Origin of the sequence: Pseudomonas sp. ATCC 43928, from assembly GCF_005938665.2 — a bacterium.
Classification (GTDB): Bacteria; Pseudomonadota; Gammaproteobacteria; order Pseudomonadales; family Pseudomonadaceae; genus Aquipseudomonas.
In genome coordinates this window covers 1,916,644-1,972,649 of record NZ_CP041753.1, presented here as the reverse complement: position 1 = coordinate 1,972,649, position 56,006 = coordinate 1,916,644, and the positions used below count along the sequence as shown (strand labels likewise).

56 protein-coding genes (2 of these 56 only partly in view) are annotated in these 56,006 nt (G+C 60.0%); 15 read left to right on the top strand and 41 right to left on the bottom strand.

Annotated features, from left to right (window positions below):
- Positions 1-1,017, top strand: the 3' end of a protein-coding gene (locus FFH90_RS08975) for a deaminase domain-containing protein (RefSeq protein ID WP_111454900.1). 3,177 nt of this gene lie to the left of the window's left edge; the window shows 1,017 of its 4,194 coding nt (coding positions 3,178-4,194); its start codon lies beyond the left edge, outside the window; it ends in the stop codon at positions 1,015-1,017.
- A 13-nt stretch (positions 1,018-1,030) separates the two neighbouring features.
- Here the strand turns inward: FFH90_RS08975 and FFH90_RS08970 are convergent, their stop codons facing one another.
- The 5 genes from FFH90_RS08970 to FFH90_RS08950 all read right to left on the bottom strand — a co-directional run bounded on the left by FFH90_RS08970 (position 1,031) and on the right by FFH90_RS08950 (position 5,366).
- On the bottom strand, positions 1,031-2,848 hold the full coding sequence (locus tag FFH90_RS08970; protein WP_111454901.1) for an ABC transporter ATP-binding protein: 1,818 nt from the start codon (positions 2,846-2,848) through the stop codon (positions 1,031-1,033).
- Positions 2,841-3,443 carry a DsbA family protein gene (locus tag FFH90_RS08965; RefSeq protein ID WP_172901241.1) on the bottom strand — a complete coding sequence of 201 codons (603 nt, stop codon included), beginning with the start codon at positions 3,441-3,443 and terminating at the stop codon, positions 2,841-2,843. The genes FFH90_RS08970 and FFH90_RS08965 overlap by 8 nt, the downstream gene beginning before the upstream one ends.
- A gap of 36 nt (positions 3,444-3,479) precedes the next feature.
- Positions 3,480-4,421: a rhodanese-related sulfurtransferase gene (locus FFH90_RS08960; RefSeq protein WP_018929865.1), complete on the bottom strand. Its 942-nt coding sequence runs from the start codon at positions 4,419-4,421 to the stop codon at positions 3,480-3,482.
- A gap of 102 nt (positions 4,422-4,523) precedes the next feature.
- Entirely contained in the window at positions 4,524-4,823 is a 300-nt protein-coding gene (locus FFH90_RS08955) for a BolA family transcriptional regulator (RefSeq protein WP_007939900.1), read from the bottom strand.
- A 12-nt stretch (positions 4,824-4,835) separates the two neighbouring features.
- The gene (locus tag FFH90_RS08950; RefSeq protein WP_018929867.1) at positions 4,836-5,366 is read right to left on the bottom strand and encodes a DUF2059 domain-containing protein; all 531 of its coding nucleotides are present in this window, start codon (positions 5,364-5,366) and stop codon (positions 4,836-4,838) included.
- 192 nt (positions 5,367-5,558) lie between these two features.
- On the opposite strand from FFH90_RS08950, the gene FFH90_RS08945 reads away from it, so the two are divergent.
- Positions 5,559-6,953: a class II fumarate hydratase gene (locus FFH90_RS08945; protein WP_018929868.1), complete on the top strand. Its 1,395-nt coding sequence runs from the start codon at positions 5,559-5,561 to the stop codon at positions 6,951-6,953.
- A gap of 35 nt (positions 6,954-6,988) precedes the next feature.
- Here the strand turns inward: FFH90_RS08945 and FFH90_RS08940 are convergent, their stop codons facing one another.
- Entirely contained in the window at positions 6,989-7,948 is a 960-nt protein-coding gene (locus FFH90_RS08940; protein WP_111454912.1) for a DMT family transporter, read from the bottom strand.
- A gap of 201 nt (positions 7,949-8,149) precedes the next feature.
- Here FFH90_RS08940 and FFH90_RS08935 point away from each other — a divergent pair, with 201 nt between their 5' ends.
- A complete protein-coding gene (locus tag FFH90_RS08935; protein WP_138867015.1) occupies positions 8,150-8,353 on the top strand; it encodes a DUF6316 family protein in 204 nt (67 codons plus the stop codon).
- Between the two features lie 86 nt (positions 8,354-8,439).
- On the opposite strand, the gene FFH90_RS08930 is transcribed toward FFH90_RS08935, so the two are convergent.
- The gene (locus FFH90_RS08930) at positions 8,440-9,624 is read right to left on the bottom strand and encodes a thiolase family protein (protein WP_138867014.1); all 1,185 of its coding nucleotides are present in this window, start codon (positions 9,622-9,624) and stop codon (positions 8,440-8,442) included.
- 105 nt (positions 9,625-9,729) lie between these two features.
- Positions 9,730-11,253, bottom strand: coding sequence for a polyphosphate:AMP phosphotransferase (gene pap, locus FFH90_RS08925; RefSeq protein WP_028938966.1), 1,524 nt, complete (start codon positions 11,251-11,253; stop codon positions 9,730-9,732).
- A 207-nt stretch (positions 11,254-11,460) separates the two neighbouring features.
- On the opposite strand from pap, the gene mnmC reads away from it, so the two are divergent.
- The 5 genes from mnmC (at position 11,461) to FFH90_RS08895 (ending at position 18,611) form a co-directional block, all read left to right on the top strand.
- The gene (gene mnmC / locus FFH90_RS08915) at positions 11,461-13,443 is read left to right on the top strand and encodes a bifunctional tRNA (5-methylaminomethyl-2-thiouridine)(34)-methyltransferase MnmD/FAD-dependent 5-carboxymethylaminomethyl-2-thiouridine(34) oxidoreductase MnmC (RefSeq protein ID WP_138867013.1); all 1,983 of its coding nucleotides are present in this window, start codon (positions 11,461-11,463) and stop codon (positions 13,441-13,443) included.
- Between the two features lie 122 nt (positions 13,444-13,565).
- The gene (locus tag FFH90_RS08910; RefSeq protein ID WP_111454906.1) at positions 13,566-15,338 is read left to right on the top strand and encodes an N-acetylglutaminylglutamine amidotransferase; all 1,773 of its coding nucleotides are present in this window, start codon (positions 13,566-13,568) and stop codon (positions 15,336-15,338) included.
- 3 nt (positions 15,339-15,341) lie between these two features.
- Positions 15,342-17,090: an N-acetylglutaminylglutamine synthetase gene (gene ngg / locus FFH90_RS08905; protein ID WP_138867012.1), complete on the top strand. Its 1,749-nt coding sequence runs from the start codon at positions 15,342-15,344 to the stop codon at positions 17,088-17,090.
- 37 nt (positions 17,091-17,127) lie between these two features.
- On the top strand, positions 17,128-18,318 hold the full coding sequence (locus FFH90_RS08900) for an osmoprotectant NAGGN system M42 family peptidase (RefSeq protein ID WP_138867011.1): 1,191 nt from the start codon (positions 17,128-17,130) through the stop codon (positions 18,316-18,318).
- A 65-nt stretch (positions 18,319-18,383) separates the two neighbouring features.
- On the top strand, positions 18,384-18,611 hold the full coding sequence (locus FFH90_RS08895) for a YheU family protein (RefSeq protein WP_003199186.1): 228 nt from the start codon (positions 18,384-18,386) through the stop codon (positions 18,609-18,611).
- Positions 18,612-18,616: 5 nt separating this feature from the next.
- Here FFH90_RS08895 and csrA read toward each other — a convergent pair whose 3' ends face one another.
- The 3 genes from csrA to FFH90_RS08880 all read right to left on the bottom strand — a co-directional run bounded on the left by csrA (position 18,617) and on the right by FFH90_RS08880 (position 20,169).
- The gene (gene csrA / locus FFH90_RS08890; protein WP_064616631.1) at positions 18,617-18,802 is read right to left on the bottom strand and encodes a carbon storage regulator CsrA; all 186 of its coding nucleotides are present in this window, start codon (positions 18,800-18,802) and stop codon (positions 18,617-18,619) included.
- Positions 18,803-18,955: 153 nt separating this feature from the next.
- Positions 18,956-19,288, bottom strand: a complete 333-nt coding sequence (locus FFH90_RS08885; RefSeq protein WP_111454907.1) for a YnfA family protein — start codon at positions 19,286-19,288, stop codon at positions 18,956-18,958.
- A 65-nt stretch (positions 19,289-19,353) separates the two neighbouring features.
- The gene (locus FFH90_RS08880; RefSeq protein ID WP_018929879.1) at positions 19,354-20,169 is read right to left on the bottom strand and encodes an SDR family oxidoreductase; all 816 of its coding nucleotides are present in this window, start codon (positions 20,167-20,169) and stop codon (positions 19,354-19,356) included.
- 288 nt (positions 20,170-20,457) lie between these two features.
- On the opposite strand from FFH90_RS08880, the gene FFH90_RS08875 reads away from it, so the two are divergent.
- On the top strand, positions 20,458-20,616 hold the full coding sequence (locus FFH90_RS08875) for a DUF3309 family protein (RefSeq protein WP_172901242.1): 159 nt from the start codon (positions 20,458-20,460) through the stop codon (positions 20,614-20,616).
- A 60-nt stretch (positions 20,617-20,676) separates the two neighbouring features.
- Here the strand turns inward: FFH90_RS08875 and FFH90_RS08870 are convergent, their stop codons facing one another.
- The 10 genes from FFH90_RS08870 to FFH90_RS08825 all read right to left on the bottom strand — a co-directional run bounded on the left by FFH90_RS08870 (position 20,677) and on the right by FFH90_RS08825 (position 30,172).
- Positions 20,677-22,770, bottom strand: coding sequence for an LTA synthase family protein (locus FFH90_RS08870; RefSeq protein WP_018929880.1), 2,094 nt, complete (start codon positions 22,768-22,770; stop codon positions 20,677-20,679).
- A gap of 353 nt (positions 22,771-23,123) precedes the next feature.
- Positions 23,124-23,726, bottom strand: coding sequence for an START domain-containing protein (locus tag FFH90_RS08865; RefSeq protein ID WP_018929881.1), 603 nt, complete (start codon positions 23,724-23,726; stop codon positions 23,124-23,126).
- Between the two features lie 41 nt (positions 23,727-23,767).
- Entirely contained in the window at positions 23,768-24,022 is a 255-nt protein-coding gene (locus FFH90_RS08860; protein ID WP_007942053.1) for a YkgJ family cysteine cluster protein, read from the bottom strand.
- 167 nt (positions 24,023-24,189) lie between these two features.
- Positions 24,190-24,657 (bottom strand): translation initiation factor 2, encoded by a 468-nt coding sequence (locus FFH90_RS08855; RefSeq protein WP_138867010.1) that lies wholly within the window; start codon positions 24,655-24,657, stop codon positions 24,190-24,192.
- An 87-nt stretch (positions 24,658-24,744) separates the two neighbouring features.
- Positions 24,745-26,184 (bottom strand): PLP-dependent aminotransferase family protein, encoded by a 1,440-nt coding sequence (locus tag FFH90_RS08850; RefSeq protein ID WP_018929883.1) that lies wholly within the window; start codon positions 26,182-26,184, stop codon positions 24,745-24,747.
- Positions 26,185-26,386: 202 nt separating this feature from the next.
- Positions 26,387-27,199: an OmpA family protein gene (locus tag FFH90_RS08845; RefSeq protein ID WP_064616627.1), complete on the bottom strand. Its 813-nt coding sequence runs from the start codon at positions 27,197-27,199 to the stop codon at positions 26,387-26,389.
- Complete coding sequence (locus FFH90_RS08840) at positions 27,196-27,552, bottom strand: DUF4398 domain-containing protein (protein WP_064616625.1); 357 nt, start codon at positions 27,550-27,552, stop codon at positions 27,196-27,198. Before FFH90_RS08840 ends, FFH90_RS08845 begins: the two co-directional genes overlap by 4 nt.
- Positions 27,553-27,561: 9 nt before the next feature.
- Positions 27,562-28,410, bottom strand: coding sequence for an ABC transporter substrate-binding protein (locus FFH90_RS08835; RefSeq protein ID WP_138867009.1), 849 nt, complete (start codon positions 28,408-28,410; stop codon positions 27,562-27,564).
- A gap of 80 nt (positions 28,411-28,490) precedes the next feature.
- Positions 28,491-29,420 carry an electron transfer flavoprotein subunit alpha/FixB family protein gene (locus FFH90_RS08830; RefSeq protein WP_019582611.1) on the bottom strand — a complete coding sequence of 310 codons (930 nt, stop codon included), beginning with the start codon at positions 29,418-29,420 and terminating at the stop codon, positions 28,491-28,493.
- Between the two features lie 2 nt (positions 29,421-29,422).
- Positions 29,423-30,172 carry an electron transfer flavoprotein subunit beta/FixA family protein gene (locus tag FFH90_RS08825; protein WP_007903904.1) on the bottom strand — a complete coding sequence of 250 codons (750 nt, stop codon included), beginning with the start codon at positions 30,170-30,172 and terminating at the stop codon, positions 29,423-29,425.
- Between the two features lie 546 nt (positions 30,173-30,718).
- Between FFH90_RS08825 and FFH90_RS08820 the strand changes: the two genes are divergently transcribed.
- Entirely contained in the window at positions 30,719-32,383 is a 1,665-nt protein-coding gene (locus FFH90_RS08820; RefSeq protein ID WP_064616622.1) for an electron transfer flavoprotein-ubiquinone oxidoreductase, read from the top strand.
- A gap of 83 nt (positions 32,384-32,466) precedes the next feature.
- Here the strand turns inward: FFH90_RS08820 and FFH90_RS08815 are convergent, their stop codons facing one another.
- Positions 32,467-33,357 (bottom strand): AraC family transcriptional regulator, encoded by an 891-nt coding sequence (locus FFH90_RS08815; RefSeq protein ID WP_064616620.1) that lies wholly within the window; start codon positions 33,355-33,357, stop codon positions 32,467-32,469.
- A gap of 190 nt (positions 33,358-33,547) precedes the next feature.
- Between FFH90_RS08815 and FFH90_RS08810 the strand changes: the two genes are divergently transcribed.
- Positions 33,548-34,600 (top strand): NAD(P)-dependent alcohol dehydrogenase, encoded by a 1,053-nt coding sequence (locus FFH90_RS08810; protein WP_018926185.1) that lies wholly within the window; start codon positions 33,548-33,550, stop codon positions 34,598-34,600.
- Here the strand turns inward: FFH90_RS08810 and FFH90_RS08805 are convergent.
- The 6 genes from FFH90_RS08805 to FFH90_RS08780 all read right to left on the bottom strand — a co-directional run bounded on the left by FFH90_RS08805 (position 34,597) and on the right by FFH90_RS08780 (position 40,438).
- Positions 34,597-35,400: an IclR family transcriptional regulator gene (locus FFH90_RS08805; RefSeq protein WP_018926186.1), complete on the bottom strand. Its 804-nt coding sequence runs from the start codon at positions 35,398-35,400 to the stop codon at positions 34,597-34,599. The two genes, FFH90_RS08810 and FFH90_RS08805, sit on opposite strands and share 4 nt — an antisense overlap.
- Positions 35,401-35,460: 60 nt before the next feature.
- On the bottom strand, positions 35,461-36,771 hold the full coding sequence (locus FFH90_RS08800) for an MFS transporter (RefSeq protein WP_019582752.1): 1,311 nt from the start codon (positions 36,769-36,771) through the stop codon (positions 35,461-35,463).
- Positions 36,772-36,909: 138 nt separating this feature from the next.
- On the bottom strand, positions 36,910-38,058 hold the full coding sequence (gene dgoD / locus FFH90_RS08795; protein ID WP_007903915.1) for a galactonate dehydratase: 1,149 nt from the start codon (positions 38,056-38,058) through the stop codon (positions 36,910-36,912).
- 47 nt (positions 38,059-38,105) lie between these two features.
- Complete coding sequence (locus FFH90_RS08790; protein WP_018926189.1) at positions 38,106-38,726, bottom strand: 2-dehydro-3-deoxy-6-phosphogalactonate aldolase; 621 nt, start codon at positions 38,724-38,726, stop codon at positions 38,106-38,108.
- Positions 38,727-38,745: 19 nt separating this feature from the next.
- The gene (locus FFH90_RS08785; RefSeq protein WP_138867008.1) at positions 38,746-39,738 is read right to left on the bottom strand and encodes a 2-dehydro-3-deoxygalactonokinase; all 993 of its coding nucleotides are present in this window, start codon (positions 39,736-39,738) and stop codon (positions 38,746-38,748) included.
- Between the two features lie 217 nt (positions 39,739-39,955).
- Positions 39,956-40,438, bottom strand: a complete 483-nt coding sequence (locus FFH90_RS08780; RefSeq protein ID WP_111455360.1) for a GNAT family N-acetyltransferase — start codon at positions 40,436-40,438, stop codon at positions 39,956-39,958.
- 245 nt (positions 40,439-40,683) lie between these two features.
- Here FFH90_RS08780 and FFH90_RS08775 point away from each other — a divergent pair, with 245 nt between their 5' ends.
- The 3 genes from FFH90_RS08775 to FFH90_RS08765 all read left to right on the top strand — a co-directional run bounded on the left by FFH90_RS08775 (position 40,684) and on the right by FFH90_RS08765 (position 42,153).
- Positions 40,684-41,337, top strand: a complete 654-nt coding sequence (locus FFH90_RS08775) for an HD domain-containing protein (protein WP_111455359.1) — start codon at positions 40,684-40,686, stop codon at positions 41,335-41,337.
- A 127-nt stretch (positions 41,338-41,464) separates the two neighbouring features.
- Positions 41,465-41,719, top strand: coding sequence for a hypothetical protein (locus FFH90_RS08770; protein WP_018926197.1), 255 nt, complete (start codon positions 41,465-41,467; stop codon positions 41,717-41,719).
- A gap of 53 nt (positions 41,720-41,772) precedes the next feature.
- Positions 41,773-42,153, top strand: coding sequence for a Rho termination factor N-terminal domain-containing protein (locus FFH90_RS08765; RefSeq protein WP_018926198.1), 381 nt, complete (start codon positions 41,773-41,775; stop codon positions 42,151-42,153).
- Between the two features lie 42 nt (positions 42,154-42,195).
- Here FFH90_RS08765 and FFH90_RS08760 read toward each other — a convergent pair whose 3' ends face one another.
- The 10 genes from FFH90_RS08760 to FFH90_RS08715 form a co-directional block, all read right to left on the bottom strand.
- The gene (locus tag FFH90_RS08760) at positions 42,196-43,125 is read right to left on the bottom strand and encodes a PfkB family carbohydrate kinase (protein WP_138867007.1); all 930 of its coding nucleotides are present in this window, start codon (positions 43,123-43,125) and stop codon (positions 42,196-42,198) included.
- Positions 43,118-44,584, bottom strand: a complete 1,467-nt coding sequence (locus tag FFH90_RS08755; protein ID WP_138867006.1) for a cytosine permease — start codon at positions 44,582-44,584, stop codon at positions 43,118-43,120. Before FFH90_RS08755 ends, FFH90_RS08760 begins: the two co-directional genes overlap by 8 nt.
- Positions 44,585-44,738: 154 nt before the next feature.
- Positions 44,739-45,737 (bottom strand): ADP-ribosylglycohydrolase family protein, encoded by a 999-nt coding sequence (locus FFH90_RS08750; RefSeq protein WP_138867005.1) that lies wholly within the window; start codon positions 45,735-45,737, stop codon positions 44,739-44,741.
- Entirely contained in the window at positions 45,734-46,447 is a 714-nt protein-coding gene (locus tag FFH90_RS08745) for a GntR family transcriptional regulator (RefSeq protein ID WP_138867004.1), read from the bottom strand. Before FFH90_RS08745 ends, FFH90_RS08750 begins: the two co-directional genes overlap by 4 nt.
- Positions 46,448-46,646: 199 nt before the next feature.
- Positions 46,647-47,615 (bottom strand): L-arabinose ABC transporter permease AraH, encoded by a 969-nt coding sequence (araH, locus tag FFH90_RS08740; RefSeq protein WP_018926203.1) that lies wholly within the window; start codon positions 47,613-47,615, stop codon positions 46,647-46,649.
- A 9-nt stretch (positions 47,616-47,624) separates the two neighbouring features.
- On the bottom strand, positions 47,625-49,169 hold the full coding sequence (araG, locus tag FFH90_RS08735; protein ID WP_019650447.1) for an L-arabinose ABC transporter ATP-binding protein AraG: 1,545 nt from the start codon (positions 49,167-49,169) through the stop codon (positions 47,625-47,627).
- Positions 49,170-49,234: 65 nt separating this feature from the next.
- A complete protein-coding gene (locus FFH90_RS08730) occupies positions 49,235-50,239 on the bottom strand; it encodes a substrate-binding domain-containing protein (protein WP_018926205.1) in 1,005 nt (334 codons plus the stop codon).
- A gap of 130 nt (positions 50,240-50,369) precedes the next feature.
- Positions 50,370-51,188 (bottom strand): SDR family oxidoreductase, encoded by an 819-nt coding sequence (locus FFH90_RS08725; protein WP_018926206.1) that lies wholly within the window; start codon positions 51,186-51,188, stop codon positions 50,370-50,372.
- 273 nt (positions 51,189-51,461) lie between these two features.
- A complete protein-coding gene (locus FFH90_RS08720; protein ID WP_018926207.1) occupies positions 51,462-52,337 on the bottom strand; it encodes an SMP-30/gluconolactonase/LRE family protein in 876 nt (291 codons plus the stop codon).
- 40 nt (positions 52,338-52,377) lie between these two features.
- Complete coding sequence (locus tag FFH90_RS08715) at positions 52,378-53,094, bottom strand: FadR/GntR family transcriptional regulator (protein WP_018926208.1); 717 nt, start codon at positions 53,092-53,094, stop codon at positions 52,378-52,380.
- 243 nt (positions 53,095-53,337) lie between these two features.
- On the opposite strand from FFH90_RS08715, the gene FFH90_RS08710 reads away from it, so the two are divergent.
- Positions 53,338-54,210: a triacylglycerol lipase gene (locus FFH90_RS08710; protein ID WP_019582740.1), complete on the top strand. Its 873-nt coding sequence runs from the start codon at positions 53,338-53,340 to the stop codon at positions 54,208-54,210.
- A 57-nt stretch (positions 54,211-54,267) separates the two neighbouring features.
- Here FFH90_RS08710 and FFH90_RS08705 read toward each other — a convergent pair whose 3' ends face one another.
- The 3 genes from FFH90_RS08705 to FFH90_RS08695 all read right to left on the bottom strand — a co-directional run.
- On the bottom strand, positions 54,268-54,828 hold the full coding sequence (locus tag FFH90_RS08705) for a DUF1285 domain-containing protein (RefSeq protein WP_138867003.1): 561 nt from the start codon (positions 54,826-54,828) through the stop codon (positions 54,268-54,270).
- Between the two features lie 16 nt (positions 54,829-54,844).
- A complete protein-coding gene (locus FFH90_RS08700) occupies positions 54,845-55,450 on the bottom strand; it encodes a DUF4823 domain-containing protein (RefSeq protein ID WP_064616596.1) in 606 nt (201 codons plus the stop codon).
- A 118-nt stretch (positions 55,451-55,568) separates the two neighbouring features.
- Positions 55,569-56,006 carry the 3' end of a GTP 3',8-cyclase MoaA gene (locus FFH90_RS08695; RefSeq protein ID WP_018926212.1) on the bottom strand. It continues 531 nt past the right edge of the window, so only the last 438 of its 969 coding nucleotides appear in the window; its start codon lies beyond the right edge, outside the window — the gene reads right to left on this strand; its stop codon occupies positions 55,569-55,571.

Genomic DNA, 56,006 nt, shown 5'->3' with positions numbered 1-56,006 from the left:
CATTACGTGTTCACGCGGCTGAGCGCGGGAGACTTTTACGTTACCTCGCGCGCAAAGGGCCAAAGCGTTAAAGACCTCCTGACCTTCAGAAAAGCCGACACCCTTCCTGACGAACTGAGGAAAGAGTTAATGGTGGTGTACACCGGCTCACTGAACTCCAATAACATGGTAAGAATCCATGGCCAGGAAGCGGTGGAGCGCGCATTGAGAGCCATGGATGAAATTGCCATTTCGATCGGTAGCCATGCCAATCCGCCCGATACGCTCAGATTGCTCAAGGTCGATACCAGCCCAGCAGAAGCGGCCCTGTTCGATCACTCCACAAGAATGATCATCAGGAACTCCACCGATGGCGCCGCGACCTGGTCGTTGTCCAAGGCTACGCCGGACAGCGTGCGGGATACGACTGCGGAGGTTTTCAACACACTGTTTCAGAAAACCGTCATAACCTTGGAGTCGTCGGTTCAGGGCGGACCCAAGGCATTAAAAATCGATGACACAATGCGGCAACTACAAGAACTTATCAGGCAAAAAACCGGTCGGCCTTTGCACAACCCCAGGAACATTGCGTTCGTCGAAATCAAGACCAAGGCAGGGGTGCGTGAAGTGTATGTCAGCGTATCCGGTAGCAAGCGTGACACCGGCTTTTTGCCGTTGTTTGCCAAAAACAGAAATATGGATGAAGTAAAAGTCGGCAGTACGAGTTACTTCAATATAGATAATGGAATGCGCTTCCCGGAGACGGCACTTAGCGTAACTCCCCAAGGCAAGCTACAGGCGATCCCCCACACCATCGACAATATTGAGACGTACACGCCTGCGCTCACATCTCGCCCCACTTCGCTGGACACCGAAAGCAAGCTCATCAGCGTCATACGAACCAAATACCCTGACCCTAAAGATCTTGATTCCATCACGATAGCCACCACTATGGCGCCTTGCGACTCATGCGCCGTCGTCATGAAGCAATTTGGTTATGACGGTAGCCCTGGTGCACTGCAAGTGACCTGGAAATGACTTCGCGACTTTATCAGTGCTGCTGCAAATGCCCATACAGCTTGGCGTACAAACCACCATCGGCAATCAACTGCTGATGGTCGCCATCCTCGGCAACCTGCCCGCCATCGAACACCAGCACCCGATCGGCCTGCTTCACGGCCGACAATCGATGCGCAATGATCAACGTGGTGCGGTGGCTCAAGAACCGCGCCAGCGCCTGGTGCAGGTTGTACTCAGTGGCCGCGTCCAGCGCGGACGTGGCTTCGTCGAGGATCACCACTTTGGGCTCGGCCAACACCATTCGGGCAATCGCCAGGCGTTGACGCTGCCCGCCGGATAAACGCACGCCGGATCGCCCGACGATACTGTCCAGGCCATTGGGCAGTTCACGCACAGTGTGTTGCAACTGAGCAATTTCCAGTGCCTGCCAGCAGGCCTCGTCACTGCGTTCGCGGCCCATGGTCAGGTTGGCGCGCACGGTGTCGTTGAACAGGGCGGGATGTTGCAGGACCACGGCGACATTTTCGCGCACGGTTTCCAGGCCGATCTCTTGCTGAGTCGAACCACCGAAACGGATAGTCCCGGCCAGCGGCGTGTACAAGCCCAGCAGCAACTGCACCAGGGTACTTTTGCCTCCACCGCTGGCGCCGACAATCGCGACTTTTTCACCGGGGGCAATCGACAGGTTCATTTGATTCAGCACCAACTCGTCGCCGTAGCCGAAACTCAGCCCCTGCACTTCGATGCCCACCGTGTCGCGCCCTTGGAACGGATCGACACTGCCGGTGTATTGCGGCTCGTCGGCACGGGCCAGCAACTCGTTGATCCGCGACAGCGCACCACCAGCGGCATAAAAGGCGTACTGCAGATTGAGCAGCTGTTCCACCGGACCGATCATGAACCACAGGTAGCTGAACACCGCCAGCATCTGGCCGATGGACAGGTCGGAAAACAGCACGGTGAGCATGGCCGCGGCGCGGAAAATATCGATGCCGAACTGGAACAGCAAACCGCTGGCCCGATTCGATGCATCGGTTTTCCACTGCGAGCTCACCGCGTAATCGCGCACTTCCCGCGCTCGCTGCCCCAACCGTCCGAGGAAAAAACCCTGACGATTACCGGCACGCACTTCCTGGATGGCGTCCAGGGTTTCGGTCAAGGCTTGGGTGAAGCGTGAGGTGCTGTCGTTCTCGAGCTTCTTCAGATGTTTGACCCGCTTGCCCAACTGCACCGTGGCGTAGATCACCAGCGGGTTGAACAGCAGGATCAGCAGCGCGAGTTTCCAGTGCATCCACATCAGGATCGATGCGGTGCCCACCAGTGTCAGCATCGCCACGAGGAAACGACTGAGGGTTTCGCCGACGAATTTGTCCAGCGTGTCCAGGTCGGTGACCAGATGCGTGGTCACCGTGCCACTGCCCAGGCTTTCGTATTCGCCCAGCGAGATGCGCTTGAGCCGGTCGATCAACCGCACCCGAATCCGATACACGATGTCCTTGGCCAGCGCCGCAAACAATTTCGCCTGCACCACGTTGAACAACAACGCGGCGCAACGCAGCGCCAGGGTCACCAGCAGCATCAGGCCGATATAACCCGCGGCTTTCTGCCAGACGTCGGGCAGCGCGTGGTTCATGATTTTCAGCGCAACGTCACCATGCCCCAGCAGCACTTCATCCACCAGCAACGGCAACAGCAACGGGATCGGCACGCTGCACAGCGTTGCCAATACCGCAACGCCGTTGGCAATCCACAGGGATTTTTTATGGTGTAGGGCCAGGCGGCGGACTTCCGCCCAGCTCAGCCGATCGACACGTTTGGGAGCTGCTGCATCATCGGGCAGATCATGCACAGGCAGCGCGCTCCAGCCAGCGGCCGAGCAACGGTGACAACTCGCTCAAGGGCTGATAGCCATTGGTCAGCAGCGCCAATTGACCATTGCGCTCTGCCAGCAAGGTCGGAAAACCGGCAATACCCAGGTCCTGGACCCAAGTGAAATCGGCGGCGGTCGCAGCGTGCTGATCGGCACGATCGAAGGCTGCGGCAAATTCGATGCGTGGCAAACCGGCCTGCTCCGCCAGTTCCACCAACACGCTGGCACGGGTAACGTCGCGACCTTCAGCATAGAACGCATGCTGGATCAGCCCGAGCAGTGTCCAGGCGCAATCCGGCGCCAGGCTGCGCGCAGTCACCAGCGCCCGACAGGCAGGCTCGGTGTCGTAGACAAACCCGTCGGGCAACGCGCCTTCAAACTTGAACGGCTGGCCGGTGGCCTCGTGAACCGCCTGCCAGTGCTCAAGAATATAGCGCCGGGTGGTCGGCTCCAGCGCCGCGCCACTGCCGGTGCGCAAACCACCCACCACCAGATGCAACTCCACACCCGCCGCCTGCGCCTGCTCAACCAGCGCTTTGGCCACCGGAGCGAAGCCCCAGCACCAGGAACACATCGGATCCATCACATAGAGCAGGCGTGCAGACATGGTTCAAGCCTCGGAAGCGGATTGCTTGTAGTTGTAACCGATCGGGTGCGGCATGTTGCGCGCCTTGGCCAGTTCGATCTGCTTCTGCCGGTCGATGGCACTGCGACGGGTTTTCTCGCTCAGCTTATCCCAGCAATGCGGGCAACTGATGCCGGCCACATAGTGCTCGGATGCGCGGTCTTCAACGCTGACGGGCGTACGACAGGCATGACATTGATCGTAGTCGCCTTCGCTGAGATCGTGACGAACGGTCACGCGGTTATCGAACACGAAGCAGTCGCCCTGCCATTTGGTTTCTTCCTGCGGCACCTCTTCGAGGTACTTCAGGATGCCGCCCTTGAGGTGATAGACCTCGTCGAAACCCTGGCTGAGCATGTAGCTCGACGCCTTCTCGCAGCGAATGCCGCCGGTGCAGAACATCGCGACTTTCTTGTGCACGGCCGGGTCGAAGTTGGCTTTGATGTAGTCGGGGAATTCGCGAAAACTGGTGGTCTTCGGATCGATGGCGCCTTCGAAGGTGCCGATCGAGACTTCGTAGTCATTACGGGTGTCGATCAACAGCACTTCCGGATCGCTGATGAGCGCGTTCCAGTTCTGCGGATCCACATAGGTGCCGACCTTTTTGTTCGGGTCCACGCCCTCAACGCCCAGGGTGACGATTTCTTTCTTGAGTTTGACTTTGGTGCGGTAGAACGGCTGTTCGTCGCAGTACGACTCTTTGTGGTCGATGTCGTCCATGCGCGGGTCGTTCTTGAGCCAGGCCATCAGCCCGTCGATGCCTTCGCGGCTGCCGGACACGGTGCCGTTGATGCCTTCTTCGGCGATCAGCAGCGTGCCTTTGATGCCGTTGTCGATCATCGCTTGCAGCAGTGGCTCACGCAGATCAACGTAATTTTCCAGGGTGACGAACTTATACAGTGCCGCCACGACAATCTGTTGTGTCATGGGTGATTCTCCAGGTGGCTACCCTCGTAAGGGGTGAACCGGATGCGAAAAAAAACGCGCCGGGTAAGCGGCGCGTTGCGGATTCTAGCAAAAAACCAAGGGTTAATGCTTGCTGCCGCCAGCACAGGTCGGCGAGGCCGGAGCCGCATCGATCTGCGCCCATTCCTCCGGCGTGTAGGTATGCAGCGCCAACGCATGGAACTCGCCCATCAGTTCGCCCAAAGTGCCGTACACCTTCTGGTGACGCTTGACGCGATTGAGCCCTTCGAACTGCCGGCTGACCACCACCGCCTTGAAGTGGGTCTGCAACCCACGGCTGTGCATATGGCTTTCATCCAGCACTTGCAGGTGCTCGGGCTGTAGCAGCCCCAGCGTCGATTCGATGCGTTGTTGCATGGTCATACCCGGCTCCGCTTAAGGCTTTTTCTTGGCTGCAGGAGCAGCGGCGCCGGCTTTAGGATCCAGCTCGTTAGTCATGTCTGCCAGCAGTTTGTTGACCACAGGCACCGCGCTTTCCAGCTTGGCTTGAGTCATCTGGGCCGATTGCTGAGTCAGCTGCGGCATTTTTTCCAGGACTTTCTTGCCCAGTGGCGACTGGTAGAACGCCACCAGATCCTTGAGCTCGGATTCGCTGAAGTTGGTGGTGTAGAGCTTGACCATGTCCGGCTTCAGCTTGTTCCAGCCAATGGCTGCGTCCAGCGCTGCGTTGGCCTTGGCCTGATAAGTTTCCAGAACGGCTTTTTTCGACTCAGGGGCTTTGGTCTGTTCAAAGCGCTGAGCGAACATTTGCTGCACTTGCATGTACACCGGAGTGCCCAGTTTGTCAGCGTGCGCCAGGGTCAGGAAAGCTTCGGCACTGGCGTTGTGGCTGGCGGTATCGGCAAAAACCTGGCCGCTGGCGCAAACCAGTGCAACCGCGGTACAGATGGCACGAAGACGAGTCATCGAGTTTCCTTTTCTAGCAGGCGAGGTATAACCCCAAGGGCGCCCATTCTGCGCCTAAAAAAGTGTGTCGCTCAACCCCAAGCCTTGTCGCGACTGATTTTGAGGGGTTGAACGGTCAAATTCCAGACTGATGGAACCACGACCGGCGATCACAGCCTAAACTGCGCTATCAGACCTACAGGAGTGTGCATGATGAGCCGTATCGAAACCGACAGCCTGGGCCAGGTGGAAGTCCCGGATGACGCTTACTGGGGCGCTCAGACGCAACGCTCGCTGATTAATTTCGCCATTGGCAACGAACGCATGCCGCTGGCTGTGTTGCATGCCCTGGCCCTGATCAAGAAAGCCGCGGCACGCGTCAATGATCGTAATGGCGACCTGCCCGCCGACATCGCCCGCCTGATCGAACAAGCGGCCGACGAAGTGCTCGACGGCCAACATGACGACCAGTTCCCGCTGGTGGTCTGGCAGACCGGCAGCGGCACCCAGAGCAACATGAACGTCAACGAAGTGATCGCCGGTCGCGCCAACGAACTGGCCGGCAACCCGCGCGGTGGCAAGAGCCCGGTGCACCCCAACGATCACGTCAACCGCTCCCAGAGTTCCAACGACTGCTTCCCCACGGCTATGCACATCGCGACGGTTCAGGCGGTGCAACAGCATTTGCTGCCGGCGATCGCTGAGTTGTCCGGCGGCTTGGCGGAGCTGTCCGCGCGGCACATGAAACTGGTCAAGACCGGTCGTACCCACATGATGGACGCCACGCCGATTACCTTCGGTCAGGAACTCTCGGCGTTCATCGCACAACTGGATTACGCCGAGCGGGCAATCCGCAGCGCGTTGCCGGCGGTCTGTGAACTGGCCCAGGGCGGCACCGCGGTCGGCACCGGGTTGAACTCACCCCACGGTTTTGGCGAAGCGATCGCCGCCGAACTGGCCGCCCTCTCCGGCCTGCCGTTCGTCACCGCGCCGAACAAATTCGCCGCACTGGCCGGTCATGAGCCACTGACCACGCTGTCCGGCGCCCTGAAAACCCTCGCTGTGACCCTGATGAAAATCGCCAACGACCTGCGCGTGCTGGGCTCCGGACCACGAGCCGGTTTTGCCGAGGTGAAACTGCCGGCCAACGAGCCGGGCAGCTCGATCATGCCCGGCAAGGTCAACCCGACTCAGTGCGAAGCCCTGTCGATGCTGGCCTGCCAAGTGTTGGGCAATGACGTCGCCATCGGTTTTGCCGCCAGTCAGGGGCACCTGCAATTGAACGTGTTCAAACCGGTGATCATCCACAACCTGCTGCAATCGATCCGCTTGCTGGGCGACGGCTGCAGCAACTTCCAGCAGCATTGCATCGCCGGCCTGGAACCGGATGCCGAGAAAATGGCCGAGCATCTGGAACGAGGCTTGATGCTGGTGACGGCGCTGAACCCGCACATCGGCTACGACAAATCAGCCGAGATTGCCAAGAAGGCCTACAGCGAGGGGCTGACACTGCGTGAGGCGGCGTTGAAGTTGGGGTATCTGACCAATGAAGAGTTCGATGCGTGGGTGAGGCCGGAGAATATGCTGGAGGCAGGGGCCAAGGGCTGATTATCCCTGATCGTTCCCACGCTACGTGGGAACGATCACTCAACCGCCATTTTGATCTTTCTGGCACGAAGCCCGGCGATCAACGATGGCCCCAACGCCACCAGCGCCGACCCGAGCACCACCAGCACCGCCCCGCCATAACCCAGACCGTTGATCGTTTCGGCATGCACAAAATCAGGCCATAACCAGGCCGCCACGGCCACCGCGGCAAAGGTCACCAGCGGCGTGATCGCCAGCGTCGCGCTGACCCGCGACGCTTCCCAATGGGCCAGGGCTTCGGCGAAGGCGCCATACGCGATCAGGGTGTTCAAGCAGCACGCCAGCAGCAGCCAGCCTTGCAGCGGGCTCAGTTGCAGTGCTTCCAGCGGATGCACCCACGGCGTCAGCAACAGCGCGCAGAACAGGTAAATCACCATCATCACCTGCAACGAATTCCACACCGTGAGCAACTGCTTCTGGCCCAAGGCATAGAAGGTCCAGACCGTCGACGCCAACAGCACCATCAGCACACCCGCGGTGTAATCGGTCAGGGAGGTGAGCAACTCGCCCAGGCGCTGATTGAAGAACAGTGCAAAGCCGATCAGCAGCACCAGCAGGCCAATCCCCTGCCCCACGCTGAAACGCTCCTTGAACACGAACAGACTGGCGATCAGCAACATGATCGGGCCCATCTGCACCACCAGTTGTGCGGTGCCGGCGCTGAGCAGGTTCAGGCCCATCAGGTACAGCACGTAGTTGCCGACCAGTCCGAGTACCGCCATCAACACCAACCAGCCACCGCGCGGGCCGAGGACTTTGCGACTCGGCAAGCGTCTGGTCGCCGCCAGATATATGAACAGGCACCCGCCGGACACCATCAGGCGAAACCAGGTCACTGTCACTGGGTCCATCACCAGCAGCACTTGCTTGAGTTTGATCGGCAGAATTCCCCACAACAACGCGGTCAGCAAGGCCAGGAATAAACCGTACACCCAGCGACCCGATGAAATATGCATGCTGCCCCCGAAGCCCATTGGCAAGAATGCTCATTCTAGGCTCAGACCGAAGCGCGACACAGGGACAGTTGCCCTCGGGCCGCGAATGAAACTGTGCGGGTCGCACCATGACATTGACGGGATGCCGTCGATCAGCTCGCCAGGCGTTGCAAAGGGTTCATGCATAAGCTCATTGAAACCGCCCTCTGCAGGAGATCGCCCATGTACGGCATGCGCGCCCAGGACACCACCCCCGCCACGCACTTTCGCTGTGACCGGTTGTGTCGTGTCAATGGGGAGTTGTATTTCACCACCCGGGAACAGACCCTGGAGGGGCCGTTCGATAATCCGGCGACGGCCGAGAAGGAGATCCAGGCTTATATCGAGCGGATGCAGGCTTTGAGCATGAACATGTCATCGAGATGACAACACCCGCGAGCATAACTGCTCTCGCGGGGTGTAAGCGCAACATACAAGGAGCGAGGCTTGCCCGCGAAGGCGACCTCACGGAATTACCGCACCGCCTCAAACAACCCCGTAGCCCCCATCCCGCCCCCCACGCACATGGTAACGATGCCGTAACGCAGGTTACGCCGCTGCAACTCGCGCACGATGTGCCCGACCTGACGCGAACCGGTCATGCCGAACGGGTGGCCGATGGAAATCGAGCCGCCATTGACGTTGTATTTGTCGTTGTCGATTTCCAGCCGATCGCGGCTGTACAGGCATTGCGAGGCGAACGCTTCATTGAGCTCCCACAAATCAATGTCGGCAATCTGCAACCCCTTGGCCTTGAGCAACTTCGGCACCGAGAACACCGGGCCGATGCCCATCTCGTCCGGCTGGCACCCGGCCACGGTGAAACCGCGAAAGAAGGCTTTGGGCTTGAGCCCCAGCGCCAGGGCTTTTTCCAGGCTCATCACCAGGGTCATCGAAGCACCGTCGGACAGCTGCGAAGAGTTGCCGGCCGTTACTGAGCCGTCTTCGGCAAACACCGGTTTCAATCCCGCCAGGCTTTGCAGGGTGGTGTCGGGGCGGTTGCAGTCGTCGTGATCGACAATGCCGTCGAGGATCTGCACCTGGCCGGTGGCCTTGTCTTCAACGCGATACTTCACCGCCATCGGCACGATTTCATCGTTGAACAACCCGGCGGCCTGCGCCAGAGCGGTACGTTGCTGGCTTTGCAGGGCGTACAGATCCTGCTCCTCGCGGCTGACGCTGTAACGACGCGCGACGATCTCGGCCGTCTGGCCCATGGGGAAATAGATACCTGGCACCTGCTCTTTCAGCAGCGGGTTGATCAGGTGATCGGTGTTGACGCTTTTCATGGTCAGGCTGATCGACTCGACACCGCCGGCGACGATGATGTCGCTGCAACCGGAAGCGATCTGATTGGCGGCAATCGCGATGGCCTGCAAGCCCGACGAACAGAAGCGGTTAAGGGTCATGCCACCCGTGCCGATGCCCAGGTGCGACAGCACCGCGACGTTGCGACCGATGTTGTAACCCTGGGCACCTTCGTTGGAACCGGCGCCGACGATGCAATCCTCGACGCTGGCCGGGTCGACGTCATTGCGCGTGAGCAGCGCGTTGACACAGTGGGCCGCCATGTCATCGGGACGGGTCATGTTGAACTTGCCGCGAAAGGATTTGGCCAGGCCGGTCCGCACGCTGTCGACGATCACCACTTCACGCATGGCATACACCTCATTGTTGTTGTCAGTCGGGAGTTGGATCGAGCATAAGCCCCACTCATGACTGACCGCGACAATCATTCACCCCGCGTATGCGTAACCATCGGCTCAGCGCTTGCGCTTTTGCAGTTTCTTCTCCCGTTTGTCGGACTTTTCGAATGCTGCTTCCAGCGCCTCATTGAGGGTGCGCAATACCTTGACCCGCGCCCAGCGCTTGTCGTTGGCCTCCACCAGGGTCCAGGGCGATACCTCGGTGCTGGTGCGGTCGACCATATCGCCGACCGCGGCGCGGTAATCGTCCCACTTGTCGCGGTTACGCCAGTCGTCTTCAGTGATCTTGAAACGCTTGAAGGGGATCTCTTCGCGCTCCTGGAAGCGCTCCATCTGAGTCTGTTTGTCGATGGTCAGCCAGAACTTGACCACGATCACCCCGGCATCGTCGAGCTGCTCTTCGAAGTCGTTGATCTCGCTGTAGGCACGCAACCAGTCCGCCTCGCTGCAAAAACCCTCGATGCGCTCCACCAGCACCCGGCCATACCAGGAACGATCGAACACAGTGAATTTTCCCCGCGCCGGAATATGCCGCCAGAACCGCCAGAGATACGGCTGCGCCCGTTCTTCTTCGGTAGGCGCGGCGATCGGCACGATGTTGTACTGACGTGGGTCGAGTGCCGCGGCCACCCGACGGATCGCCCCGCCCTTGCCTGCCGCGTCGTTGCCCTCGAACACCGCGATCAACGCGTGACGACGCATGCGTTTGTCGCGCATCAGCCCGGAAAACCGTGCCTGCTCGGTAATCAGTTGCTCTTCGTAATCGTCCTTGTCCAGGTTCAGGGTCAGGTCCAGGCTGTCGAGCAGATTCACGTGATCGACGCTGGGAGACAAGGGCGCGGCACTGACTTTGTGCGGGTGAATCCTGGGTCTCTTGAGCGCGCTCTGCAGGCCCTCGAGCAGAATCTTGCCGACCGCCAGGCTGCGATAACGCGCATCCAGGCCAGCAATCACGTGCCACGGCGCGTAGTCGCGACTGGTGCGGCGCAGCACCCGTTCGCCGTACTTCACGAACTTGTCGTAGGTCGCGGATTGTTGCCAGTCCAGCGGGCTGATGCGCCAGCTGTGCAGCGGATCGTCGTTCAGCGCCTTGAGCCGCGCTTTCATTTGTTTCTTGGAGAGGTGAAACCAGAATTTGAAGATCAGCGCGCCTTCGTCGCACAACATCTTCTCCAGCCGTTCGGCGCCGTTGATGGCTTGATCGAGTCGCGGATCCTTGAACAAACCATGAACCCGCCCTTGCAGCATCTGGCTGTACCAGTTACCGAAGAAAATCCCCATGCGCCCCTTGGCCGGGAGCATCCGCCAATAGCGCCAGGCGGGTGGTCGAGCCAGCTCTTCGTCGGTTTGCTGGTCGAAGGTGCGGACCTCGATCAGGCGCGGGTCCATCCATTCGTTGAGCAACTTGACCGTCTCGCCCTTGCCGGCCCCTTCGATGCCGTTGATCAAAATGATCACTGGAAAACGGTGTTGCTGCCGAAGTTCGAACTGCGCTTCGAGCAAGGCTTCACGCAGGGCCGGCACTTCGGCTTCATAGGTTTCTTTGTCAATGGCATGACCGATTTCGGCGGATTCGAACATGGAGACACTCCTTCCAGGATTGAGCAAGACTAGCGGATTCGCCGCACAACCTGTAGGAGCGAGGCTTGCCCGCGAAGAACGATGACGCGTAATACCTGAAAAACCGCGGCGAATTCTTCGCGGGCAAGCCTCGCTCCTACAGGTTATGGATCAAGCACCCCGCTGGCGATCGGCTAGAATGGCGGTCTTGCCGTTGCCGAGCCTGCCATGAAACCTGTATTGCCCCACGCCCAGCTCGACTGGGACGACCAAGGTCGCCCGCGTTCGCGGGTGTTCGATGATGTGTATTTTTCCGACCAGTCGGGCCTTGAAGAAACCCGTTACGTGTTTCTGGAGCAAAACGATTTGCGCGACCGCTTCGCCGCATTGCCGGCGGGTGGGCGACTGGTGATTGGCGAAACAGGTTTCGGCACCGGACTGAATTTTCTCTGTGCCTGGCAGTTGTTCGAACAGCACGCAGTGGCCGGTGCGCGGCTGCATTTTGTCAGTGTCGAAAAGTACCCGCTGAGCACCGCCGATCTGCAACGGGCCCTGGCGTTATGGCCGGATCTCAAGCCGTTCGCCGATCAATTGCTGCCGCAGTACGTGGCGATTCATCAAGGCTTTCAGCGGCTGGTGCTGGGCAACGGCCGCGTCACCCTGACCCTGCTGATTGGTGATGCACTGGAGCAGTTGCCGCAACTGGACGCGCAGATCGACGCCTGGTTTCTCGACGGTTTTGCCCCGGCGAAAAACCCCGACATGTGGACTGCCGAGCTGTTTGCTGAACTGGCGCGTCTGGCGGCACCCGGCTCGACCATCAGCACCTTCACCAGCACCGGCTGGGTACGCCGTCTGTTGAACGCCGCAGGCTTCAAGATGAAACGCACGCCGGGCATCGGTCACAAGTGGGAGATCCTGCGGGGCACCTTTCTTGGCTGGCCTGAAGAGACCGCACCACCTGCCGCGACTAAACCCTGGTTCGCTCGCCCAACCCCGCCGACCGGCGAGCGCCGCGCCCTGGTGATCGGTGCCGGGCTGGCCGGTTGCGCCAGCGCCGCCAGTCTCGCCGCGCGGGGTTGGCAAGTGAGCCTGTTGGAGCGCCACGAAGCACTGGCGCAGGAAGCCTCGGGCAACCCTCAGGGTGTGCTGTACCTCAAGCTTTCGGCCCACGGCACCGCGCTGTCGCAATTGATCGTCAGCGGTTTTGGTTACACCCGGCGCCTGCTGGAACAGTTGCAGCGCGGCGTCGACTGGGACGATTGCGGGGTCTTGCAACTGGCCTTCAATGCCAAGGAAGCCGAACGTCAGGCGCAATTGGCCGCGGCTTTTTCGCCAGGCCTGGTACACCTGCTCGATCAACCGCAAGCACAGGCCCGGGCCGGCATCGAACTGGAGCACGGCGGCCTGTTCTTCCCCGAAGGCGGCTGGGTTCATCCTCCTGCGTTGTGCCAGTGGCAGGCGTCTTCAACGAACATTCAGTGGCTGCCCCATCGCGAGGTGCTGGAACTGCGCAAGGTGGAGGATCAATGGCAGGCCTGGGACGGCGAGACACTGCTGGCCAGCGCGCCCGTGGTGATTCTCGCCGGTGCCGCCGAGATCAAACGCTTCCCCCAGAGCGCCGAGCTGCCCCTCAAACGCATTCGCGGCCAGATCACCCGACTGGCGCAAACCCCTGAAAGCCAGAGCCTGGCGACCGTTGTCTGCGCCGAAGGCTATGTGGCGCCTGCTCGTCTGGGCGAACACACCCTCGGCGCCAGCTTCGATTTCAATAGTGATGATCTGACCCCGACCGTCGCCGAGCACCTCGGCAACCTGGCGTTGCTCGAAGAAATCTCCACCGACCTGGTCACCCGCCTGCATGTTCAAGACCTGGACCCGCAGCAGCTTGAAGGGCGCGCGGCGTTCCGCTGCACCAGTCCCGATTACCTGCCGATTGTCGGACCGTTGGCCGATCAGACCAGCTTCGCCAATGCCTATGCCGCGCTGAGCAAAGATGCCCGGCAAGTGCCCGACGTGCCCTGCCCGTGGCTTGATGGGTTTTACGTCAACAGCGGTCATGGCTCTCGCGGTTTGATCACCGCGCCATTGTCCGGAGAGCTGCTGGCGGCATGGCTTGAAAACGAGCCTTTGCCCTTGCCCAAAGCCGTGGCCGAGGCCTGCCATCCCAACCGTTTTGCCTTGCGCCAGTTGATTCGCGGAAAAGTCTGACACACCGACTTATAACTTATCGGTCTAAAACTCCAGGGATTCAGCCGGGTCAGTTTCCGGGTACCCGCCGTTTTTGGTGGGTATCGATTGACCCTCCCCAACGGAAAAACCGGTAAGGACTTATGTGCGGATTAGCTGGAGAATTACGTTTCGACCATCAACCTGCGGACCTCGCAGCCATTGAACGAATCACCCATCACCTGGCCCCTCGCGGCCCTGATGCGTGGGGTTTCCACAGCCAAGGCCCGATTGCCCTGGGCCATCGGCGCCTGAAAATCATGGACCTGTCGGACGGCTCGGCGCAGCCGATGATCGATAACCAACTGGGCCTGTCCCTGGCCTTCAACGGCGCTATCTACAACTTCCCGGAACTGCGCACCGAGCTGGAAAGCCTCGGTTATGCCTTCTACTCCGGTGGCGACACCGAAGTGCTGCTCAAGGGCTATCACGCCTGGGGTGAAGCGCTGTTGCCCAAGCTCAACGGCATGTTCGCCTTCGCCATTTGGGAACGTGACGCCCAGCGTCTGTTCATCGCCCGCGACCGTCTCGGTGTGAAGCCGCTGTACCTGTCGCGCACCGGCCAGCGCCTGCGCTTTGCCTCGGCATTGCCGGCATTGCTCAAGGGCGGCGACATCAACCCGATCCTCGATCCGGTGGCGCTCAATCATTACCTGAACTTCCACGCGGTGGTCCCGGCCCCTCGCACCTTGCTGGCGGGCATCGAAAAACTGCCCCCGGCCAGCTGGATGCGTATCGAAGCCGACGGCACCACCGAGCAGAAAACCTGGTGGACCCTGCCCTACGGCCCACATGCCGACGAACTGAATCTGACCCTCGAAGACTGGCGCGATCGCGTGCTCGACAGCACCCGTGAAGCGGTGGCGATCCGTCAACGGGCGGCGGTGGATGTCGGTGTGCTGCTGTCCGGTGGCGTCGATTCGAGTCTGTTGGTGGGGCTGTTGCGCGAAGTCGGGGTAGAAGACTTGTCGACCTTTTCCATCGGTTTCCAGGATGCCGGTGGCGAGCGCGGTGATGAATTTCAGTATTCGGACTTGATCGCCAAACACTACGGCACCCGGCACCATCAACTGCGTATCGACGAACAAGAGATCATCGAGCAACTGCCGGCAGCGTTCCGCGCCATGAGCGAGCCGATGGTCAGCCATGACTGCATTGCCTTCTACCTGCTGTCCCGGGAAGTGGCCAAGCATTGCAAAGTGGTGCAGAGCGGCCAGGGCGCGGACGAGTTGTTCGCCGGGTATCACTGGTATCCGCAGGTGGACGGCGCGAGCGATCCGTATGCGGCATATCGCGATGCGTTTTTCGACCGCAGCTATGCCGACTATGCCGCCACAGTGCAACCGAAATGGCTGACAGCCAACGATGCCGCCGGCGACTTCGTGAAGGAACATTTCGCACAACCCGGTGCCGACGCGGCGGTGGACAAAGCCCTGCGCCTGGACAGCACCGTGATGCTGGTAGACGACCCCGTCAAACGGGTCGACAACATGACCATGGCCTGGGGCCTGGAAGCGCGCACGCCGTTTCTCGACTATCGCCTGGTGGAATTATCAGCGCGGGTGCCGGGCAAATTCAAACTGCCGGATGGCGGCAAGCAAGTCCTGAAAGAGGCGGCGCGGCGGGTGATTCCGAGCGAAGTGATCGATCGCAAAAAAGGCTACTTCCCGGTGCCAGGTCTCAAGCATTTGCAGGGCGACACACTGAACTGGGTGCGTGAACTGCTGCTCGATCCGAGTCAGGATCGCGGCTTGTTCAACCCCGCCATGCTCGACCGCCTGCTGACCGATCCGCAAGGCCAGTTAACGCCGTTGCGCGGCTCCAAGCTGTGGCAATTGGCGGCCCTGAACCTGTGGCTCAGTGAACAAGGAATCTGATCGATGAAACCCCACGCCACGGCTTACAGCCAACGCCTGTTGCGCGGTCAGGCGCCCTCCTACGAACGCTTGCAGGCACGCCTGGCCGAAGACGGCAGCGCATTGAGCGCCGTGCCCATCGCCGTGCACTGCGGTTGGGGCCGGTTGTTAATCGGCCATACCTTTCCCGATGCGGCGAGCCTCGCCCAAGAGTTGCTCAATGAGCAACCCGGTGAGCGGGACATCGCCTTGTACGTCGCCGCCCCCCAGCAAGTGCTGGGGCTGGAACCGGCGCAACTGTTTCTCGACCCGTCCGATACTTTGCGCCTGTGGTTCAGCGATTACCGTCAGGCCACCCGGGTGTTTCGCGGTTTTCGCATTCGTCGGGCGCAAAGCGAGGCGGACTGGCAGGCGATCAATCAGCTGTATCAGGCCCGCGGCATGCTGCCGATCGATGCAGGTTTGCTGACGCCCCATCATCAGGGCGGCCCGGTGTACTGGCTGGCCGAAGACGAGGACAGCGGCGCGATTATCGGCAGCGTCATGGGCCTCAATCACCACAAGGCATTCAACGATCCGGAAAACGGCAGCAGCCTGTGGTGCCTGGCGGTGGATCCGCAATGTTCCCGCCCAGGCGTCGGTGAAGTGCTGGTGCGGCACTTGATCGAACACTTCATGAGCCGTGGGCTGAGTTACCTGGACCTGTCGGTGCTGCACAACAACCGTCAGGCGAAGAGTCTTTACGCCAAGCTCGGTTTTCGCAACTTGTCGACCTTTGCGATCAAGCGCAAGAACGGTATCAACCAGCCGTTGTTTCTCGGCCCCGGCCCCGAAGCCGAGTTCAATCCGTATGCGCGGATCATCGTCGAAGAGGCTCATCGGCGCGGTATTGAGGTGCAGGTGGATGACGCGCAAGCCGGTCTGTTTACCTTGATCCACGGCAGTCGTCGGGTGCGTTGCCGCGAATCCCTGAGCGATCTGACCAGCGCCATCAGCATGACCTTGTGCCAGGACAAAAGCCTGACTCACAAGGTGCTGAAAAACGCCGGCCTCAAACTGCCCGCACAACAACTGGCGGGAAGCGCGGACGACAATCTGGCGTTTCTCGACGAGCACGAACGGGTGGTGGTCAAACCGCTGGACGGTGAACAGGGCCAAGGGGTGGCGGTGGATTTGCGCAGCATTGAGGAGGTCCAGCAAGCCATCGAAAACGCCCGTGCATTCGACAGTCGAGTGCTGCTGGAAAGTTTTCACGAAGGCCTCGATTTGCGGATTCTGGTGATCGGCTTCGAGGTGGTCGCGGCTGCCATTCGCCGGCCGGCGGAAGTGGTGGGCGATGGTCAGCATTCCATCGGTGCGCTGATCGAAGCCCAGAGTCGTCGCCGTCAGGCGGCAACCAGCGGCGAAAGCAAAATCCCGCTGGATCAGGAGACCCAACGCACCTTGCAGGCGGCGGGTTATGACTACGCCAGCATTCTGCCGGCCGGCGAGCACTTGTTCGTACGGCGCACGGCGAATCTTCATACCGGCGGCATCCTTGAAGACGTCACGGCGATTCTGCATCCAGCCTTGGTGGACGCGGCGGTGCGCGCGGCGCGAGCGCTGGATATTCCGATGGTCGGGCTCGACCTGATGGTACCGGCCGCCGACCAGCCGCAGTACGTGTTTATCGAAGCCAATGAACGCGCCGGCCTGGCCAACCATGAACCGCAGCCGACGGCCGAGCGGTTTGTAGATTTGTTGTTTGCACATAGTCAGCCGGCAGTCCCTTAGTGATGTGTTGTCTGTACCAACACCATCAGGAGTTTCCATGACCAGCAAAATTCCCGAACCGGATCTCGATTACCTGCAAAAAGTCCTGCTGGAAATGCTCGCCATTCCCAGCCCCACCGGGTTCACCGACACCATCGTGCGGTACGTGGCCGAGCGCCTCGAAGAGCTGGGCATTCCCTTTGAAATGACCCGTCGCGGCACCATCCGCGCGACTCTCAAGGGCAAGAAGAACAGTCCGGACCGAGCAGTCTCCGCTCACCTGGATACCATTGGCGCGGCGGTTCGCGCGATCAAGGACAACGGACGCCTGACCCTGGCGCCCGTCGGCTGCTGGTCCAGCCATTTTGCCGAGGGCAGCCGCGTCAGCCTGTTCACCGACAACGGCGTGATCCGCGGCAGCGTGTTGCCGCTGATGGCTTCCGGGCACGCGTTCAACACCGCCGTGGATGAAATGCCGATCAGCTGGGATCACATCGAATTGCGCCTGGACGCCTATTGCGCCACCCGCGCCGATTGCGATTCGCTGGGGATCAGCGTCGGCGATTTCGTCGCCTTCGACCCGTTGCCGGAGTTCACCGAAAGCGGCCACATCAGCGCCCGTCACCTCGACGACAAGGCTGGCGTTGCCGCACTGCTGGCGGCACTGAAAGCGATTGTCGACAGCGGCGAAGAGTTGATGATCGACTGCCATCCGCTGTTCACCATAACCGAGGAAACCGGCAGTGGTGCGGCGGCTGCCCTGCCCTGGGATGTCAGCGAATTCGTCGGCATCGACATCGCGCCGGTCGCGCCCGGCCAGCACTCCAGCGAACACGCGGTGAGCGTGGCGATGCAGGATTCCGGCGGGCCTTATGACTATCATCTGTCGCGGCATCTGCTACGCCTGGCCGCTGACAACGAACTGCCGGCACGTCGGGACCTGTTCCGCTATTACTTCAGCGATGCTCACTCGGCCGTCACCGCCGGCCATGACATTCGCACCGCCCTGCTGGCCTTCGGTTGCGACGCCACTCACGGCTACGAACGTACCCACATCGACAGCCTTGCCGCTCTCAGCCGTTTGCTCGGCGCCTATATTCTCAGCCCGCCGGTATTCGCCAGCGATGCACAACCAGCCACGGGATCGCTGGAGCGGTTCAGTCACCAGATCGAGCACGAGACGCAGATGGAAAGCGATACCCGGGTACCGTCGGTGGATAGCCTGCTGGGACAGCGCACAGAAAGCTGAGGCGAACACTGGTGATGTGTTCATATCCGCCGTAGCATCGCGCCAATGTTTAACCGAGGTGCCTTATGCTGATCCCCCACGACCAACTTGAAGTCGACACCCTGACCCGCCTGATCGAGGATTTCGTGACCCGTGACGGCACGGACAACGGCGATGACACGCCGCTGGAAACCCGTGTGTTGCGTGTGCGTCAGGCATTGACCAAGGGCCAGGCGCTGATCGTCTTCGATCCGGAAAGCGAGCAATGCCAGTTGATGCTCAAGCACGACGTGCCCAAGCACCTGTTCGACTGAAGCCCTTAACGAGCCTTGGCTTTTGCCTGTTTGATCTGGATGCGCTCGTAGACTTCGGCGCGGTGTACGTTGACCTGCTGTGGCGCTTCAACACCGAAGCGCACACTGCTTCCGTTGACGGCGAGCACCCGCACGGAAATGTTGTCACCAATGGATATCAATTCGCCCACAACGCGACTGAGTACAAGCATGGCATTCATCCTTCAGGGTTACCGGTCCCTGAAGATGCCCTGCGCAGAGCGGGTCTTCAATGCAACGACCGCAAAACAGTCCCGCCCTACAATGCAGGCTGCATCACCCTGACGGACGTGTCTGACAAACCGCTTGAATGAAGGACCGATCCGTCAGGAAGCGGTAAGGCGCGGACCAAACAAAATGACAGTCGCCCCGAGTACACACAGCGCCACGCCGATCCAGTCCGAGCCCAGTGGTCGAATCCGCTCGACCACCGCCAGCCAACCAACCGACGAGATGATGTAGATGCCGCCGTAGGCGGCATAGGCGCGACCGGCGTAGCTCGCTTCGACCCGGGTCAGCAGTAGCGCGAATAACGTCAGGCTGAGCAAGGCCGGGATGACCCACCACACGCTTTTACCCTGGCGCAGCCACATCCAGAAAGCGAAGCAGCCGGCGATTTCGAACAGCGCGGCGAGGAAAAACCACAGGTAATTGAGCATGCAGACGTCTCGTTGGGATGGCCGGTTGGCGGCCACCCTAACGACGGTGTTGCGCACAGGCAAGTTCAGCCTGCGTTTTGTTTGGCCTTGGCGCGCATTTTGTCGGCCATCACAGTCATTTCGTTGTAGAGCAATTGCGGGTCTTTCTGTTTGATCGCCCAGGCCATACGGCCCTGCTCGTGAGGCAGGATCAAGAATTCGCCAGCGGCGACCTGCTGATAGATGTAGTCGGCAATGTCAGCAGCGGTGATCGGTGAGCTTTCCAGCAATTTGCCGACCTGGGCTTTCATGGCCGGGGTCGGGCCACGGAAGGAGTCCAGTAGATTGGTCTGGAAGAACGACGGGCAAACTACATGCACGCTGACTTCCTCATGGGCCAGTTCAATCAGCAAACTTTCGGACAACGCCACCACACCCGCCTTGGCCACGTTGTAGTTGCTCATGGCCGGGCCTTGCATCAGCGCCGCCATCGAGGCGATGTTGATGATTTTGCCTTTGCTTTTCTCCAGCAGCGGCAGGAAGGCCTTGCAGCCCTTGACCACGCCCATCAGGTTGATCGCGATTTGCCAATCCCAGTCCTCCAGCGACAGTTCACTGAAGAACCCGCCCGAGGCCACGCCGGCATTGTTGACGATGACATCGATACCGCCAAGTTTCTCTTCGCAGGCTTGGGCGAAGGCGGTCAACTGACTGTAGTCGCGCACATCGCAGCGCTGAATGAAGCCGTCACCGCCGGCTTCGCGCACCAACTTGAGGGTTTCCTGCAGACCGGGCTCACTGACATCCGACAAGGCCAGCTGCCAGCCTTCACGCGCCCAGCGCAGCGCGATTTCGCGGCCCAGGCCTGAGCCCGCGCCAGTGATCATCATGCGATTTTGCATAGCAAACAGCCTTGTTGTTCCGGGGAAGATGCACCGAGTGTAGCGAAGGATAATGCGCGACCCACGCTCCATCAGAGTGCTGAATGGCCAGCGATGAACCACGGCGCGGTGCGGTTGTTTCAACTTCGAAACAGAGCAAAAGAAATAAACATACTTTCCAAAAACATTAAAAAAACTTGGAATTTTTCTTCATAGCCATGAGTCGGATTTTTTAAGCAGCTAGGATTAATACAAGTCCAGCTGATGGCTAAAACGCCAGGTCAAACCCACAACGCTTCCAACAAGGAAATAGACATGGGCACAATTCTTATCGTTATTCTTATCCTGTTGCTGATAGGCGGCCTGCCGGTCTTCCCGCACTCCAGAAGTTGGGGTTATGGCCCGTCCGGTATCATCGGCGTGGTGTTGGTGGTGCTGTTAATCCTATTGCTGCTTGGCAAGATATAGAGATTCTACCGGCAAAAAAAAGAGGCCCTGCGAAGGGCCTCTTTTGTATTCCGGAAAAACTTAGTCCGGTTTGCCGTCAACCACACCGGCGGTGTTGTCCAACAGGCTCTTGGTAGCCGTCTGGATGAACGACTCGAGCTTCTGCTTGAGCGCCGCTTCGTCAGCCGATGCCGGGATCACTTCACCTTTCGGGTTAGCGCCCAGTTCGTATTGATACAACCTTGGCGGCATCTCTTTAGGCAGTACCAGCACGCGGTCCGCGGTGAGCAAGGCGACCGTCTGATCGCTGCCCGACGGCTTGATCATGCCGAAACCCTTGTCACCTTCCGGCAGGTTCAGCAAGTCACGCCCCCAGCATTGATGGACCACATCGCCACCCACGCGGCCCATGATGGTCGGCACGATGTCGATCTGGGTGCCCACAGTGTGGTCGACCTGACCGAATTTTTCCTGTATGCCCGGCCCGATCATCAGCATCGGCACGTTGAAGCGGCCCAGGTCCATTTCGGTGATCTGTTGTTCATTGCCAAAACCGTGGTCGCCGACGATCACGAACAGGGTTTCCTTGAAGTACGGCTCTTTGCGAGCCTTTTCAAAGAACTGACCCAATGCCCAGTCGGAGTAGCGCATGGCGGTCAAGTGTTCGTTGAGGCTGCCACGATCGGTCACGCGCTCCACCGGCAATGGTGTCGGCAAGGCGTATGGCGTGTGGTTGGACAGGGTTTGCAGCAAGGCATAGAACGGTTTCTTGTCCTTGCCGTCGCGGGCTTTCAACTCTTCCAGGCCACGGTTGAACATGTCCTGGTCAGACACGCCCCAGGTCGGGTCGGAGAACACCGGGTTGACGAAGTCATTGCGCCCGATGAAGTTGGTCATGCCCTGGTTGCTGAAGAAGCCCGACTGGTTGTCCCAGGCGAAGTCGCCGTTATAAACATACACATCGTCGTAGCCACGAGTGCTGAGCAACTGTGGCAGGCCGGACAGTTTGTGGCTGCCTTCCGGGGTCTGCATCAGGTATTCGAAACCTGGCAGGTTCGGGAAGCAGGCCATGGTGGCGAACATACCTTGGTGGGTATGGGTGCCGTTGGAGAAGAAACGGTCGAACAACAGACCTTCTTTCGACAGTTTGTCGAAGGAAGGCGTGATCTCGCCCGGACGTCCCAGAGCGCCCACCGAGTGACCGGCGAAGCTTTCCATCAGGATCACCACGACGTTCTTGATCGGCAGTGTCTTGTTGGCGTCGGGGGTGTAGTTGCGACGCACCGCGGCGGTCTCCGGGTTCACCAGTTTGTCGCTCGGAGTCAGCAGCATATCGCGCACGGTCTGCTGGGCCAGAGGTTGTTCCAGTGTGGCTTTCCAGATGTTGTCGCGCTCTTCGGACATCCGGCTCTTGGCCGCGGCGATCAGCGACAGCGTGCCGTTGAGGCCCAACTGGTTGGCGAAATTCGAGTCGGTGGTGTAGACGTCACCCCAACGCAGCGGCGGGCCCTGACGCAGGGTGCCACGCGCCGCGACCACACAGACCATCAGGCAGACCACGAACACCACGCCGCGCGCATACCACGGAGCGACCTGGCGCGTGCCGATGCTGCCACCGCTGAACGGCCCGCGAGGACGTGTGGCGCGGTCGGCGCCCTTGAACGCGAGGGTCAGAATCAACGTGCCCACCCCCCAGGCCAACAGGTAGCGAACTACCGGAAAACCGTACCAGAGCATGCTCATCACGGTTTTCGGGTCTTCTTTCACATACTGGAAGACCAGGCCGTTGAGGCGCTGGTGGAACTCGCGGTAAAAGTCCATCTCCATCAGGCCGAGGAACAGCGCGATACTCGAGGCAACAGTCAACCAGAGCCGGAAGAACCCGCGGGCCGCCATGGCCCGGGCGCTGAACAGGGCCAGCAGCAGCGGAACGCTGAGGTAAACCACCAGGCGCAAGTCGAAACGCAGGCCATTGGCGAACGCTTCCAGGAAGGTCGAAGCCGGTGTGTCGAGGATCATCGAGCGGTTGTAGACCAGCAGCGCGACGCGCAGCAGGCTGAACATGACCATCATGATCAGGGCGCACAACAGCGTGTAGGCCAGATGCGATTTGACGGTCGGTTGCAGCAGGCGACTAGTAGCTCGCTGCTGATTCAGGGCGTCCGGGTTTGCCATGTCGTTTTAGGACCCATTGGAAGTTGAAGTTACAAAAATACAGTGGCGCCTTGCCCTCTGTTGGCCATCCTCGGCCCCGGGGCGTGCGCGGTGCGCAAATGTTGCACGATCAACCGCGGCATTGCCATTGATTACTGCCCGACAGCCAAACTGCCGCTCATAGCGGTCAGGGACAAGCGGCGTGGGCGCAAAGTTGCGGGGTTGATTCGTTGAGGCGAATTGTCTTGGAGAGATTGTGAAAATTTCGTTCAACGCATATCCGGAAACAAAATAACTCCCCTCCCCTGGTAGAAATGAAACGCCCCGATTTGATCGGGGCGTTGTTGAACAGGCCGCATCAACTGGATACGTGGCTACTTCTCGGCGCGTTCTTTCAGGGCTTTGAGAGTATTGAACGGCGCATCGACCACGAACTTGTTGGCCAACCACGACGGCACGCTGCCGCCTGGATCAGTGTGAACCTGATAAGTCACTTCGACTTGATCGCCTTTAGGCACGAACTTCCAGAAACCCTTGACCTGGGCGACCCGTACAAAACCCTTTTCTTCCGGAAGGTACTTCGGCTGCCCTTCCAGCTCGCGGGTCAGGCTGCCATCAGCGCCGTCAACGGTAGTGACATGCAACACCGAATCGCGAGCAGTGACCGGCCAGGGTGTATTGAACTGAGTGTAGGTCCAGCTCTGGTTGCCTTCGTGCTTGAGCAGCTTCTGGACCTTGCACTCGTGAATCCAGGCGCAGGCTCCCGGAACATCTTCCTGCAGTGCACGCAGTTTGGCCATGGTGGTCTTCATGATCGTTACACCACGGTAAGCCTTGTATTGGGAACCGGCCACCTCACTCAAGGACACCTTGATGCCATCTTCGTCCTTGGCGGTTTTCCAGTCTTCGGCCTGGGCCGTGGAGGCCAGCAAAACCGTCAAACCACACAGCACAGCGATACGATGCAGCGAACCCATAGTCTTATTCCTTATTGTTGAAGTTCCGTTCGTTGAACACATCACGCGGCCGTCATTTGCTCCCACCAGCCCAGCAATTTGATCGCTTCGTCGCGGCTGCTTCCGCAAACCTCGACATCGGCCTCAAATGCCGAACACACCGCGGGGCGTTCCGGCTTGCCGAAAATGCTGCACAGGTTATCGGCAGACAGTTGTACGCATCGTTCTCCGGCGGCTTTGCCATTGGGCATGCCGGGAATCGGCGAACTGATGGAAGGGGCAATGCAACAGGCGCCACAGCCTTCACGGCATCTCATGACGACAAGCTCCTCGCGACGAGCAATGTGTTAAAGGGACGCGGCACAGAGTAACGGCTAAAACAGTTGTTTTAAATTACCCGGGCCCGGGTTTTTACGCTCAAACGAACGTGACTGACCAGTCTCCGACAAAGCGTCTGTTTCGCGGGTCACGAACAGGGGGAAATTTACTGCTTGAACTCGAATTCCAGTGCCGCGCCTTCAACGTCCCGGCGCTCTTCATTGCGCCGTTGCAGCTGCATTTCGTTGCTGATCAGGCGACCGTTCAGCTGAAACGGACTGCTTTTGCCACCGAACATTTGCGGCAACACCGCATCGTGTCGAGGCAACGGTACCGTGCCGACCGGTTTCAATTCATCGACCTTATCCTTGGGCAAGCTCAAGTCGAGATTGGCGGGAGGGAGGTTGGTTTTCAACACTTCGCTGGCTGGTTTTGACTTGGAAGCAATGGGAGAACGCTTTTTGACCGGGGCAGCCTTTTTTTTGACCGGAGCGGTTTTTATAGCCGTCGCCGTTTTTTTCGCGGTTGCGGCGGCTGTCGGTTTTTCCTGAACGGAAGCCGCCATGACACCTTCCGCATGACAAGTCATCAACAGGCAGATCAATAACCAGGCAGAAGGAAAAATCGGCTTCATGGACCCAACGACGCGAACGGCAGAAGGTTATATGCTCGCCTGTTGGAGGCGACAAGACAAGCGGGCAGTTCATAACTGCCCCGCAAGTCAAAAACCGCTCGTTGTCTCCTGACACAATTGCGTCGCCAGCAGCCCCAGTGTCATCAATGCACGCTCGGCCTCGCGGTTCCAGGGGATGCCGCAGTTCAGGCGAATGCAGTGATTGAATTGCTCGGTGTTACTGAAAATAAGCCCCGGCGCAATGCTGATGCCCTGCTGCAGCGCACGCACATGCAACTCTTGCGTATTGACCCGCCCCGGCAAACTGACCCACAGAATGAAACCGCCGGTAGGCCGGGTCATCTGTGTGCCTTCCGGGAAGTATTGCTGCACTGCCAGTTGGAAAGCGCTGAGGTTCTTGCGGTACTCCTGACGGATGTAACGCAAATGCCGGTCGTACCCGCCGTTCTCCAGATAGGCGGCAATGCCCATTTGCGTGACACTGCAGGCCGAATGCGTGCTGAACGTCTGCAAGCGCTGAATTTCCTGCTGGTACTTGCCGGCAATCATCCAGCCGATCCGCACGCCGGGCGACAGGGTTTTGGAGAAGCTGGAGCAATAAATCACCCGATCCAGCCGGTCATAGGCCTTGAGCGATTTGGTGCGCCCCTGCTCGAACATCAGCTCGCCATAAATATCGTCTTCAACGATCTGGATATCGAAATCCGAGGCCAGGCGCAGCAGTTGTTTCTGCCGCTCTTCGGGCATGGTGCCGCCCAAGGGATTGCTCAGGCGCGTGGTCAGCACCAGTGCCTTGATCGACCACTGGTTGGCCGCCAATTGCAAGGCTTCGAGGCTCATGCCGGTGGCCGGATCGCTGGGGATCTCGATGACTTTCAGCCCCAGCAGGTCGGCCAGTTGCAGCAAACCGTAATAGGTCGGCGACTCGGCGGCGATCAGATCGCCCGGCCGGGTCAATACGCGCAGAGACATCTGCAATGCATCGACGCAGCCGTGGGTGATTACCACTTCCGACGGATCAACCACCACGCCGGCATCGCGCATGCGGATCGCCACTTGCCGACGCAACGGCTCGAAACCAGGGCTGAACATATAGCTGAACGCGCGCGGACTATGGAAACGGGTGACTTTGGCCAGTTGCTGATGCAGTGCCCGCACCGGCAGATAATCGACACTCGGTACAGCCGCGCCCAACGGGAAGACCCCCTCACGGCGGGATTCGACCAGGACTTGCTGAATGATGCTGCTGCGGGTGACCAGGCCTGGGCGCTCGACCCGGGCGATGTCCGGGGTCGGTGCCGTCAGGGCAGGTGTCTGGTGCACGTAGTAACCGGATTGCGGCCGGGCACGGATCAGCCCTTGATCTTCAAGGTTGGCGTAGGCCTGCAACACCGTCGCATGGCTGACGTTGAGCTGCGAGCTCATCTTGCGTACTGAAGGCACGCGCTCTCCCGGCTGATAGACGCCGCGGCGGATGTCTTCGGCCAGTTGCTGAGCAATACGTTGATAGAGCAAGAGATTGGTCATGACGCAGCACTCGATTTCACGGGCATTTTATTCTTGTGTGAAACAATACCGGAACAGTTTAGAAGTGTACTGGGACAGTTACTACAATAGTCGACCATACAGTGCGGTGTCAGCAAAAGCTGTACTGTTTTACGACGCATTTGACGGGCGCAAAAAAACCCGGCGCTGCTGAGCAGGCCGGGTTTTTCCAGTGACGCAGCCCTTAACGGGCCGCGCCGAGCTGGCCTTTTTCGTCGGAGAACACAATTTCCACCCGACGGTTCTGCGCACGACCGCGCTCGGAAGCGTTGGCGTCCACCGGGTACTCATCGCCGTACCCTTCAACCTGGATGCGTTTGTCGTCGATGCCCAGGTCCGTCAATACGTCAGCTACCGATTGCGCCCGGTCGCGGGACAGCTTGAGGTTTTCCTGTTTACCGCCAGTGCTGTCGGTATAACCCTCGATCCGCACCACACGCTTAGGGTTGAGCTGCAGGAACTGGACGATTTTCAACACCACGCGGTTCGCCGAGCTCTTCAGCTCCGCTTCACCGGTATCGAACAGCACATCACCCAGGGTCATCACCAGACCACGGTCAGTCTGGGTGGTCGCCAACGCCACGATCTGCTCTTCGAGCCACTTGCCCTGTTGCTGCACGCTAAGCAACTTGGACTCACGCAGCGCCAATTGCAGGCGCTGACGCTCGAGTTCGAGCTTCGCTGCGCGCTCTTCGTTGAGCACTTGATTGGTATGTTCCCGGGCGATTTCGCTGTAGCGCTGGCTCAGGTAGGCGTAATGCGCCACGTCCGAACCGCTGCCCCAGTAGCTGGACAGTCGATCGGCGCGGGCCAGGGACTCGCCGGCACGGATCACGTCCTTGGGCGCGATACGCAACACGTTGGAGTCTTCCTTGACCTTCTGGAAGTCGGCACCGGCCTGCTGCAACGCCACTTCGCTGTGTTGACCGGCGCAGCCATAAAGGCTTGCGCAGCCGGCCAGGATCAAGCCGCCGAGTGCTTTGGTCTTCAGGTTCATTGAGCATCTCCCAGTTGCTTGCGCAGGCGGGCGATGCGGGTATTGAGCACGTTCAACTGCGCCTCACTCTTGAGGGTCAGAACCCGGGCTTCGGCCAGGCGCGCGTCCAGCTCGGCCTGCTCGGCCCGCATGCGCGCATTCTTGAAGGACTGGTCGGCCATGTTGCCCTTGGCACGGTTGAACTTGTCCTGGGCCAGTTTCAGCTCCGGCACTTCCTCGGCGGTAGCGCCCACGGCCTTGGCTTGTTCGAGGGCCTGTTCGGTCAGGCGTATTTGTTCATTCGGCGCCGGATCGGCTGCACAACCCGCCAGAGCCAGAACGGCCAGGGCAGCGAAAAGAGGTCGAATACTCACTAAAAATCCCTACTGTTTTGGGGTACTGACAGGTTGTGGCTGCGGCTGTGAGCCTTGCGCTTTCCAACGCTCGATATTGCGCAGCAACGCAGCTTCCGTCAGTCCGGAGGCGGGCAATTCTGTCATCTTTTTGGCCAGCTGTCCGCGCAACCAAGGATCGTTACAGGCGGAGTTATGGGAAACCGCGAGGTACAGGCCGGGTTTGTCGATGGGTTGTGAGTGGGCCATCAAGTCATTGGCCATCCCCAGCGTTTGCACCATGGCCATGCCCGAGTAGCGACCGGCGAGGACAAACTCCACCTCGCCCAGCAGCAATTTCTGAAAGGCCTGAGTCAGATTGGGTGTGCGCAAGAGGGTCAATTGCTGCTCGGCGAAAGTGCCGAATGAAGGGCTCACTCGAGCCTTTTCCGACAACGCGCCGGGATGACCGTGGAGGTCCTGCGCTTCGTTGTAAACCAATAACGAGTCGTTGCGAGTCCAGACCAGATAATCATTTTCCAGCAGCGCAGGATGGATGTAATCCAGATTTTCCAGTTCAGTGACCATCAACGGCGCATCGGCCAGCATGTCCATCCGCCCGCTGCGCACTTCGTCCAGGGCCTGGGAACGTTTGCCGGCATAAAGCAGCTCAACCTTGATGCCCAACTCCCCCGCCACTTGCTGCAACAAATCAGCACTGGCGCCAATCAGGTGCTTAGGGTTTTGCGGGTCTTGCCACAGGTACGGTGGTGCGTCGGGACTGCCGGTCACGATCAAGCGTTCGCATTTGCCTGCAGCGCTGGACAGCCCCGGCATCAGCGCCAGACTTAAACACAATCCTGGCAAAAAAGAGCAGCCAAACCAGTGGCGCAGATCCATGGCAACACTCTCCCCACTCAAATCCGGAACAAAAAAAGCCCGACCAAAAGGCCGGGCTCTTTATAAGTCAAGCCGCCGGATTAGACCAGCTTCTCGAACTCAGGGATGGCTTCGAACAGGTCTGCCACCAGGCCGTAATCGGCCACCTGGAAGATCGGCGCTTCTTCGTCCTTGTTGATCGCCACGATCACTTTGGAGTCTTTCATGCCGGCCAGGTGCTGGATCGCGCCGGAGATCCCGACGGCGATGTACAGCTGTGGCGCAACGATCTTGCCGGTCTGACCGACCTGCATGTCGTTGGGTACGAAACCTGCGTCAACCGCAGCGCGCGAAGCACCGACGGCAGCGCCCAGCTTGTCGGCCAGGGCGTACAGGTGTTTGAAGTTGTCGCCGTTCTGCATGCCACGACCACCGGAAACGACGATCTTGGCAGCGGTCAGTTCCGGACGATCGGACTTGGCCAGTTCTTCGTTGACGAAGCTGGAAGTGCCGGCGTTGTGAACAGCGGCAACAGCTTCAACGGCGGCCGAACCACCTTCAGCCGCCACCGGGTCGAAACCGGTCGCACGCACGGTGATCACTTTCACTGCAGCATTCGATTGCACAGTAGCGATGGCGTTACCGGCGTAGATCGGGCGCTTGAAGGTATCGGCGCTTTCTACCGAGATGATCTCGGAGATCTGGTCAACGTCCAGCTGAGCGGCGACGCGCGGCAGGATGTTTTTGCCGTTGGAAGTGGCGGCAGCCAGGATGTGGCTGTAGCCCTTGCCCAACTCGGCTACCAGTGGAGCAACGTTTTCCGGCAGCTGATGTGCGTAAGCAGCATTGTCAGCGTTCAGGACTTTGCTCACGCCAGCGATTTTCGCAGCGGCTTCAACCACGGCGCCAGCGCCCTGGCCTGCAACCAGAACGTGGATGTCGCCACCGATCTTGGCGGCAGCAGCAACGGTGTTCAGCGTGGCCGGGGCCAGCACTTTGTTGTCGTGTTCGGCGATTACCAAGATAGTCATGATTAGATTACCTTCGCTTCGTTTTTCAGTTTCTCGACCAGTTCAGCCACCGACTTGACCTTGATACCCGCGCTGCGTGCAGCTGGCGCTTCGACTTTCAGGGTCTTGTTGGTGGAGGCGGTGGAAACGCCCAAAGCGTCTGGAGTCAGCACTTCGAGAGGCTTCTTCTTGGCTTTCATGATGTTTGGCAGGGACGCGTAGCGCGGCTCGTTCAAACGCAGGTCGGTGGTGACGATGGCCGGCAGTTTCAGGGAAACCGTTTGCGCGCCGCCGTCGATTTCGCGGGTCACGGCAACTGTATCGCCGGACACTTCGACTTTCGACGCGAACGTGCCCTGACCGTAGCCGCTCAATGCCGCGAGCATCTGGCCAGTCTGGTTGTTGTCGCTGTCGATGGCTTGTTTGCCGAGGATCACCAGCTGTGGCTGCTCCTTGTCGACCACTGCCTTGAGCAGCTTGGCCACGGCCAGGGAAGTCAGATCTTCAGCGGATTCGACGAGGATGGCGCGGTCGGCACCCAGAGCCAGCGCGGTGCGCAGTTGCTCTTGAGCGGTGGATGGGCCGATGGAGACGACGACGATTTCAGTCGCCACGCCTTTCTCTTTCAGACGTACGGCTTCTTCCACTGCGATTTCGCAGAACGGGTTCATCGACATCTTGACGTTGGCGAGGTCGACGCCGGAATTGTCCGCCTTGACGCGAACCTTGACGTTGTAATCCACAACGCGTTTGACAGCTACAAGAACCTTCATGGATTCCTCGTTACTCTCCGGTGAAAAGAAAGTCGCCTAGGCGAACCTGGCGGTTGATGCTCATCGGCGCAAGGGCACCTCTAAAAACGCTGGCAGGTGTATTGGGTGAACCTTGCTCACAAGGCTGATGACCGTTCGTCAGTGGTGACCGACAAGTCATTCATTACCGTGGCGTGTAAACTGCGCGCGATACCTGCGCGGCGCTTCACCTTGTACTGCCATCGCCCTGTCTTTAGAGGTGCTCTTGAAACCTACATTCAGCCTACGGCGAGCGCAAAACCGCCCGTATCTTGACCGGAACACCTATTCCGGTCAATACGGCAAAATGGCCAGTCATAAGCCGCGTGACTTTGATTTATCTGGCTTTGAGCCGATTCAAACAAACGTTTGTATTGGACGCTAAGAGTGGTGTAGATATAATGCGCCACCCAAAGAGAAAGGTGGTTCATCGATTGTCCTCTGTACCGCACTATGGGGAATTCATGAATGCGACACCCAACCTCCAATTAGAAAAAAAACTGTTGAGCCTTGAGTAGGAGATAGCCTGTGGAACGCGAATACATGGAATTCGACGTGGTCATCGTCGGTGCCGGCCCCGCTGGCCTGTCCGCCGCCTGCCGTTTGAAGCAGAAGGCCGCCGAAGCCGGTAAGGAAATCAGCGTCTGCGTGGTCGAAAAAGGCTCCGAAGTCGGCGCTCATATCCTGTCCGGTGCCGTGTTCGAACCACGGGCCCTGAACGAACTGTTCCCCGACTGGAAAGAACTCGGTGCGCCGCTGAACACGCCAGTCACCCGCGATGACATCTTCGTTCTGAAAAACGCTGACAGCGCGCAGAAGATTCCAGACTTCTTTGTGCCCAAGACCATGCACAACGAAGGTAACTACATTATCTCCCTGGGCAACCTGTGCCGCTGGCTGGCCCAGCAGGCCGAGAACCTGGGCGTGGAAATCTACCCGGGCTTCGCCGCCCAGGAAGCGCTGTTCGACGAGAACGGCGTAGTCCGCGGGATCATCACCGGCGATCTGGGCGTTGACCGCGAAGGCAATCCGAAAGAAGGCCTGTACACCCCAGGCATGGAACTGCGCGCCAAGTACACGCTGTTCGCCGAAGGTTGCCGCGGCCACATCGGCAAGCAGCTGATCAAGCGTTTCAACCTCGACAGCGAAGCCGACGCCCAGCATTACGGTATCGGCCTGAAAGAAATCTGGGAAATCGACCCGGCCAAGCACCAGCCTGGCCTGGTGGTCCACACCGCCGGCTGGCCGCTGGACATCATGGGCACCGAGAACACCGGGGGCTCGTTCCTCTATCACTTGGAAAACAACCAGGTGGTGGTCGGTCTGATCGTCGATCTTTCCTACAGCAACACCTTCCTGTCGCCGTTCGATGAGTTCCAGCGCCTCAAGCATCACCCGGTGCTCAAGCAATATCTGGAAGGCGGCAAGCGCGTCAGCTACGGCGCTCGCGCCATCTGCAAAGGCGGCCTGAACTCGCTGCCGAAAATGGTCTTCAAGGGCGGCGCTCTGATCGGTTGCGACCTCGGCACCCTGAACTTCGCCAAGATCAAGGGCAGCCACACGGCGATGAAGTCCGGCATGCTCGCCGCTGACGCGGTAGCCGACGCGCTGTTCGCCGATCTGGACGGCACGCAAGAGCTGACTACTTACGTCGACGCCTTCAAGAAGAGCTGGCTCTACGACGAACTGTTCGCCAGCCGAAACTTCGGCCCAGCGATCCACAAGTTCGGCGCCATTGTCGGCGGCGGTTTCAACTGGATCGACCAGAACATCTTCGGCGGCAAACTGCCGTTCACCCTGCACGACACCAAGCCGGATTACGCGTGCCTGAAACTGGCGGCCGACTGCAAGAAGATCGACTACCCGAAACCGGACGGCAAGATCAGCTTCGACAAACTCAGCTCGGTGTTCATCTCCGGTACCAACCACGAAGAAGAGCAGCCGTGCCATCTGAAGCTGGCCGACGCGAGCATCCCGATCAGCAAGAACCTGCCGCTGTACGATGAACCTGCCCAGCGTTACTGCCCGGCCGGCGTGTACGAAGTGGTCACCCAGGAAGACGGCGAGAAGCGCTTCCAGATCAACGCCCAGAACTGCGTTCACTGCAAGACCTGCGACATCAAGGACCCTGCACAGAACATCACCTGGGTGGCGCCGGAAGGCTCCGGCGGCCCGACTTACCCGAACATGTAAGTCGACCGTCTGAACAACAAGGCTCCCTGAACGGGGGCCTTTTTGTTGCCCGCAATTCAAGCGTCACCACAAGAACCTGTGGATCAGGCAGCGCGCTCATCCCCCGGATTACGCTCGAAGTAGCGCTTGTACTCACGGCTGAACTGCGACGTACTCTGATACCCCACCCGATGCGCCACCTGGGCCACGCCCAATCCTTCGCCCTGCAGCAAGCGCTGGGCCTTGAGCAAGCGCAAACGCTTCAGATACTGCACTGGCGACAACAAGGTGCAGCGTTTGAAATGCTCGTGAAACGTCGATGCGCTCATGTTGGCGCAGCTGGCCAGGGCTTCGACGTTCAGCGGCTCGGTGTAATGGGCATGCAGATGGCTCAGGGAGGCCGCGATCCGGGCGAACTGCCCCTGTTGCTCCACCAGCGCCCGCAATACATCGGCTTGCGGCCCACGCAAGGCGACGAACAACAACTCACGCAATCGCGCCTGTCCCATAACCTGGCTCTCCAGCGGGTCGTGCAGACAGCGCAACAGCCGTTCAACACAACCCCGCATCGCATCATCGAGCACCGCCGAAGTCATGGACTCTGGCGTCTGCGCCGCGATATAGCGCCCCGACGCCAGCCCCATGGCCAGCACCAACTCACCGAGCAACACCCGGTCAATGGCGATGGAAATGCCCAGCATCGGGCCATCGGGCGCGGAAAACGTCTCGCACTCGAACGGCACCGGCAGCGCCTGAATCAAATAATGCCCGGCACCGTATTCCAGAGTACGCGACCCCAGATACGCCAACTTGCTGCCCTGGGCGATGATGACCAGGCTTGGCTCGTAGATTTGCGGGCCACGGGCCAAATCACAACTGGCCCGCAAAATCTGCACGCCCGGCAACGTGGTAGGCGTGAAACCATCGCGGGTGGTCAGCGGCTGGATCAGCGAAACCAGCGTGGCATTGGCATCGAGATGACGGGTCAACAACATGGAGAGCTCTTCACAAAAAAGTCGCGAAAAAAGGGATGAAAACATCATCGCAGGTCTGAACGCCAATGCGGCCAATCAACGGCGCATACCGGAGGATTAGGCATGACACCCGGAGGAATCGCCATGGCCGGTCACCCGTGCGGTGCCCAGAATGGCTCGCCTCACCTGTCACTGCTTTGCGAGGTTCACCATGTACACCGCCATCGGATACGCCGCTCAGTCGCCCACCACTCCCCTCGCCCCGATGAAATTCGAACGCCGCAGTCCACGGCCCGACGACGTCGCAATCGAGATTCTCTACTGCGGCGTCTGCCATTCCGACATCCACCAGGCGCGCAACGAGTGGGGCATTGCGGTTTACCCGCTGATGCCCGGCCATGAGATCGTCGGCAAAGTGACCGCCGTCGGCGCGAACGTTACTAAACACAAAGTCGGCGATCTGGTCGGCGTCGGTTGCATGGTCGACTCGTGCCGCCATTGCGAAGCCTGCCAGGCCGATCTGGAGCAATACTGCCTCGAAGGCCCGACCATGACGTACGCCACCCCGGACCGGGTCGATGGCAGCAACACGATGGGCGGTTACTCGGACAGCATCGTGGTCAGCGAGCACTTTGTCGTGCGCATCCCGGAGAAGCTCGACCTGGCCAGCGCCGCGCCGATTCTATGTGCCGGCATCACCACCTACTCGCCGCTCAAGCACTACGGCGTGAAGGCCGGTGACAAGGTCGGGATTCTTGGCATGGGCGGTCTCGGTCACATGGGGATCAAGTTCGCCAAGGCGATGGGCGCTGAGGTGACCTTGTTCACCCGCTCGGCGAGCAAGGCTGAAGAAGGTCGTCGCCAAGGCGCGGACCACGTGATCGTGTCCACCGATGCCGAACAGATGAAGGCCGCCGCCGGACAATTCGACTTCCTGCTGGACACCATTCCGGTGCAGCACGACCTCAACCCCTACCTCGATACCCTGCGTTTCGACGGCGTGCACATTCTGGTGGGCTTGATCGAGCCGATCGATCCGCCGGTGCATGCTGCCAAACTGGTATTGGGTCGTCGCATGCTGGCCGGCTCACTGATCGGCGGCATCGCCGAAACCCAGGAAGTACTGGACTTCTGCGCCGAGCACGGCATCTCCTGCGACATCGAAATGCTCGACATCCACCAGATCAACGAGGCTTACACCCGCATGATCGCCGGTGACGTGAAATACCGCTTCGTGATCGACATGGCGACGCTGAAACTCTAAACCTTCAGGCCCAATTCCGCCGACAGCCGGGCTGTGACCCCTTTGATCAGGGGAATCAGCTCGGCCATTTTTTCCAGCGGCATGTACGGCACGGTGCTGGCGATGCTGATGCCGGCGACAATGCGCTTGCTGGCATCGCGAATCGGTGCCGCCACGCAGCGGATCGACGGTTCGTTGTCTTCCAGGTCGAAGGCGTAACCGCCGGCCACGTACTCGATCATGCGCTGCTGAAACTGCTCCCAGGATTGCTCTGGGTGCTGCGGCCAGAACTGATTTTTTCCGCCCACCGGCAAGCTGATTTCATACAGCCGTTGCCATTCTTCCTGCGAGTCATCAAGCATCAGCGCCTTACCAATCCCGGTACGCGCCAACGGCATGCGATGGCCGACCCGCGAACGCATTTCCGGGCCATTGCGCCCCGGATTCTTGAGCAGGTACAGCACCTCGTCACCTTCACGAATCGCCAGGTGGATGGTGTCGCCGGTCAATGCCGACAACTCATCCAGATACGGCCCGGCCAGCGTCACCAACGGCAGCTCTTCGCGCGCCTGAAAACCCAGTTCGATCAGTTTCGGCCCCAACAGATAGCCGACCTGCGGCACCACCCGCAGATAACGCTCGTCCACCAGGCAACTGGCCAGACGATGGGTGGTGCTGCGCGTCGTGCCGATCAGCCGGGCGATTTCCTTGAGATCGCGGGCGCCACTGGCCACCGCCTGCACCACACCCAGGCCGCGAAGCAGTGTCTGGGTGCCGGTCGGCGCGGCGTCCTTGGCGATTTTGGGGGCGTCTTCCTGCATATCCAGCCTTTACCGTTGAGCGAGGGAACGGGCGGCATTATGGTCGCCGGACGGCTGCGACTACAACTTGATACGCTCGACCTTGCCCACCAGCAACACGTAGGACAGCGCGCCCAGCAACGCCAGAACCGAGATATAGGTGATCGCCGGAGCAAACGAATCACCGGAGGCAAGGAAACCGATGACAATCGGCGTGGTAATCGCCGCCAGGTTGCCGATGAAATTGAACACCCCACCGGTCAGCCCGAGCAAGCGCGCCGGGGCCAGGGTCGACACCAGCGACCAGGTGATCGAGGCCAGACCGTTGCCGAAGAAAGCCAGCGCGAGGAAGGCAATCACCAGAGGCGTCGATTCGACGAAGTTGGCGCCGATGATCGAGGTGGAAATCAGCAGTCCGCCAATGATCGGTAGCTTGCGGGCGAAGCCTACGGTGTAGCCGCGACGGATCAAAAAGTCCGAGAAAAACCCCGAGCACAGCACGCCGACAAACGCTGCGAGAAACGGCAGTGACGCCAGCAAGCCAGACTTGATGAAGTCCATGCCGCGATATTTCACCAGGTAAGTCGGGAACCACGTCAGGAAGAACCATAAAGTCGAATTGAGGCAGAACTGGCCGAGGTAAATGCCCCACAACTTGCGCTTGCTCAGGACAATCCCGAGGTCGATCCAGCTGAATTTCGCCTTGGCCCTGGCGGCTTCGGCCTGAATATCCACCAACCCGCCACCCTCACGGATCAGCTCGATTTCCGCGTCATTGGCGCCCTTGAAATCCCGTGGTTCGCGATACACCGCGTACCAGATCACTGCCCAAAGGATGCCCACCACACCGGTGCTGACAAACACCATGTGCCAGCCATATTGGTGTTGCAGCCAGGCAAGCACCGGCGTCAGGAACGCCAGGCCGACGAACTGCCCGGAGGTGTAGAAACCGATGGCTGTGGCGCGTTCGCGCTCGGGGAACCAGGTTGTCACTACGCGGCTGTTGATCGGGTACGCCGGCGCTTCCAGCGCTCCGACCGCCATGCGCAGCACGAACAATGCGATAAAACTGGCGGCGAAACCGAGCATCACCGTGGCCAGCGACCACAGCAGCAATGCAACGCTATAGAGAATGCGCGGCGGCACCCGGTCCACCAGCCAGCCGCCGGGGATCTGCATGGCGGCGTAGGTCCAGCCGAATGCGGAAAAAATCAGCCCGACATGAATCGGATCGATGCCCAGGTCGCTGGTCAGCGCCGGGGCGGCAATGGACAGGTTGCTGCGGTCCAGGTAGTTGATCACCACCGTGATGAACAACAGGACCATGATGAAAAAACGCTTGCGACTGGGCGTCACCAACGACGCCTGCCCGGTGAGGGTTTGCGGTTGCATGGGGGTGCCTCTTCTTATGTTTATTGAGGTCATGGTGGTTGATCGTTCCTACGCTCTGCGCGGGAACGCAGCCATGCGGCCAAGAGCGTCCGGCGAGGAATTCCCACGCAGAGCGTGGGAACGATCACCGCGTGAGTATCACCACTCGGCAAAACTGCCATCGGCATGGCGCCAGATCGGGTTGCGCCAGCGGTGGCCGACGGCAGCACGCTCAATCACGTATTCCTCGTTGATCTCGATCCCCAAACCCGGCCCATTGGGGATCTTCACGAAGCCTTTGTCGTAGTCGAACACTCGCGGGTCTTTCACGTAATCGAGCAGGTCATTGCTCTCGTTGTAATGGATGCCCAGGCTCTGTTCCTGAATGAACGCGTTGTAGCAAACCGCGTCCAGTTGCAGGCACGCCGCCAGGGCAATCGGCCCCAATGGGCAATGCAGCGCCAGCGCCACGTCGTAGGCTTCGGCCATGTTGGCGATCTTGCGGGTTTCGGTGATGCCGCCCGCATGGGACGCATCAGGCTGGATGATGTCGACGTAGCCTTCGCTGAGCACACGCTTGAAATCCCAGCGCGAGAACAACCGCTCGCCAAGGGCAATCGGCGTGCTGGTCAGCGGCGCCAGCTCCTTCAGCGCTTCGTAGTTTTCACTGAGCACTGGTTCTTCAATGAACATCAGTTTGTACGGGTCGAGCTCCTTCATCAGCACCTTGGCCATCGGCTTGTGTACCCGACCATGGAAGTCCACGCCGATGCCGACATTCGGGCCGACCGCATCGCGCACGGCGGCAACGTTGGCCAGCGCCAGGTCGACTTTCTCGAAGGAATCGAGGAATTGCAGCTCTTCGGTGCCGTTCATTTTCACTGCGGTGAAACCACGGCTGACCGCTTCCTTCGCGGCGCGAGCAGTGTCCGCCGGGCGATCACCACCGATCCAGGAATAAACCCGGATCTTGTCCCGCACCTGGCCACCCAGCAAATCGCTGACCGACACACCCAGCGCCTTGCCCTTGATGTCCCACAATGCCTGGTCGATACCGGCCAGCGCGCTCATGTGGATCGCCCCGCCCCGGTAGAAGCCGCCACGGTAGAGCACAGTCCAGATGTCTTCGATGTTGCGTGGATCTTTACCGATCAGGTAGTCGGACAATTCCTCGACCGCAGCAGCGACGGTGTGCGCGCGGCCTTCAACCACGGGCTCGCCCCAACCGGTCACGCCCTCGTCGGTCTCGACCTTGAGGAAGCACCAGCGTGGCGGAACGATGAAGGTGGTGAGTTTGGTGATTTTCATCTCTATTGTCTCTCTTGTAGATGTAGCGCTCACAGCGCCAGAAAGTCTTAACGCAGAGCGTTCCATGCAGCGACATATGCCTTGGCGCGCACCGCTACTTCGTCAGCCGTCATGCCCGGTTTGAACAACCCGGAGCCGAGACCGAAACCTTTGACGCCGGCCTCGACAAACACCTGCATGTTGTCTGGCGTAATCCCGCCCACCGGCACCAGCACCGTCCCCGCAGGCAACACCGCCAGCCAGGCTTTCACTACGGCTGGGCCCATCTGCTCGGCCGGGAACATCTTCAGCACATCCGCCCCTTCGGCCAGGGCTGCAAAGGCTTCGGTCGGCGTCGCCACGCCCGGCGACAGGAACAGCCCCGCTGCCTTCGCCGCGCGCAACACCTTGGCATCGCTGTGGGGCATGACGATCACCTGGCCGCCCGCCGCTTTCACCTGCTCGACCTGTTCCGGCGTCAACACCGTGCCCGCGCCGATCAGGCAATCGGCGGGTAATGTGCTGCGCAGGATGCGGATACTTTCGTACGGTTCAGGGGAATTAAGCGGCACTTCGATGACGCGAAATCCGGCCGAATACAGGACTTCGCCGACGGCTGCCGCCTCTTGCGGACGCAGGCCACGCAAGATCGCGATCAGACCGTTTTGTGCCAATGCTTGCTTGAGCATGTCAGACCTCCAGTCAGGTTTAACGGGGTGGGTTTGCAGTGACCAGTCCGGCGGCGACCGCCAACTGCCACAAGCCGCGTTCGGTGGCCTGCTCGGCCAGGGTCACCCGGGTAAAACCGCAGGCGTCGAGCGCCCGGCTGTAGCGAGCGCAGAGTTGAGCGTTGCCGATGAGGATGATCGAGGGCAGGTGCACGCTGTTGCGCCGACGTCGCTGAACGGTGGCCAGGGCCGACAGTTCATGGCCGATCAGCAGGCCGGACAGATAGTCCGGCTGAGCGGTGGCACTCAGCTCGCCGGTCAGCCCCAGGCTGCGGGCACTGAACAACGTGGACAGCGGCCCGATCTCGCCATCCGCCGACAGCGCCACTTGCACGCCACGGTCAAAAGCATCGCCATCAAAAGCCCCACCGCGCTGCTGAGTGCGCCCCAGAATGCTGTGTTCGCTGAGTACGGCGAAGACTTCGCCGGTCATGAAGGTCTCGAAATGCACGATGCAGCCGTCGGCCACTTGCACCCATTTCGAATGACTGCCCGGCAGGCCTATCAGCAGATCCCTACCCGCCTCGCCCGGCAGATTCTGCAATACGCCGAGGACCTGGGTTTCCTCGCCACGCATAACGTTGGGCAAGTGCGAACGCTGAATCACACCCGGCACGATGTGCACATCGACACCGCGAAGACTGCGAACGGTTTGTAGGGAAGTTCCGAGATTGGCGACGTTCGCCGGCGTGTCGCAGTAGGCCGCTTCGCGCCAGCCCTGAGCACTGCCGACCATGCCACAGGCAATCACCGGAACGTCGGGCTGCGCGTCGAGCCAGTCACCGCAAGCCTCGTCGAAGGCCAGTTCAAAACCGTCGGCGCATGCCTGACCGGCGATGGTTCGCGGCGTCTTGGGCAACTGCATGATCCCGGACGACAGCGCACGCTGTTCCAGCACCTGGCCACCGAAGCCGAGTTTGTAAGCACGTAATGAGGTTGTCCCCCAATCGAGCGCGATCAATTGCGCCAGCATCGCTTCACCTGTTTTGTTTTTTGGCAGTGAGTGAGCTGGACTATAAACCTGGACGAGGGACAATCTCAATATATAAATATCAATCCCACATATTGAGACATCACAAAAAAAGATCGCAGCCTTCGGCAGTTCCTACAGATTCGATGTACGCCCGCAATATCGCGGTCGAAACACAATCCCGTGCAGGAGCTGCCGAAGGCTGCGATCTTTTAGAGGATCAATTACCGGCGGCAAAATCCCTTAGCACCGCCCCATCCATCCGATACCGCACCCACTCTTCCTGCGGTTGTGCGCCGAGGGATTTGTAGAATTCAATCGCCGGTTTGTTCCAGTCCAGCACGCTCCATTCGAAACGGCCGCAGTCATTGGCACAGGCGATTTTTGCCAGGTGGCGCAGCAAGGTTTTACCGGCGCCGCCGCCCCGTTGTTCAGGGGTGATGTAGAGGTCTTCGAGGTACAGGCAATTGCTGCCCAGCCAGGTGGAATAGCTGAAGAAGAACACCGCGAAGCCGATCGGCAGGCCATCGCGCAGGCAGATCAGGCCATGGGCGGTGGCGCCTTCGCTGAACAGGCTGCGCTCGATGTCGGCGACGCTGGCGATGACTTCGTGGCGGGCACGTTCGAAGTCGGCCAGTTCAGTGATGAACGCGAGGATTTGCGGAGCATCGCTGGGGGTTGCCGGGCGGATTTCGATCGTCATGGACGTGCCTTGTCAAAAGTTGAAAACGCCATACTAAGTCCGCGCGCGGCGCTCGTCACATTTGAAATGATGGAGGGGGCCTTTGTGGCTAATGTCGATTCGCTAAGTAATCTCAGCCGTAACACACTCTCCGTAGCAGCTGCCTCGCAGGCTCGGCAGCTGCTACGGATTGCATTTACGGTTTAACTTACTGGCATTGGAGCAAGCTCCCTCGCCACAAAAGCGTTTTCATACTTAGGACATTTATGAGCACCGCTGCTTTCGCACCTCTGCAGAATCTGGCTTCTGAACTGCTGCCCCATGCGCTGGAACCTGGCGAGGATGGCGCCCACGATCTGTCGCACTTGCAACGGGTATGGCACAACGTGCGCACGCTTCATGCTGAAGAAAGCGGTGATCTTGAGGTGCTGCTGGCCGCCGTGCTGTTGCACGATTGCGTGGCAGTGGAGAAGAACTCGCCGCTGCGTTCCCAGGCGTCACGGCTGGCGGCGCAGAAAGCGTCGACAGTGCTGACAGCCATGGATTGGCCTGACGCAAAAATCACCGCGGTCGTCCATGCCATTGAGGCCCATAGCTTCAGCGCCAACATCACACCCACGACCCTCGAAGCCCGAATCATCCAGGACGCCGACCGCCTCGACTCGCTTGGCATGCTCGGCGTGGCGCGTACCTTCTACATTGCCGGGCGCATGGGCAGCGCGCTGTACGACCCTGTGGACCCGGAGGCAGACGAGCGGGACTACGACGACAAACGCTTTTGCCTCGATCATTTCCAGACCAAGCTGCTGCACCTGGCAGACGGCTTCCAAACGACCACCGGCCAGCGTCTGGCACAGGTTCGCCATCAACGCTTGAAGGGATTCATGGAGCTGTTCAAGGAAGAAATCGGCGTCGGCTGAGGAGCCAGAGCCACACCGCTCGTCGTTCATCAGGCACCAATCCCGGTCGGGGACGGACCAATATCGAGTAAGGGCTCGCCAATGCGAGCGAGGAGCAACACTCGTCCATCCCAACCAAGAGGTCACCATGAACGTCGATAAAAACCTGGAAAAAGAAGTCCTGACCCGCCTGCTGCATGCCCATCCAAGTGGCTTGGGCAAGGAGGTTCTGGACAATTACCGGGGGGAGAAAGTCGTGGCCAGCACCCTTGCGACGCTGCAGGAGCGTGGGCTGATCCAGCACGGTCATGTGATCTGCAACGAAGCCGGCGAGCACTCGCTGAACCTGCCGATCAAACTCAGCGCCGCTGGGGTTGAGGCGGCGCGCAAACTGGATAACTAAACGAGCAGGAGCTGGCGAAGCCTGCGCCAGCTCCTATAGCCAGGAGAAATCCCATGCCTCGTGGAAGCAAAGACAAATACACCGCCGAGCAGAAACGCAAGGCCGAACACATCGAAGAAAGCTACGAACGCAAAGGCGTGTCGAAAGATGAAGCCGAGGCCCGCGCCTGGGCGACGGTAAACAAGCAGTCGGGTGGCGGTGAGCGCGCCGGCGGCTCAGGACGCAAGAAACCGGCCGCTGCCAAGTCTGCCGATCGCAAGGAATCAGCCCGCCGTGCAGTCGCCACCCGTGAGGGCAAACCGCGCAACAGCAAGGCGTCACGCGATACCCAGACGGTGGACAGCCTGATGAGGGAAGCCCGGGCGAAGAAGATTCCGGGGCGTTCGAGCATGCGCAAGCAAGAGTTGATCGAGGCGTTGCGCAAGGCGGGTTGAAAGTCAGGATTGAGGGTGAATTTGAGGGCCGATGGCGGCTGATCAGGCGCTAAAAGTCTCGCGGATCAACGCGTCCACCTCCGCCGCCCCCGGCGAAGTCGCCGGCCCCCAACGAGTGACCGCCAACGCCGCTGCCGCGTTCGCCCGCCGTGCCGCTTCAGCCGCCGACAAGCCCTGCGCCAACCCGGCCACAAACACCCCGGCATGGGCATCCCCCGCACCGTTGCTGTCGACGGCCGAGACCTTGAATCCCGGCACCTGCTGACGGTCGCCATGCTGGCTGATCCAGCAACCCTGCGGCCCATCGCGAACCACCATCAGGGCGTCCGTCGGCAACTGATCCGCCAAAATATTCAACGCCTCGGCAATGTCCGACGCCCCGGTAAACCGCAGCGCCTCGACACGGTTGCTGGTCCACAGATCGATGCGCGGCAGCAAGGCCTTCATCAGCGGTGCGTCCGGCGAATCCACCAACGGTCCCGGATCGAATACCACTTTGATCCCGTCCGGCAACTCCAACACCCAATCCACCAGCACCTGAGCCTTGCCGGCATGCAGCAGGCTGTAGCCGCTGACATAGACAAAGTCGCCCGCCTCGGCCGGCACACTCGCCAGGTCTTCGGCGGTCAATTCGCCTTCGGCACCGATGTAGGAAATGAACGTACGTTCGGCCGAGGCTTCAGTCAGTGCGACACACAACCCGGTGTCGCGCTCAGCACTGTGAGCGATGCCGATCCGAATGCCTTCTGCCGTCATCGCCTCCCGGGCCAGATCACCAAAACGGCCGTTGCCATGGCGCCCGAGGTAAACCACCGGCAAGCCGTTCCGTCGGGCCGCGGCCATCACATTGAAACCGCCGCCAGCCTCGAAACGGGCGGATTGCGCCAGCGCGTCACCACCCGAATGAGGCAATCTATCCACGGCCATGACCAGGTCGATGATGACTTGGCCGGTATGCAGCAGCCTAGACATGAACAGGCTCGAGCAACGCGGCGCGGCGGTCCTTGGCGCCGCCGAGCACCCAGTAAATCCCGCCAGCCACCACGAACGTCACGATCCAGCCCAAGCCGTTGTGGCCCAGCCATGAGTCGGACAGGAAGCCCCGGAACCAGACATCTTGTTCAGTGGTGCCAATGGTGGTGAAGCTGAAACCCAACACAATCGCCACCGCCCACGCACCGAATGCACGCCACTCGACGCCGCCGCGATACCAGTAGGCGCTGCTCGGGCTGACGTCCAGCAGGTCCTTGGGGCTGTAGTAATGACGATGGATCAGGTCGACCACGAAGATCCCGACCCACGCCGTGATGGGCACCGCCAGCAAGGAAATGAAGGTAATGAACGGACCGTAGAAGCTCTCGGCGATCAGCATGAAATAGATCGAGCCGGCGAAGATCGCCACGATATCGACCACCACCGCGTACACGCGTTTGACCTTCAGGCCGAGGGTCAAGGTGGTCAGCCCGGCGGAGTACACCGACAGGTTGTTCGACAGCAGTAGCCCGCCGAACGCGGTGATCAGGTACGGCACCGCCATCCAGGTCGGCAGCATGTCGCGGATCGCGACAATCGGGTCAGTGGCCGAGGCCAGATCGTTGTTACCCACCGACAGCAGACCGCCAAGGGTGATCAGCAGCACCAGCGGAATCCCCGCACCGAACGCCGCCGACGCCACCAGGCGCACCGCTTTGACGCTGCGGTGCTGGTAGCGCGACATGTCCGCGCCGGCGTTGGCCCAGCCGATCCCGGTGCCGGCGGCCATGGTGCCGATGCCGATGATCATCGCGCTCAACGGTGCTGGCGTGGCGTTGAACACGGCGCTCCAGTCGATGGTCGCGCAGAGGAAACCGCCGACCAGGATGTTCAATGCACCGAACACGTAAGTCGCCCACTTCTGGATCACCAGCAATGTGGCGTGACCGAGGCCGGATACCGACAACGTCAGCAGCACGAAAATGGCGATGAACACCAGGGTCAGCAGCGGCGCGCTTTTGGCTTCCACCGGCGAGCCGAACAGGATCGAGCACAACGACAGCAGGACGAACGCGGCGGTGGTGGTATTGACCGTTTCCCAACCCAGGCGCGACATCAGCGAGACCAGCGTCGGGCCGATATTGCCACGTACGCCGAAGATCGCTCGCGACAGCGTCAGGCTCGGTGCGCGACCACGACGACCGGCAATGGAGATGATCCCGACCACCGCGAAAGAGCCGGCGGCACCAAGGATCGCGACGATGATCGCTTGCCAGATCGCCAGGCCGCGAAAGGCCACCAGCGTGGCGCCCAACGGCAAGCCGAGAATGGAAATGTTGGCCGCAAACCAGACCCAGAACAGTTGCAGCGGATGACCGTTGCACTCCCCTTCCGGCACCGGTTCGATACCACGGGTTTCCAGTTGTCCGGCGCTTTGCCCGGCGTTCGATGAACTCATGAAAATGCTCCTTGCAATTGTTATGGTGTGGGCAATCTCGGAGGACAAAACAACAGCCGGCCGTCCTGCCCGTGTTTGTGCGTTCCATTGCGGGTGAAAAATTCAAGTATGCGGCGTGTTCATCGCGGGCAAGCCCGCGATGGGGCCAGTCCAGTCAACGTAAAGCCAACAGTCCTTTTACCAACGGTTCCAACTCCAACGAGTTAACCGCTTTAACCTGCTCGATCATCGCCATCGGCCAGCTCTCAAGCCCCAGACAGGCCCCGAGCATGGCGCCGAGCATCGCCGCGATGGTGTCGGTGTCACCGCCCAGGCTCGCGGCCATGCACAGCGCTTCAAAGGCCGTCATCTCGCCGATGGCCACTTGCTGGGCCAGCGCAAACGACACCACCACCGATTCCTGTGCGGCCACCGAAGTGCCGATCACGTCGTACAGCAAATCCGCCAGCAACGCCTTGTCGCTGTCGATGCCGATACTCCGCGCCCAACTGATGCGCGAGGCAATCCGCCCGCCGGCGACCCAGTGGCCGTGACTTTCTGCCTGCTGCGCGAATTGCTGGCCGAGGTTCAACGCCTCACCCAGGTCCATGCCGTTGATCCCGGCGGAAACCACTGCCGCCACCGCCGCCGCACTGGCAATTCCCAGCGTGGTGTTGTGGGTCACCTGACAGGCTTGCACCACGGCGCGGATGAAACGCTCTGGATCGGCGACATCGGCCGCAATCCCCACCGGGGTGATGCGCATCGCCGCGCCATTGGTGGTGCCGTGGCGCCCGGCCTCTTCCAGCGAGTGGCCGGCGAGGATCATTTCGATCGCGCGTTTGGTCGAAGGGCCGAGCAAGTCTTGCGAGCCCTTGGCCTGCATCCCGGCTTCCCATTCGATCAATCGTTGGGCCAGTACCGCCGGTTCGATCCGGCCCTCGCCTTCGATCAACAACCGAGCGACCAGAATCGCCTGCTCGGTATCGTCGGTGATAGAACCTTTGGGCAGGTTCGCGGCAATCGGTTGATCGGGGCCTGCGTCTTGCAGATCGGTGATTTCAACGAAGCGCGCCTTGATGTCGGCGCGGCTCAGGGATTGGGTCGGCATGCCCAGCGCATCGCCCAGGGCCAGTCCATAGAACGCGCCGAGGGCACGGTTGAGCGCGGTCATTTTGGAGCTCCAAACTGCAAATGCAGACGAAAGTGCACCGGATCGAGCAGGCTTTCGACCTGCTCCATAAAACGGTTCTGACGGTCGTAGGTGGTGCGCAGGGCCTTGAGGAACACCGTGCCGACCGGGCGCCCGAGCAGTTCGGCGTCTTCGGCGTTCAAGGGTTCGGCACCGATCCACTGATCGCCGTGCTCGCCGACATAGCCGTAGGCAGCCAACGTGATGGTCAGGGAGTTATCAATCAGTCCCACTCGCGGCAGGCCTTCCAGGCCTCCGGTCGCGGGCATTAACGCGCGTTCCAGAGACACCAGCGTACCGTCGGTGGCGCGCCGGCGACGGTCGAGGGTGATGAATTGATCGGTGCCGAACCGCGACAGCAGGTCAGGACGGGTCACCGCCTCCAGTCGCAGCACTTCGGTATTGATCAACGCCCCGCTGTCCGCCAGTGCCTGGGCCCAGCCGCTGCTCTGATCGAGCACTACGCCGTCGTAAGTAACGATGGAACCGACTCCGCTTTGCGTGGTGATGTAGTGACGCCGCTTCAGTTCGGCCAGGGCTTCACGCAGCGTGCCGCGGCTGACCTTGAATTCTTGAGCCAACTGATGTTCACCCGGCAATAGCAAGCCGTCCTCCATGAGGCCGCTTTCGATGCGCCGGACAAGCTCATCGATAATCCGTTGTTTCTTGTCAAATCGTACCTGTCTAACCATGTACAAAGTGATAACCGAAAGGGATTAGGGCGAGCAAGGGATATTTTGTGGCTGGATTGTGTGACAGACAGACCGCTTTCGCGGGCAAGCGTCGCTCCTACAGGGGGATCTGCACGGTACTGTAGGAGCGAGGCTTGCCCGCGAAGGCGTCGGCACATCCAGTATCCATGTGCCGGACATCCCGCTCCCCCGGGGAAAATCAGCGTTGTTTCAGTCGGTCGATCACAACCGCCAGCAACAGGATCGAACCGCGAATCACGTACTGGTAAAACGTATCGATGTTCTTCAGGTTCATCGCATTCTCGATGATCGCCAGAATCAGCACCCCGGCGATCACATGCCGAATCATCCCGATCCCGCCACTCAGCGACACCCCGCCCAACACGCAGGCCGAGATCACTGTCAGCTCGAAACCCTGGCCAATCATCGGCTGACCCGAGGTCATGCGCGACGCCAGAATCACCCCGGCCAATGCACCAATCACCCCGTGCACGGCGAAGATGATGATTTTGGTTCGGTCAACGTTGACCCCAGCCAGCAACGCCGCTTCCTGGTTGCCGCCGATGGCCATGGTGTTGCGCCCGTAGGTGGTGTAATTCAGCAGCCAGCCGAAAAACAGGAAGCAAACGATGGTGATCAGAATCGGCACCGGCACACCGAACAACTGGCCATTACCGAAGACGAAAAACGACTCCTGGGACACGCCGACCGCTTTGCCGTTGGCAAAGATGTAAGCCAGGCCACGAACAATCTGCATGGTCGCCAGCGTGGTGATCAACGCATTGACCCGCAGCTTGGCGATCACGATCCCGTTGATCAGCCCGACAATCAGCCCCATCACCAGCGCCGCACTGACGCCGAGGAACACGCTGTTGGTGTCGCGCATCACCACCGCCGCGACCACGCCGGCGCAGGCAATCACCGAGCCCACCGACAAGTCGAAGTGCCCCGACGCCAGGCAATACAACATGGTGCAGGCGGCAATCCCGGTGGTGGAAATCGCCAGGCCCAGACCGCGCATGTTCAGCGGCGACAGGAAGTTGTCGATCAGCAAGGTGCAGAGCACGAAGATCCCGACGGCCGCCAGCAGCATTACCCAGTCATCGAGAAAGCGTCGCAGGTCCAGCGGTTTGCGCGGGGTTGGCAGAGCGTTGTTTTGGATGGTCATAGTCACCTCTCAGTTCGCCACGTCGGCAGCGCGTTGGCGTGGCAAAGCCAGTTGCAGCAGGTTGGATTCATTGGCGTGTTCGCGGGTCAGTTCGCCGCGCATCGTGCCTTCGCAGAGCACCAGGATGCGGTCGGAAATGCCCATGACTTCCATCAGGTCGCTGGACACCACAATCACGGCAATACCGCTGGCGGCCAGGTTGTGGATGATCTGGTAGATCTCGGCTTTGGCGCCGATGTCGATGCCGCGTGTAGGCTCATCGAGCAGCAGGACTTTCATCGGCATCGACAGCCAGCGACCGAGAATCGCCTTCTGCTGATTGCCGCCGGACAGGTACATGATTTTCTGCGCCGCGTTGGGCGTCTTCACCTTCAGCGCCTTGATCTGCTTGTCGGCGTTGCCCTTTTCCCACAGCCCGCGCAACAGGCAACCGAAGGTGGAATGAGCACCACGAGCACTGATGTTGATGTTCTCGGCGACACTGGCGAGCGGCAGGATGCCCTCCTTCTTGCGGTCCTCGGGGCACAGCAGAATCCCCGCCGCAATGGCATCGCGCGGTGAACGCAGTTTCAGTTCATGTCCACGCAACTCCAGGCGTCCGGCCGTGTTGCGGGTAAGTCCGCTGAGCATGCGAAACAGCTCGGTGCGGCCCGCGCCAACCAAGCCGAACAGACCCAGAATCTCGCCCTTGTGCACCTCGAAACTCACCGGTTCACGCAAACCCGGCCCCAGCAAACCGTCAACCTTGAGCGCCACCGCGCCACGCGGGCGGCTGCGGTAATCGTAGATATCCTGAATGTCGCGGCCGACCATGCACGTCACCAACTGGTCATGGGTCAGCGCGCTCATGTCCTCGAAGGTACGCACGAAGCGACCGTCCTTGAACACCGTTACCGCGTTGCAGATGCGGAAGACCTCTTCCATGCGATGGGAGACGTAGAGCACCACTTTGCCTTCGTCGCGCAGACGACCGATGATCGCCATCAAGCGGTCGATCTCCCGCGCCGACAGGCTGCTGGTGGGTTCGTCGAACGCAATCACATGCGCGCCACGGGACAGCGCCTTGGCGATTTCCACCAGTTGCCGCTGACCGAGGGACAATCGCCCGACTTTCTCTTGTGGATCGATTTCATCGGCCAGGCCTTTGAGGCAGGCCAGTGCCTGTTGCCGCAAAACGCTGCGATTGATCAGGCCGAAACTTGCCGGCAGATGCCCAAGAAACAGGTTCTCGGCCACGGTCATTTCCGGCACCAGGTGCAGCTCCTGATGGATCACCGCGACCCCGCTGCCAATGCTGTCGGCAGTGGATTTGAAGACCCTCGTCTGCTCGCCGATCCGCAGGTCGCCGCTGCTCGGCGTGTAAGCACCGCCGAGGATCTTCAGCAGCGTGGATTTACCGGCGCCGTTCTCGCCCATCAAGGCGTGAACCTGCCCCGGATGCGCGACGAAGCTGATGCCGTCCAGCGCCTTCACCCCGGGAAAGGTTTTGCCGATCCCGTTGAAGCGCAGGCTGCCGCCAATGCGCTGTTCATCTGTTTGTACGTGTGCGTGCATAACCCACCTCATCACACCGATCAGGCGGCCCCGTCGCCGGGGCCGCCAATGAAATCAACCGACCCTCAATTCCACAGGCCGATCTTTTCCAGTTCCTGCTTGAAGTTGTCGCGCGTGATCAGCGTCACGTCGTCCATGGCGGTGTATTTCGGCGGTTCTTTGCCGGTGGTGACCCACTCGTGCATCATGCTGGCGGTGTTGTAGCCCTCGATGTGCGGGCTCGGTAGCATTGAGCCGAAGAAGCCGCTGTTGGCTTTCTTCAGTTCGCCGATGGCATCGGTGCCGTTGATGCCGATACCGATTACGTTGGCGGCGGCAAAACCGGCGCTTTCGGTGGCGCGCACGCCGCCCAGCACGGTGTTGTCGTTCATCCCCCCGATGATCAGGTTTTTCGCCCCGCTCGGGAGCTTCACCAGCGCCGAGTTGGTGGCGTCCATGCTGCCAGGTACGTCGAGGGTTTTCAGGGCCGAGAACAGAATGTGGTCTTTCGGCATCCCGGCGTCTTCCAGGGCTTTAACCGAACCGTCGGTGCGTTTCTTGCCGGTATCGAGTTCGTTGAAGGTGTTGATCACCGCATAGGTTTGTTTCCAGTCCCAGCCGCGTTTTTTCGCTTCGGCGGCCATGGCGGCGCCCTGCTTCTGGCCAACTTCGAAAGCTGCCATGCCGAGGTATGGCACGTCCTCCATGAACTTGCCGCCGGCATCGACGAAACGGTCATCGACAGCGATCACTTTCAAACCGTTGAGCTTGGCCTTGGCCATGATCGCCGGGCCGAGGGAGACGTCCGGCGGGCAGATCACGAAGCCCTTGGCGCCGTTCGCCGCCAGGCTGTCGATGGCCGAAAGGGTTTTCTCGCCATCAGGCACAGCGATCTTGATGACGGTGAAGCCCTTGTCCTTGGCGGCCTTTTCAGCGAAGGCCCACTCGGTCTGGAACCAGGGCTCTTCGGCCTGCTTGACCAGAAAACCGATCTTCACTTCCTCGGCCGCCAGCAACGTACTGCTCAGGCTGACCGCGGTGACCGCCAAAGCGGCACAGCACAGGGAACGGATCCCACGACGACGTTTCATAAGCTGACTCCTTGTTATTTTTTTTGAGCGTTAGTTGAAAGCCAATACAGCGGTCGAAGCATGTAGCCAATAGTCATATCGTATGATGATTGTATTTCAGGCGTAGTTTTTCGCCTGAAATCCAAGTTATTCAGTCGTGGTACATGACCGAACGACCACCATCGATGGTGATGCACGAAGCGTTGATGAATGGCGCCTCATCGCTGGCCAGGAACACGGCAGTCATCGCCACTTCGATTGGCTGACCGATGCGGCGCGGTGGATGCAAGTCGAAGGCCCGTTGACGTTCGGCATGAGGGTCGGCAAAGCCGTTCCAGTAGTCGACGTTCAGTTGGGTTTCGATATAGCCCGGTGCGATGGCGTTGACGCGAATGCCCTTGGGTGCGTATTCGATGCCCAAGGCGCGGGTCAGCCCGAGCAAGCCATGCTTGGCCACCGGGTACGGGAAGCAGCCGGGAATGATGTGAGTGGAATGGGTCGAGGCGATGTTGATGATGCTGCCGATGCCCTGCTCGATCATCTGCGGCAGCACGGCTTTGCAGCCATACCAGGCGCCGTCCAGGTCGATGGCGAAGCAACGATGCCAGTCGTCCTCGGTCATTTGCAGCGGATCACGGAACACGTTGACCCCGGCGCAGTTGACCAGCACGTCGATGCGACCGTGAAGCTCAATGGCCAACTTGGCCATGGCGTGCAGGTCTTGCTGGCGCGATACGTCGGCCTTGATCGCCACGACATCCGCGCCTTGTTCACGCCAATGCGCCGCGACTTTTTCGACTTTCTCGGCCTGGATATCGCTGATGACCAGCTTGGCTTGCTGGGACGCAAAGGTCGCGACAATCGCTTCGCCGATCCCCTGAGCGGCGCCGGTCAACAGCACGACCTTGTTTTTCAGGCGCTCACCCTTCGGCGGTTCGGGCACCGGTGGCAAGGAAAGGGGTTCAGCCATGGATCAACACTCCTGTTCGAGGGCACGACGAAAACCGGACATCTGTCGATGTCCGGTCAAAAGGCTTTTGGGAATAGGCAGGCAGGCGTGCAAACGCCCGGGCGCCGGGGCGGCCTGAAGCACTGTCGACCCAAGGGAGGACGGTGGAATATCGCTGCATCACTTCACCTGTTTTGTTTTTTTAAGTGTGAGTGCGTGTAACTGATGGGGCCGACTATAAACCCGGCCACCAACAAATCTCAATATATAATTTTGCATCCCATATTTTGGGATTTAGCCTGCAAATCTCTGACAGGGCTTTCCGGGCACATCGACTCGAACCGACAACACCGCACCATCCAATGGATGGTTGAGCGGGCTCGCCGCACTGGTGATGTACAAGGTCTTGAAGTCTTCGCCACCAAACACGCAACTGGTGGGGCGACTGACAGGCAGTTCGATCACCCGATCGACATGACCGTCCGGGCTCAGCCTGAGCAAGCAACTGCCGTCCCAGCGGGCGTTCCAGATATAGCCCTCGGCATCCATCGCCGAGCCATCGGGGCCACCCCGTTCGTGGGGGCCAAACCAGACGCAGGCGGTGTCGAGGTTGCCGTCGGTATGGATGAAATGTTGGTACAACGTACCGTCGAGGCTGTCGGCGAAATACAGGGTTGTGCCGTCGTCGCTCCATAGCAATGTGTTGGGGATGCCGAGCCCTCGAAGCAGCGGCGTGACCCGAGCATCGCGGTCGATGCGAAACAGGCCACCGGAGCGGCGCACGATCGGCAAATCTTCGCCCTGCTCGCCGATGTTGTTTTGCATGGTGCCCAGCCAGAGCCGGCCCAAGGCATCGCAGCGGGCTTCGTTGGCGCGATTGCCGGGTTGCGGATCGGCCACACAGAGCAAGGTCAGCCGAGGCTCCAGGCCGGGAGAGTTCAGGTCCAGCCGATAAACCCCACTGCTCAATGTCACCAGGGCATCGCCACTTTCGCAGGGGATGAATGCGGACACGTGTTCCGGCATCTGCCAGATTTCCACATTGGCGCCGATCAATCGCAGCGCCTGTTGGCCGGCGATATCGACCCAGTACAGCGCCTGGGTCGGTGCATCCCAGAACGGACCTTCACCGAGTCGCGCACGGTGCTCGGTAACCGCAGTCCACGTCATGAAACCTCCTTTTTATGCTTTTATGTGGGAGCGAGCCTGGTCAGCTTGCCTTCTTGTCGGCCATGACTTGGGGGTAAAACCGTTTGATCGCCAGGTCGGCGTTATCGATCAGGGTCATGCAGGCCCACACACCCCGCGCAGCATCCCGGGCGGCGATGGCGTCGGCCATGTCTTTGTGAATCGGCAAGGTGCGGCGCAGTTCGTCCGGGTCGGCGGCAGACACTTCGAACGACACCGCCAGCAGCGCGCCGAGGGCCGGGACCATTTGTTCGATGAATTGATTGTGGCTGGCGGCGAGGATGCACTCGTGGAAGAACTGGTCGGCGCGGTTGTAATCGATGCCGCTGTCTACGGCTCGTTCCAGCGCGTTGTAGGCCTGAAGCACGGCTTGCACTTGTTCCACCGTCGCGCGCTCGCAGGCCCAACGCACCGCCATCGGCTCGATGGTACGACGCAGGTCAAGCAAGTCGTCGACGAAGTTTTCCGGCAAACCGCTGCGCGACAGCCAGCCGACGACTTGTGGATCGAAGAGGTTCCAGCGCCGTACCGGCAACACCCGCGTGCCGACCTTCGGCCCGACTTCGAGCATGCCTTTGGCGACCAGGGTTTTGATCGCTTCGCGGATGACCGTACGGCTGACCCCAAGCTGCTCGCCCAAGTCGGCTTCAACCTTGATGGTCTGACCGGGCTTCACCTGGCCAGCGGCAATCCAGCACCCCAGCCAATCAACCGTCGACGCGTGAAAACTGCTGGACATGGGTACCTCACCGCCCGGTGAAAATAAAAATGAAACGACACGAAAGCCGTTCGCAATGGATGCCCACGCTAATCATCATATGATTGGGTGTCAATTGGATTTTTCTGGAGTTCTTGCCAACACAGGCATGACTGTTCGTCCGATTACTCCCCCGGCGCTTTGAACCCACCCACTTTGTAAACTACGGTTAGCCCGCAACAGATCAGGCTGTTTCACTAAAATCCGCTATCGTCAGGTATGAACATGGACATGGATGCGTCTACGAAATACCCCATTGTGTTGGTTCACGGTCTTTTCGGCTTCGACAGAATCGCCGGTTATCCGTACTTCTTCGAAATCGAGGAAGCCCTGGAACGTGCTGGTGCCCAGGTGTTTGCCGTGAATATTCCAACCGTCAACGGCAATGAGGAACGCGGTGAAAAACTGCTCGAACACGTCGACCGCATCTTGCGGGAAACGGGCGCCGCCAAGGTCAATCTGATCGGCCACAGCCAAGGTCCGCTGGCCGCACGCTACGTCGCAGCCCTGTACCCGGAAAAGGTTGCGTCGGTCACCTCGGTCAGTTGCCCTAACCACGGCTCCGAGATTGCCGACCAACTGCACAAGGCACTGACACCCGGAGAATTACCCGAAGCCTTGGTATTAGCCCTGTTAGGCGCAGTCGGCACCTTCATTTCGTTGATCAGTGGCCATCCGGAAAACCCCATCGACCCTCAAGCGGCGTTCGAATCGCTGACCAGCGCAGGCCTGGCCGCCTTCAATCGCAAGTACCCGCAAGGGCTGCCAAAGGTTTGGGGCGGGGAAGGCAACGAAGTTGAGAACGGCGTGTATTACTACTCCTGGAGCGGGATCGTGCAGAACTTTCAAAGCCTGCAACTCCTCGACCCGACCCATTTGAACTGTAAAGTGCTGTCGCAGCTATTTTATAAAGAGAAGCACGCCAATGATGGGCTGGTCGGCCGCTACAGCTCTCATTTGGGCAAAGTGATCCGCTCGGATTACCCCATGGACCACTTTGATGCAGTCAACCAGATGGCCGGGATCAACAGTTGGAACGTGAGCCCGGTGATGCTCTACCTTGAACACGCCGCCCGGCTCAAGAGCAAGGGTTTGTAAGCCCATAAAAAACGGCCCGCTGCAATAACGGGCCGTTTCGTTTCTCGGGTTCAGCGCTTACGGCTCAAGTCCGATCGGGAAAAACTCGCCACCGCTCCAGACACCGAGCCAGCTCTGCCCGTCAATCTCACGGCTCACCGCCAGCTCTACCAATTGGTAGAACACATTGCGGTGAATCAGCGCTTCAAGGTTGCTGCGCACATGCACGTACGGTGCGGGTTCCTGAGTCACCGGGTCGATCACCACGCGCATGGGGTGCTCGACACCGGCGTCGGTGGTTTCATCGACGTTGGTGGTAAAGCGCAAGACCTGAGCCTCACCCTCGCCTTCGACTTCCAGGGCTATCGCCACGAACGGTGCATCGTCGACCTTGATGCCGACCTTTTCGACTGGAGTAATCAGAAAGTAATCATCGCCGTCGCGGCGAATGATAGTGGAGAACAGCTTGACCATCGGCTTGCGCCCGATCGGCGTGCCCAGGTAATACCAGGTGCCGTCGCGGGAGATGCGCATGTCGATGTCGCCGCAGAAGTCGGGGTTCCACAAGTGGACCGGTGGCAAACCTTTGGTTTTGGGGATTTGTCCCAACAGGTCATTGGCTTTTTGCGGGCCACTCATGGCGTTCTCCTTTTAATTACTGATCGCTGAGCCCCAACAGGCTACGAGCGTATTGCTCCAGCGGCGGGCCCAGAAGATCTTCTGGCCTGTTATCGTAGAACGTCAGTAAACCGCCACGACTCTTGATACGTGCAGTATCGATCAAATACTGGGTGCTGGTCTCGATCAACATGATCTGAATGACGCCACTGTCGATCCCGAGGCGATCCGAGCGCTCCTGGTCGATCAAATCGTCCGCGTTGCCGATACGGTCGTCGGCCTTGGCAAAACGTGTATAGAGCAGGTAGTGAGCACCGGCGGCACGGGCTTCTCCCATGGCGGCGTCGAGGCCTTCCGGCGCGCGGGCGCGGCGGACCATCGGGAAATATTCGATAAAGCCGTTGAAGGCTTCTTCGGCCACCACGTTAGGTCGCGGAGAAGCAATGCCCGGTGGCGCGAAGGCGCCCTGGGCGATGTAGATGAAGGAGTCCGGCTGAATGCGGATGTTATTCACGCGACGGCTGTCGCTATGGTCCAGCAGCCCCACGTCGCTCATGTGGTAGCGAGTTCCTTCGGCCATATCGCTGACATTCATGCAGCCGCCAAGTGCCAAAACGGCCAGCAGCAAAACCAGGCTACGCATCCTTCCCTCCAGAAGCCGGTGACGGAAAACCGGCGAATGGCCGAGGGATGCAGCTTCCGCGCCAGCTCATGCCAGGATCATCTTTGTAGCAGCTGCCTAAGGCTGCTACAGATCGCGTTCAGCCGCCGATGATTTTCATGATGGTCGCGCCACCGGAGAACGCCACTTCCTGCTTGTCCCCCAGAGCCTTCACCAGCAGTCGCTGCAAGGCCGGCAATGCCTGATGACGGGGTTTGTCCAGCAGATCGCCGACATAGTGGCGATTGCTCGACGACAGGCAGCCATGCAGCCAGCCAGTGGACGACAAGCGCAGACGCGAGCAGGTGCGGCAGAACGGCACGCTTTCGTTGGCGATCACGCCGAAGTGGCCCTGTCCCGGAATCTCGTAGCGCACCGCCGTGGCATCGACCGGCGCGTCGGCCTGCAGGTATTCGTAGTGTTCGCCGATCAGGCTCAGCAATTGCTGAAGGCTGACGAACTGTTGCAGGAAGGCGTTGGAATCACTGGCCAAGTGCCCCATGCGCATCAACTCGATGAAGCGCAGCTCGTAGCCGCG

Coding starts and splice junctions, on each gene's coding strand:
- FFH90_RS08710 (WP_019582740.1), top strand. CDS start 53,338: ATGGACATGGATGCGTCTACGAAATACCCCATTGTGTTGGTTCACGGT.
- mnmC (WP_138867013.1), top strand. CDS start 11,461: ATGAAACCTGTATTGCCCCACGCCCAGCTCGACTGGGACGACCAAGGT.
- FFH90_RS08770 (WP_018926197.1), top strand. CDS start 41,465: ATGAACGTCGATAAAAACCTGGAAAAAGAAGTCCTGACCCGCCTGCTG.
- FFH90_RS08805 (WP_018926186.1), bottom strand. CDS start 35,400: ATGCAGGAAGACGCCCCCAAAATCGCCAAGGACGCCGCGCCGACCGGC.
- FFH90_RS08830 (WP_019582611.1), bottom strand. CDS start 29,420: ATGACTATCTTGGTAATCGCCGAACACGACAACAAAGTGCTGGCCCCG.
- FFH90_RS08725 (WP_018926206.1), bottom strand. CDS start 51,188: ATGGCTGAACCCCTTTCCTTGCCACCGGTGCCCGAACCGCCGAAGGGT.
- FFH90_RS08860 (WP_007942053.1), bottom strand. CDS start 24,022: ATGAGATGCCGTGAAGGCTGTGGCGCCTGTTGCATTGCCCCTTCCATC.
- FFH90_RS08965 (WP_172901241.1), bottom strand. CDS start 3,443: ATGTGTTCCTGGTGCTGGGGCTTCGCTCCGGTGGCCAAAGCGCTGGTT.
- FFH90_RS08885 (WP_111454907.1), bottom strand. CDS start 19,288: ATGCTCAATTACCTGTGGTTTTTCCTCGCCGCGCTGTTCGAAATCGCC.
- FFH90_RS08705 (WP_138867003.1), bottom strand. CDS start 54,828: ATGAGTGGCCCGCAAAAAGCCAATGACCTGTTGGGACAAATCCCCAAA.
- FFH90_RS08730 (WP_018926205.1), bottom strand. CDS start 50,239: ATGAAACGTCGTCGTGGGATCCGTTCCCTGTGCTGTGCCGCTTTGGCG.
- FFH90_RS08715 (WP_018926208.1), bottom strand. CDS start 53,094: ATGTCCAGCAGTTTTCACGCGTCGACGGTTGATTGGCTGGGGTGCTGG.
- FFH90_RS08765 (WP_018926198.1), top strand. CDS start 41,773: ATGCCTCGTGGAAGCAAAGACAAATACACCGCCGAGCAGAAACGCAAG.
- dgoD (WP_007903915.1), bottom strand. CDS start 38,058: ATGAAAATCACCAAACTCACCACCTTCATCGTTCCGCCACGCTGGTGC.
- FFH90_RS08750 (WP_138867005.1), bottom strand. CDS start 45,737: ATGACCGCGCTCAACCGTGCCCTCGGCGCGTTCTATGGACTGGCCCTG.
- FFH90_RS08935 (WP_138867015.1), top strand. CDS start 8,150: ATGTACGGCATGCGCGCCCAGGACACCACCCCCGCCACGCACTTTCGC.
- FFH90_RS08865 (WP_018929881.1), bottom strand. CDS start 23,726: ATGGGTTCGCTGCATCGTATCGCTGTGCTGTGTGGTTTGACGGTTTTG.
- FFH90_RS08960 (WP_018929865.1), bottom strand. CDS start 4,421: ATGACACAACAGATTGTCGTGGCGGCACTGTATAAGTTCGTCACCCTG.
- FFH90_RS08950 (WP_018929867.1), bottom strand. CDS start 5,366: ATGACTCGTCTTCGTGCCATCTGTACCGCGGTTGCACTGGTTTGCGCC.
- FFH90_RS08825 (WP_007903904.1), bottom strand. CDS start 30,172: ATGAAGGTTCTTGTAGCTGTCAAACGCGTTGTGGATTACAACGTCAAG.
- FFH90_RS08930 (WP_138867014.1), bottom strand. CDS start 9,624: ATGCGTGAAGTGGTGATCGTCGACAGCGTGCGGACCGGCCTGGCCAAA.
- FFH90_RS08760 (WP_138867007.1), bottom strand. CDS start 43,125: ATGTCTAGGCTGCTGCATACCGGCCAAGTCATCATCGACCTGGTCATG.
- FFH90_RS08910 (WP_111454906.1), top strand. CDS start 13,566: ATGTGCGGATTAGCTGGAGAATTACGTTTCGACCATCAACCTGCGGAC.
- FFH90_RS08835 (WP_138867009.1), bottom strand. CDS start 28,410: ATGGATCTGCGCCACTGGTTTGGCTGCTCTTTTTTGCCAGGATTGTGT.
- FFH90_RS08850 (WP_018929883.1), bottom strand. CDS start 26,184: ATGACCAATCTCTTGCTCTATCAACGTATTGCTCAGCAACTGGCCGAA.
- FFH90_RS08800 (WP_019582752.1), bottom strand. CDS start 36,771: ATGCAACCGCAAACCCTCACCGGGCAGGCGTCGTTGGTGACGCCCAGT.
- pap (WP_028938966.1), bottom strand. CDS start 11,253: ATGTTCGAATCCGCCGAAATCGGTCATGCCATTGACAAAGAAACCTAT.
- FFH90_RS08855 (WP_138867010.1), bottom strand. CDS start 24,657: ATGAAGCCGATTTTTCCTTCTGCCTGGTTATTGATCTGCCTGTTGATG.
- FFH90_RS08955 (WP_007939900.1), bottom strand. CDS start 4,823: ATGACCATGCAACAACGCATCGAATCGACGCTGGGGCTGCTACAGCCC.
- araH (WP_018926203.1), bottom strand. CDS start 47,615: ATGACCATCCAAAACAACGCTCTGCCAACCCCGCGCAAACCGCTGGAC.
- FFH90_RS08900 (WP_138867011.1), top strand. CDS start 17,128: ATGACCAGCAAAATTCCCGAACCGGATCTCGATTACCTGCAAAAAGTC.
- FFH90_RS08785 (WP_138867008.1), bottom strand. CDS start 39,738: ATGCTGGCGCAATTGATCGCGCTCGATTGGGGGACAACCTCATTACGT.
- ngg (WP_138867012.1), top strand. CDS start 15,342: ATGAAACCCCACGCCACGGCTTACAGCCAACGCCTGTTGCGCGGTCAG.
- FFH90_RS08870 (WP_018929880.1), bottom strand. CDS start 22,770: ATGGCAAACCCGGACGCCCTGAATCAGCAGCGAGCTACTAGTCGCCTG.
- FFH90_RS08745 (WP_138867004.1), bottom strand. CDS start 46,447: ATGGTTAGACAGGTACGATTTGACAAGAAACAACGGATTATCGATGAG.
- FFH90_RS08790 (WP_018926189.1), bottom strand. CDS start 38,726: ATGCTCAAGCAAGCATTGGCACAAAACGGTCTGATCGCGATCTTGCGT.
- FFH90_RS08700 (WP_064616596.1), bottom strand. CDS start 55,450: ATGCGTAGCCTGGTTTTGCTGCTGGCCGTTTTGGCACTTGGCGGCTGC.
- araG (WP_019650447.1), bottom strand. CDS start 49,169: ATGCACGCACACGTACAAACAGATGAACAGCGCATTGGCGGCAGCCTG.
- FFH90_RS08780 (WP_111455360.1), bottom strand. CDS start 40,438: ATGACGATCGAAATCCGCCCGGCAACCCCCAGCGATGCTCCGCAAATC.
- FFH90_RS08810 (WP_018926185.1), top strand. CDS start 33,548: ATGTACACCGCCATCGGATACGCCGCTCAGTCGCCCACCACTCCCCTC.
- FFH90_RS08775 (WP_111455359.1), top strand. CDS start 40,684: ATGAGCACCGCTGCTTTCGCACCTCTGCAGAATCTGGCTTCTGAACTG.
- FFH90_RS08755 (WP_138867006.1), bottom strand. CDS start 44,584: ATGAGTTCATCGAACGCCGGGCAAAGCGCCGGACAACTGGAAACCCGT.
- FFH90_RS08945 (WP_018929868.1), top strand. CDS start 5,559: ATGAGCCGTATCGAAACCGACAGCCTGGGCCAGGTGGAAGTCCCGGAT.
- FFH90_RS08815 (WP_064616620.1), bottom strand. CDS start 33,357: ATGTTGTTGACCCGTCATCTCGATGCCAATGCCACGCTGGTTTCGCTG.
- FFH90_RS08940 (WP_111454912.1), bottom strand. CDS start 7,948: ATGCATATTTCATCGGGTCGCTGGGTGTACGGTTTATTCCTGGCCTTG.
- FFH90_RS08845 (WP_064616627.1), bottom strand. CDS start 27,199: ATGAACCTGAAGACCAAAGCACTCGGCGGCTTGATCCTGGCCGGCTGC.
- FFH90_RS08720 (WP_018926207.1), bottom strand. CDS start 52,337: ATGACGTGGACTGCGGTTACCGAGCACCGTGCGCGACTCGGTGAAGGT.
- FFH90_RS08895 (WP_003199186.1), top strand. CDS start 18,384: ATGCTGATCCCCCACGACCAACTTGAAGTCGACACCCTGACCCGCCTG.
- csrA (WP_064616631.1), bottom strand. CDS start 18,802: ATGCTTGTACTCAGTCGCGTTGTGGGCGAATTGATATCCATTGGTGAC.
- FFH90_RS08880 (WP_018929879.1), bottom strand. CDS start 20,169: ATGCAAAATCGCATGATGATCACTGGCGCGGGCTCAGGCCTGGGCCGC.